38 protein-coding genes and 1 pseudogene are annotated in these 44811 nt (G+C 65.0%); 17 read left to right on the forward strand and 22 right to left on the reverse strand.

What is annotated here, in order from left to right; translation table 11 throughout:
- Positions 1-285 precede the first annotated feature (285 nt).
- Positions 286-1650 (forward strand): cytochrome P450, encoded by a 1365-nt coding sequence (locus tag A8G15_RS06655; protein WP_068157027.1) that lies wholly within the window; start codon positions 286-288, stop codon positions 1648-1650.
- A 68-nt stretch (positions 1651-1718) separates the two neighbouring features.
- Positions 1719-2729 (forward strand): GAF domain-containing protein, encoded by a 1011-nt coding sequence (locus tag A8G15_RS06660; RefSeq protein ID WP_245687735.1) that lies wholly within the window; start codon positions 1719-1721, stop codon positions 2727-2729.
- A gap of 253 nt (positions 2730-2982) precedes the next feature.
- Here A8G15_RS06660 and A8G15_RS06665 read toward each other — a convergent pair whose 3' ends face one another.
- The 8 genes from A8G15_RS06665 to A8G15_RS06700 all read right to left on the reverse strand — a co-directional run bounded on the left by A8G15_RS06665 (position 2983) and on the right by A8G15_RS06700 (position 12700).
- Positions 2983-3579 (reverse strand): hypothetical protein, encoded by a 597-nt coding sequence (locus A8G15_RS06665; protein WP_068156946.1) that lies wholly within the window; start codon positions 3577-3579, stop codon positions 2983-2985.
- Positions 3580-3591: 12 nt separating this feature from the next.
- Positions 3592-4035: a hypothetical protein gene (locus A8G15_RS30485; protein ID WP_245687736.1), complete on the reverse strand. Its 444-nt coding sequence runs from the start codon at positions 4033-4035 to the stop codon at positions 3592-3594.
- Positions 4036-4245: 210 nt separating this feature from the next.
- Positions 4246-5847: a peptidoglycan DD-metalloendopeptidase family protein gene (locus A8G15_RS06675; protein WP_068156951.1), complete on the reverse strand. Its 1602-nt coding sequence runs from the start codon at positions 5845-5847 to the stop codon at positions 4246-4248.
- On the reverse strand, positions 5844-6725 hold the full coding sequence (locus tag A8G15_RS06680) for a hypothetical protein (protein ID WP_068156959.1): 882 nt from the start codon (positions 6723-6725) through the stop codon (positions 5844-5846). The genes A8G15_RS06675 and A8G15_RS06680 overlap by 4 nt, the downstream gene beginning before the upstream one ends.
- Positions 6725-8890 (reverse strand): hypothetical protein, encoded by a 2166-nt coding sequence (locus tag A8G15_RS06685; protein WP_425415072.1) that lies wholly within the window; start codon positions 8888-8890, stop codon positions 6725-6727. Before A8G15_RS06685 ends, A8G15_RS06680 begins: the two co-directional genes overlap by 1 nt.
- Positions 8887-11949, reverse strand: a complete 3063-nt coding sequence (locus A8G15_RS06690) for an ATP-binding protein (protein ID WP_068156964.1) — start codon at positions 11947-11949, stop codon at positions 8887-8889. Before A8G15_RS06690 ends, A8G15_RS06685 begins: the two co-directional genes overlap by 4 nt.
- Positions 11933-12343, reverse strand: a complete 411-nt coding sequence (locus A8G15_RS06695) for a hypothetical protein (RefSeq protein ID WP_245687737.1) — start codon at positions 12341-12343, stop codon at positions 11933-11935. Before A8G15_RS06695 ends, A8G15_RS06690 begins: the two co-directional genes overlap by 17 nt.
- A 48-nt stretch (positions 12344-12391) precedes the next feature.
- Positions 12392-12700, reverse strand: coding sequence for a hypothetical protein (locus tag A8G15_RS06700; protein ID WP_068157037.1), 309 nt, complete (start codon positions 12698-12700; stop codon positions 12392-12394).
- A gap of 1018 nt (positions 12701-13718) precedes the next feature.
- Here A8G15_RS06700 and A8G15_RS06705 point away from each other — a divergent pair.
- From A8G15_RS06705 to A8G15_RS06750, 9 genes are all read left to right on the forward strand, one after another.
- Positions 13719-15875: a type IV secretory system conjugative DNA transfer family protein gene (locus tag A8G15_RS06705; RefSeq protein ID WP_068156966.1), complete on the forward strand. Its 2157-nt coding sequence runs from the start codon at positions 13719-13721 to the stop codon at positions 15873-15875.
- A 115-nt stretch (positions 15876-15990) separates the two neighbouring features.
- Complete coding sequence (locus A8G15_RS06710; protein ID WP_068156969.1) at positions 15991-16341, forward strand: hypothetical protein; 351 nt, start codon at positions 15991-15993, stop codon at positions 16339-16341.
- A gap of 2 nt (positions 16342-16343) precedes the next feature.
- Positions 16344-17756 carry a CpaE/TadZ family protein gene (locus A8G15_RS06715; protein ID WP_068156972.1) on the forward strand — a complete coding sequence of 471 codons (1413 nt, stop codon included), beginning with the start codon at positions 16344-16346 and terminating at the stop codon, positions 17754-17756.
- A 115-nt stretch (positions 17757-17871) separates the two neighbouring features.
- Positions 17872-19056, forward strand: a complete 1185-nt coding sequence (locus A8G15_RS06720; RefSeq protein WP_068156974.1) for an insoluble domain protein — start codon at positions 17872-17874, stop codon at positions 19054-19056.
- A gap of 248 nt (positions 19057-19304) precedes the next feature.
- Positions 19305-19778, forward strand: a complete 474-nt coding sequence (locus A8G15_RS06725; protein WP_068157041.1) for a DUF8176 domain-containing protein — start codon at positions 19305-19307, stop codon at positions 19776-19778.
- A 160-nt stretch (positions 19779-19938) separates the two neighbouring features.
- Positions 19939-21009 carry a DUF2637 domain-containing protein gene (locus A8G15_RS06730; protein WP_082899701.1) on the forward strand — a complete coding sequence of 357 codons (1071 nt, stop codon included), beginning with the start codon at positions 19939-19941 and terminating at the stop codon, positions 21007-21009.
- Between the two features lie 393 nt (positions 21010-21402).
- On the forward strand, positions 21403-22170 hold the full coding sequence (locus A8G15_RS06740) for a hypothetical protein (RefSeq protein WP_156665282.1): 768 nt from the start codon (positions 21403-21405) through the stop codon (positions 22168-22170).
- Positions 22167-22910, forward strand: coding sequence for an RES family NAD+ phosphorylase (locus A8G15_RS06745; protein WP_068156983.1), 744 nt, complete (start codon positions 22167-22169; stop codon positions 22908-22910). The genes A8G15_RS06740 and A8G15_RS06745 overlap by 4 nt, the downstream gene beginning before the upstream one ends.
- Before the next feature lie 633 nt (positions 22911-23543).
- On the forward strand, positions 23544-24158 hold the full coding sequence (locus A8G15_RS06750) for a DUF2510 domain-containing protein (protein ID WP_068156984.1): 615 nt from the start codon (positions 23544-23546) through the stop codon (positions 24156-24158).
- Between the two features lie 1382 nt (positions 24159-25540).
- On the opposite strand, the pseudogene pip reads toward A8G15_RS06750, so the two are convergent.
- A pseudogene (pip, locus tag A8G15_RS06760) lies at positions 25541-26476 on the reverse strand (prolyl aminopeptidase); the annotation flags it as partial.
- Between the two features lie 123 nt (positions 26477-26599).
- On the opposite strand from pip, the gene A8G15_RS06765 reads away from it, so the two are divergent.
- Positions 26600-26956: an amino acid permease gene (locus tag A8G15_RS06765; protein WP_068156990.1), complete on the forward strand. Its 357-nt coding sequence runs from the start codon at positions 26600-26602 to the stop codon at positions 26954-26956.
- A gap of 96 nt (positions 26957-27052) precedes the next feature.
- On the opposite strand, the gene A8G15_RS06770 is transcribed toward A8G15_RS06765, so the two are convergent.
- The 3 genes from A8G15_RS06770 to A8G15_RS06780 form a co-directional block, all read right to left on the reverse strand.
- Positions 27053-27604, reverse strand: a complete 552-nt coding sequence (locus A8G15_RS06770) for a DUF2716 domain-containing protein (protein ID WP_068156993.1) — start codon at positions 27602-27604, stop codon at positions 27053-27055.
- Positions 27605-27717: 113 nt separating this feature from the next.
- Entirely contained in the window at positions 27718-28365 is a 648-nt protein-coding gene (locus A8G15_RS06775; protein ID WP_156665284.1) for a hypothetical protein, read from the reverse strand.
- A gap of 126 nt (positions 28366-28491) precedes the next feature.
- The gene (locus tag A8G15_RS06780; protein WP_068157046.1) at positions 28492-28716 is read right to left on the reverse strand and encodes a S1 domain-containing protein; all 225 of its coding nucleotides are present in this window, start codon (positions 28714-28716) and stop codon (positions 28492-28494) included.
- Between the two features lie 79 nt (positions 28717-28795).
- Here A8G15_RS06780 and A8G15_RS06785 point away from each other — a divergent pair, with 79 nt between their 5' ends.
- The 4 genes from A8G15_RS06785 (at position 28796) to A8G15_RS06795 (ending at position 30399) form a co-directional block, all read left to right on the forward strand.
- The gene (locus tag A8G15_RS06785; protein WP_068156996.1) at positions 28796-29245 is read left to right on the forward strand and encodes a hypothetical protein; all 450 of its coding nucleotides are present in this window, start codon (positions 28796-28798) and stop codon (positions 29243-29245) included.
- 174 nt (positions 29246-29419) lie between these two features.
- On the forward strand, positions 29420-29638 hold the full coding sequence (locus tag A8G15_RS31700) for a hypothetical protein (RefSeq protein ID WP_245687738.1): 219 nt from the start codon (positions 29420-29422) through the stop codon (positions 29636-29638).
- Positions 29614-29847, forward strand: coding sequence for a helix-turn-helix domain-containing protein (locus A8G15_RS31705; protein WP_245687739.1), 234 nt, complete (start codon positions 29614-29616; stop codon positions 29845-29847). The genes A8G15_RS31700 and A8G15_RS31705 overlap by 25 nt, the downstream gene beginning before the upstream one ends.
- Before the next feature lie 87 nt (positions 29848-29934).
- Entirely contained in the window at positions 29935-30399 is a 465-nt protein-coding gene (locus A8G15_RS06795) for a VapC50 family PIN domain-containing toxin (RefSeq protein ID WP_245687740.1), read from the forward strand.
- Between the two features lie 163 nt (positions 30400-30562).
- On the opposite strand, the gene A8G15_RS06800 is transcribed toward A8G15_RS06795, so the two are convergent.
- From A8G15_RS06800 to A8G15_RS06820, 5 genes are read right to left on the reverse strand one after another with little or no spacing between them, the layout of a single operon-like run.
- Positions 30563-31723 carry an acyl-CoA dehydrogenase family protein gene (locus A8G15_RS06800; RefSeq protein ID WP_068156999.1) on the reverse strand — a complete coding sequence of 387 codons (1161 nt, stop codon included), beginning with the start codon at positions 31721-31723 and terminating at the stop codon, positions 30563-30565.
- Between the two features lie 8 nt (positions 31724-31731).
- Positions 31732-32514 (reverse strand): enoyl-CoA hydratase/isomerase family protein, encoded by a 783-nt coding sequence (locus A8G15_RS06805; RefSeq protein WP_068157003.1) that lies wholly within the window; start codon positions 32512-32514, stop codon positions 31732-31734.
- Positions 32511-34202 (reverse strand): long-chain-fatty-acid--CoA ligase, encoded by a 1692-nt coding sequence (locus tag A8G15_RS06810; protein WP_068157006.1) that lies wholly within the window; start codon positions 34200-34202, stop codon positions 32511-32513. The genes A8G15_RS06805 and A8G15_RS06810 overlap by 4 nt, the downstream gene beginning before the upstream one ends.
- 11 nt (positions 34203-34213) lie before the next feature.
- The gene (locus tag A8G15_RS06815; RefSeq protein ID WP_068157009.1) at positions 34214-35389 is read right to left on the reverse strand and encodes a thiolase family protein; all 1176 of its coding nucleotides are present in this window, start codon (positions 35387-35389) and stop codon (positions 34214-34216) included.
- A 22-nt stretch (positions 35390-35411) separates the two neighbouring features.
- Positions 35412-36236, reverse strand: a complete 825-nt coding sequence (locus A8G15_RS06820) for a CoA transferase (protein WP_068157012.1) — start codon at positions 36234-36236, stop codon at positions 35412-35414.
- Positions 36237-36358: 122 nt separating this feature from the next.
- Between A8G15_RS06820 and A8G15_RS06825 the strand changes: the two genes are divergently transcribed.
- On the forward strand, positions 36359-36952 hold the full coding sequence (locus A8G15_RS06825; RefSeq protein ID WP_068157015.1) for a TetR/AcrR family transcriptional regulator: 594 nt from the start codon (positions 36359-36361) through the stop codon (positions 36950-36952).
- A 681-nt stretch (positions 36953-37633) separates the two neighbouring features.
- Here the strand turns inward: A8G15_RS06825 and A8G15_RS06830 are convergent.
- The 5 genes from A8G15_RS06830 to A8G15_RS06850 all read right to left on the reverse strand — a co-directional run bounded on the left by A8G15_RS06830 (position 37634) and on the right by A8G15_RS06850 (position 43930).
- Positions 37634-38446: an SDR family NAD(P)-dependent oxidoreductase gene (locus tag A8G15_RS06830; RefSeq protein WP_068157018.1), complete on the reverse strand. Its 813-nt coding sequence runs from the start codon at positions 38444-38446 to the stop codon at positions 37634-37636.
- Positions 38447-38468: 22 nt separating this feature from the next.
- On the reverse strand, positions 38469-40028 hold the full coding sequence (locus A8G15_RS06835) for a class I adenylate-forming enzyme family protein (RefSeq protein WP_068157020.1): 1560 nt from the start codon (positions 40026-40028) through the stop codon (positions 38469-38471).
- A gap of 3 nt (positions 40029-40031) precedes the next feature.
- Positions 40032-41261: a thiolase family protein gene (locus A8G15_RS06840; RefSeq protein WP_068157023.1), complete on the reverse strand. Its 1230-nt coding sequence runs from the start codon at positions 41259-41261 to the stop codon at positions 40032-40034.
- Between the two features lie 60 nt (positions 41262-41321).
- A complete protein-coding gene (locus A8G15_RS06845; RefSeq protein WP_245687741.1) occupies positions 41322-42686 on the reverse strand; it encodes an MFS transporter in 1365 nt (454 codons plus the stop codon).
- A 122-nt stretch (positions 42687-42808) separates the two neighbouring features.
- On the reverse strand, positions 42809-43930 hold the full coding sequence (locus A8G15_RS06850) for a PucR family transcriptional regulator (protein WP_068157024.1): 1122 nt from the start codon (positions 43928-43930) through the stop codon (positions 42809-42811).
- Positions 43931-44811: the final 881 nt, after the last annotated feature.

Below are 44811 nucleotides of genomic sequence, written 5' to 3' on the forward strand. Positions count from 1 at the left end.
GGAAACGCCGGGAGGGATCATATCCACATTTCGACTCCAGACAGGTCCCTCGTTCGATCGCGGCGCGATTCCGATGGATGGGTCTTGGCTCAGTGAAAGGACATGTCCTTTTTGCGTCGTCAAGGCCGGTCTGGCGCGTCGCGGGCTGTGCGGCGTGGTCTCAGGTGGGGTTCGGCGGAGGAGATAGCGGTACGGCACACTCGGGCCATGACTTCTGTGGGGAGTGCCAGTTCCGGAGACACCGCGCCGAACGCTCCGGGGGAGGGCAAGGTGGCGGAACAGCGGATGCCTCGGCCGTCGTGGCGGCTGCCATTGCTTGGCGATGTGCTGCGCCTCGACCCTCAGCGACCGGTGCAGCGGGAAGCGCAGTTCGTGCAGGAGTTGGGCGACGTCTTCGAGATCAGCATCCTCGGCCGCAAGGTCATCGTGGTGGGGGGTGGCGACGCAGCCGCAGAGGTCTTTGACGAAACCCGGTTCGCGAAGGCAGTCGTCCCTCCGGTAAGCAATTTGCGAGAACTGGCTGGTGACGGGCTTTTCACCGCATTCAACAGCGAGCCGGCCTGGGCGCAGGCGCACAATGTGTTGATGCCGGCCTTCAGCCAGGCATCGATGCGCAGCTACCACGACGCGATGGTCGAATGCATCGATCAACTATGTGCCTACTGGGCCGATACGGCCAGCGGCGAGCCTGTCGACATATCTTCTGACATGAACCGGCTGACCCTGGAGGTTATCGGCCGCACAGGATTTGGCTACAGCTTCAACTCGTTCGCCCCTGGACGCCATCCGTTCGTCGAATCCATGAGTCGCGCCATGGCGTACGTCTCCCAGACTGCGAACGATGTTCCGGTCCTTCGGGAAATTCTCGGATGGAAGGCTATGCGCCAAAACCCGAAAGACATTGCGTTGATGAAGACCACGGTCGATCAGGTCATTGCCGCCCGCCGCAGCGGTGAGACACCGCGACAGGACGATCTGTTGCAACGAATGCTCGAGAACCCGGACCCCCAGACGGGGGAGATGATGTCGAATCAGAGCATCCGTAACCAAGTCCTGACCTTTTTGATCGCCGGGCACGAGACCACCGCTGGGTTGCTGTCGTTCGCCTTGCACTACCTGTCACTCAACACTGAGATTGTCGAACGGGCCCGGGAAGAAATCGACGAGGTGTTCGGAACGGGCGGCGCGTCGGTGCGCTTCGAGCAGGTTGCGAAGTTGCGGTACGTACGGCGCATCGTCGATGAGACGCTGCGACTGTGGCCATCCGGCCCGGCCTTCTTTCGCAAAGCTCGCCAAGAGACCACCCTGGCCGGCTATCCGATCCGCAAGAGCGAAACCATCCTGGTGGTCCTACTCGCCCTGCACCGCGATCCGCAACTGTGGGATGACGACGTAGAGCGGTTTGATCCGGATCGGTTCTTGCCCCCAGCCGTACGAGCTCGTCCGGCCCACGCATACAAGCCATTCGGTGTCGGCGCCCGTGCGTGCATCGGTCGCCAATTCGCGCTGCACGAGGCCGTACTCGCACTGGCCCGCATCCTTACGCACTTCGACATCGCACCCGTCCCGGGATACGAGTTGAAGGTGGAAGAGCTTCTGACGATCCGCCCCAAGAACCTGCGCCTGGTTATGCGAGCCCGCATGCGATGAGACGCGACGCCCAATCGCTCGAGAATGGACGACCGTTACACTGACCGCTTGATCGATACGCAATCGTAATGAGCGAGGTCTGCATGGGCGGATGGCACTTGATCGAGACGCTGACTGAGGGCGTCGCGACACTGGTGGCTTCGGGGGACGAGACGAAAAACATGATCTCCACCAGGAGGAGCATCTCACCAGCGGCAGACATCCTTGTCGAGCCGATCATCGAGCACGTACGGAAGACACGGGAACCGTTCGAACGTGTCCTGCACTCGAAGCGCTTGAACCGAGCGTGGCGGTTCTACGCCTGGCCCATCATCGGGCCCTTCGGCGACGTGCACGGCATCCACATGTGGGTCGGCGATCCGAAGGAGAAGATGACGCCGCGACGACTGACGTCAGGGGTGTTCTGGTCGACCACCGATTGGCTGATCTACCAGACCTGGGAGTCCGCGGCCATGTCGGGAACGTTGCTCGAAGACTGGGTGCCTACGGCGCTTTCTTCGGATTACATCAATCGGGCAATCCATATGGAGAAAGAACAGGAGTTCCTCGAGATCACCCTGGCACCCAAGCCGGGGATGGTGCTCAGCACCTGGTTCTCAGTCCGTCACGATCACGGCCACGCCATGCAGTGGCAGGTAATCCTGCGACCTACCGCGGACGGGAAGGGCGTACGTGTTCTCTACCATGACTTCTCCGACGCCTATCCGCCATCCATACCCACGCTCGCCGAACTCGGACTCACCGAAGGACTCGACGGGTCAAAGGTGCACGTCGCACTCTTCGAAGCTCACCGGGGCTCGATCGTGTTGTGGATCGGCCGTGCCCCGGAGTGGCTCGAATGGCAGTACGCGCACCTGACCGGACCTGTCGTGCACCCGGACGATCTACCTACCTTGCAGGCCAGCGCGATGCGAATCAGCCTTGGAGAAGCCCCATATACCGTGGATCTGGTGCAATTGCACCGTGGTCAGGACGAGTGGGTGAAGTCCTCGGTAACTATGCGCCCATTCCAACTCAAGGATCGTCCTGCTCATGCGGAGCTGACACTCATCCAGGTAACTCCGGTAGACGATCATTAATGACCTCTGAACGGCACCGTCTTCGAGCATTAGCGGACCACGCGTGACAACGTAGGGCGGTTTGTACTCGTTCATCGTTCTTCTGCCCTTGAGGCGCTGGGATACCGAAGAACTACGTTGAGGACCTCGTTGATGCTCAGCCCTTCTTGCTGAGAAGGAGCACGCTCTCGTTCTCGGAAACGAAGGTTGCCTGTCGAACTCGGATAGATTGGCGCGGAACACTGTGCACGCGTGGCACTGTACGTATTCAGAGTTACCGTTTGCCGCGCAACTCCGTGTACGCAGCCTCGGCGATGGGCTGGGCCTTTGAGTACTCCGACGTAGCAGTCGCACCGTTCGTATAAAAGCGCTTGTCCTCGAGGTACTCGCGCGTATCGGTCCGCTGCACCGCCAGCGCGTACGCCACCGGATTCCCCGGATCGACGTCCACGCCAGCAGCGTTGTCCATGAACGTGTATGTCGCCGCGCGCACGGCGTCCGCGGAATCGGCCCCGATGTTGTACGCGAACCGCCAGCCGTAGATGTCCGCGATGGCCGTGGCTGGCGCAGGCAGAGATAACCCGGACCTCCAGCCCGTCTCGGCCTGACCGGCGAGGAGTGCTGCCACTGCCTGTTCCGGCGTACCTCCACGTTCTTCGACTGTTTCAATGATCGCGACAGCGTTCCGTTGATGGATTTTGAAGAGGATGTCCGTGTTGTCCTCGCCGAAAACCGAAGCGGTCGCCGGTGCTGCTGTCGTACTCGGCGCAACGGTGGGCGCAGGCGCGGTCGACTTGTCGCTCCCGCACGAGACCACGCCCACTGCGAGAACTGCGGTGATCAAGGCGGCGACAAGGTTCTGGGGTTTCATAGGACCTCCGGGTCAGTAGCGGATTTCGTCGATGAGCCAGCGGTCGTCTTTTCGAACGATCGTGACCCATACCGTGGTGTCGGGCTGGACGGTCGCGGTGCCGCTGTTGGACACCGCTGTCTGTTTGATGGTGGCTACGCGGCGAATGACGGTGTCGGTGTCCTCGGGACAGCCGGAGCACTCGATGCTGACGTCGGCGATGACCTTCGTCTGCTGCTCGGCCCAGTGAGCCCACTGCACGCTTGGCCCGCGTTCGGTGTGGGCATCGACGCTCATGCGTTGGGCAAGGGAATCGGTCAACCAGTGGCGTGCGCGTCCGTAGGCGTCGTTTTGGGTGCGGTCGGTGGTCGGGTGCCAAGTGAACACCACGGTCAGACCCTTCCTCGCCGCGTCTTCGGCTGCATGAGCCTCTGGAGACGGGGTCGTGGCCTCGGCAGCTGTGGGAGAAGAGGCCACTGTCGTCGTGGGTGAAGGTGAGGTCGGAGAGATAGATGGCTCCGAGTCGGCGGGTGCCGATCCCTCGACTTCCCTCTGAGGGGACAGACACGAATGCGCGCCCCAACTGACAGCCAGGACGGTCAACACCACCGCGACAGATTTTCCTACTCTCATAAGGACCCCCGATCACATGAGAATGCTTGATGGCCAGCATGAATAACATGTTCCTCACATCACTCGGCGGGCTCTCATCCCTGCTTGAAGCGGTGCTTCGGTGACGACGTCGTCGGTCGTGGGTGCGTGGACCATCTGGCCGTTGCCCGAGTAGATCCCCACGTGGCCGGGTCCGCTCGGTCCCCAGCTGCCGAAGACAAGATCCCCCGGCTGCGCCCGCACGATCGGGATCTCGACTCCGAGTTTCCACTGTTGCTCGGACGTGCGAGGAAGCGTAACCGTGCCAGCGCTGGCCGCGTGGACCGCGAACGAAGTCAGGCCGGAACAGTCGAACCCTCCACCGGACGGGCCTGCGATGCCACCGCCACCCCAGACGTACGGGGTGCCAAGGTACTCCCGCGCGGCCGCGACGACCTGGCGGTTGTCACCTGATGCCTTCGGCGTGAACCGACCCCGTGAGTTCGGGTTGGTGAAGGCCGCGCGGGCTGCGGTGATCTTGGCGATGTAGTTCTGTGTTTCGGCGTAGGGCGGGGTACCGCGATGCAGCAACACCGCCCCGAGGCCGGCGTTGTAGGCCGCAAGCGTCAATTCGATCGGATCACCCGCAATCCCAGCCACATCTTGATGGAGCGCGCACATGAAGTGCGCCTGCGACATCACTGCATCGCCGATCGAATTCGGGTCCGCTGTTCCGTCGCCGTCGTAGTCCTTACCCCAGGCGGCCCAGGTGCCGGGCATGAACTGCGCTGGTCCAATTGCACCGGACGGTGAGACGGGTGCGGTCGGGCCGTAGCGGAAGTTGTTCTCCTGCTGGAGTTGCGCGGCCAGCAGTGGTGAGTCGATCTCAGGGCATACCGCACCCGCACGGCGCAACCACGGTTCGAACTCGGCTGGGACAGCTCCGAAGGCCAGGTCGCCGCCGCCGGCCGTGCCGAATCCCGAGCAGTCGGCAGTCGAGCGGGCGGCGGCGACGAGCCGCACGTTGCTGTCCTGGTCACCGTGACGGTCGCTGTCGTGACGGTCGGCGACGGACGATGGTGCTCCGTCGTTCTGCCAAGCGATCTCGGGTAGCACGGTCACTGGGTCGATGGGGGTGCCGCCTTGCAGTCTGCCGCCCTGCCAATATTCGAAGTGCAGGTGCGCTCCGGTGCTGCTTCCGGCGTTGCCGATGTCGGCGATGTGATCGCCGGCAGTGACCTGTTGGCCGGGGGTGACGTGGATGCCGTCGGCGAACATGTGTCCGTAGACGGTGCTGACGGGTGAGCCGTCGACGTTCGAGTCGATGATCACCCAGTTCTCGAATCCGACGCCCGGTCCTTCACCAGTGGAGCCTGCAGCGACCACAACTCCGTCGAGAGCGGCAAGGATCGGTGTTCCGGGCGGTCCGGCGAGGTCGTCGCCGTGGTGGTGCGTTCCCCAGCGTGGGCCGAATCCGGATGTGTGGGTCGTGGTTCCGGGATGGACCGGTAGCTGTATCGGGCCGGAGACACGCAAGTGCAGATCCGTTGTCCCCTCGGAGGTGTTGTCGCGGGTGGGGACGGTGCGGCATGGATCGTGGGGAATCACTGGAGGTCCTGTCGTGCAGGCGGATATGCCGACGGTGAGAGCGGCTGCGCTGCTGAGCAACAACACCTTGCTGGCGCCGTGGATGGTCACAATTGCCCCGGGATGGGGGTGTCGAGGTCAGGAATCGGAATTGGCCCAGGCACCGGCGTCGGGGCAGGGTCAGCGCTGCGACTGGATGTGGGCTCGTGTTCCGGCTCGTTAGGGGCGGAGGTTAGTTGAGGGGTGGGCGTCGTGGGTGAGGTCGGCGTCGGTCGCAGTGTCGTCGCCTCCGTCGGTCGCAGTGTCGTCGCCTCCGTCGGTCGCGGTGTCGTCGCCTCCGTCGGAGTTGGAGTGGTTGTGTGGGCGATGGAGCGCGGTGCGGTGTCCTCGACGTCGGAGAGCTCGAGGGTCGGCAGGGGAGTGTCGACCACCCAGCGCTGCGTTCCATCGGACAGCTCCTTGACCACGACGGAGACCGTCATTTCTCCGGCTTGGGTCGGGACGAGGACCCGTGAGCTCTGCGTCCCGGCGGGGCCGGCGACGAGAGTGCTCACCGTGGGTCCGGTAATGACCACCGGAGTGCGCGGCCGGGCCGCCACCATGCTGGGCCCGGGCTCGGAGACGGTGTAGCGGCCCAGCGCGGAGGTCCACTGCGTATCCGACAGGGTGGTGTCGACGAAGGTATGGGCGTAGGCCATCGCGGTGGCCGGTGCACTGGCTGCGGTCTGGGCTGCCGTCGTGGCGACCACCTGGGACTCGCTCACTTCGTCGAGTTCGTAGCTGATGGCGTCCGCGTTCGCCGCAGCAGTCTCAGGCCCTGCAGCGGATGTGTCCTCCACGGTCTGCGGGTGCGGTTGTTCCCCGACCAGCATGCCGACGAGCGACAACACCGCGACGACCCCGACCACAGAGATTGCCAGGTTCGTGCGTGAGTAGAGCACCCAGCGGCGGACAGGGGCGAGTACGGGGTTGGGGCCGGACCGAGACATCAGAGGTGCCTGTCCCGCGGAGTAGGACTGTTTGGGGTGGGCGCATTCCAGACCCGTGGTCGGGACGGTGTGTTCCCGGTCGGACGCTCACTGCGGAGGAGGCCGTGCCGTGACTCACGAGAGCTGGTGCCGGTGCTGGTGTGTGCGGACTCGCGGTGGCGGGGCGGGCTGTAGACCTTCATTGGTGCGATGGCCGAGCGATCCCCGCCGTCCCAGCGCTGACCGACACTGGCGGTCAACAGCTCCGTGCGGGCCTGCCGCTCCCGACGTCGGTTCTCCGCCTCGTCTTTGTCCAACCGTTTCCATGCGGCCGTGCCCGATGCGACGGCTCGCTCGGTGCCGTTGTCACCCAACAATTTCTTACCCCGGTCCAGATCACGGCCGGCACTGACCGCGATACCGGCGATGCGTGCGTCACGGTCCGCTCCGTGGCCCAGGGGCTCAGTTCTGTTCGTGCGTGCTTCTGCTCGTGCCTGGGCCAGTGCTTGCTGTCGACGATTGTTGAGTCCGCGGCCTTCGGGTCGGAAACCGGTGGACGTCGTCTCAACCTCGTCGTCGTGCCCGCGGTTCCTTCGCGTCACGCGTTCGCCGGCCTTGGCTGCGATCGCTCCGCCCGGGCCGCCGAGGGCGGCACCTGCCGCGCCGAATGCCCTCGTCTTGAGGGAGCGCTTTGCCTCCCGGGCCTTGCGATTGACCATGCTCGAGCTGTTCTGTGTGAACGTCTGGCCGACCCGTTTAAATGGGCGCATGATCGTCCAGCACACGACGGTGAGCAGCACCATGAACCACAACCGCCAGGACCCGTCGATCTGTCCGTCGGCGTCGACGTAGAGCTGCACGAGCGCCATCAGATACAGCGCGACGATGACGGCGCCGGCTACGCCCCACAGGTAGGCGGTGGCGAGCATGCGCAGGATGCGGGCCAGCCAGCCACCGGCGATCATCGCGAATGGAACCCATAGCGGCGCGAACAGGATGGCGAACCGGATCGCGAGCAGTGCGGTGATCTTCAGGATCGAGGCGCCGATCCACAGGATTGACGGCATCGCGAGTTTGATCATGCCGATGAAACCGGTCGAGGTGCGGCCGGAGTCTTTGCCCTGGAACTGGTAGTAGGACAACTGATGGTCGGATTCCAGCGATGCGACGATCTCGCGGAACTTGTCGGCCTTCTGCTCGGCGAGCTCGGCTTGGGCGTTCGGGTTGTTCTTGACGCGCTCTTGTTCTTCGTACGAAAACGCCAGCGAATCACGCAGCTTCGGCCCGAGCCCGGCTGTGTCCCCGGGGTCGTAGTTGGTGCCGAACCAACCCGTGCGCCAATCCGGAAGAAAGATCTGGTCGATCAGTACGTTGCGTGGGTCGGTCGGGCCACCGACGAGTGTGCCGCCGCCGGGTCCGTCCCCGAATTGGACCGAGAAAATCTGATCCTGGGTGTCGGTGATCAGTGAGCCGAATGTGTCGTCGGCGACCTGGACTGCTTTCTGTGGTGCGCCGACCATCAGTGCTCCGAGCATGAGCCCGGCTGCTGCGATTGCCGAGGTTCGGGTGACGCCGGCGGTGTCGGCCTTCAGCGATTTCCACAGCACGATCACAGCGACGACGGTCAGCGCGATCCCCAGCCATTGTCCGTAGACTCCGCGCATGCCGTCGCTGATCGAGTAAATGATCCGGTCGAACTGTTCGAGTGCTGAGTCGACTCCGGCGTCGAGCGGGTCGCGTCCGGTCTTGGTTTGGTCGTCGAGCCAGAACGCCGCGGCCGCCAGTGACTTCCCGATCGTCAGGAAGGTGTTGCCGAGGGTGGTGTCGTTGACCGCGCCGGGAGCGCGCACCAGGTCCTCACCGCAGCCGAGGTCGTAGGTGTGCCATCTCAGTCCGGCCCAGCCGTAGCTTTCGTAACCCGTGCCACCCCCGTCCTCGATGGGCGGCCGGTTGGCGCTGGACGAGTCGAAGGTTGTCTCGACGGTCTCGTTCGGGAACTCCGGGGACGGTACGTCTTTGCAGTCGAAACCGCTGGCCGCAGCAGTCCCGGTGCCGATCCCGATCAGTGCGATCGTGGCGAGGATCAGCACGACGAGAACACGGGCTACGAGCTCGCCGGGCCGCCCAACATAGCGGACAGAGAGCGACGGGACCGGAAGCGTCCGGCGTGCTTGCTGCGCGCTCACGCCGGGGCGCCCATCGCAGCTCGGGTCGCACGGGAATCAAGCGCGGCGAATACGTGGGCGAGGTGAACGAAGTGGGTCCAGTCCGAGCGAATCAGTTCGATGTCGTCGGCCATCTTCACGATGAACCGGCGGGCCTGATCGAGGTGGTCGGTGTCGGTGTCCTCGTCGAGGGTGTCTTCCCCGCCGCCACCGAGATCGGCCAACAGCGCTTCGTAGCCTTCCCCCGAGGGGAGATTCAATAGTTTGAGGGCGCCGTCGATGGCGTGGGTGTTGCCGCCGAGATCGCCGATGATCACCTCGTAGGTCAGTGCCGACTTGTCATCGCTGCCATCGACACCGAGATAGTCGTCCGGCAGCTGCGAGCACACCAGGGCGCGGACCTTGTATTTGCGGCTGTCGCGGGCGATGCGCAGGTTCAGCGTGCGGCCGGCGCCGGTCTGTTCGAGGTACTTGTTCTCGTCGAGGAACAGCACCTTGCGCTCGAAGCGCGGCAGTTCGTAGACGAGGCGGTTCGCCAGCCACGCGGCCATGTGCATCAGGGGGCCGGCCATGCGCTGCTGCGGGGTCCACTGCGACGGGTCGGTGCCCGTCGGTGGGAGCTGCAAGCCGGGCATCGTCAACACCGTCAGCCGAGTGGTGTTGTCGACGATGTCCTCCGGCTCGCTGGTGGTACCTGCTTCGGGGAAGAGCACGCGGGCTTCGGCGAGGTCGGCCATCATCGACAATTCCTGGTGCACGCTGCGCGCACAGGTACGCAGCTCGACGTTCTCGTCGTCACGGCCGAGGGCTTCGATCGCGTCGAGGACTTCGCGCAGGTTGTGGTGCCGTCCGCCGCCGACGGTGTTCGCCGCGGTCTGCAGGACCGTTTCGGTCCACTCGTGCTCGAGGCGGGCGGGGGAGAGCATCATCTTCAGCACCGACACCGCCACCGAGATTCGTTCGGCTTGCGCCGCCCGTATGTCAGCCTCGTACTGGGCGCGAGCAGCAGCGACCGGATCCGCATCGTCGGCGTAGTCCGGGTTCGTTGGGTTGTAGTCGGGGTCGTCGCGGCGCGGGTCGACGATCACCCGATACGGATTGAGCGAGCCGGGGCGGGAGGTGCGCCCGGTCAATGCTTGGACGTCGGCGACGCCGCGGAACTCGGGGAGCTGCGCGAGTTTCTTGAGCGGCCCGGACGGGTCGAGCACCACCCCGTACGCCCCTGCGCGCACCGCTTGATAGACGAGCATCCCCGCGAGGAACGTCTTGCCCGAGCCGGGCACCGCGACGATCGGGGTCAAACCCGACTTGTGCTTCTTCTCGTGCGCGGCGAACAGATCCCACACCGCCGGCCGCGGTGCGATCGAGGCAGTCTCACCGATCACCACGCCGGTGCGGTCCCCGATCCGGTCACCGACTGCGGCCATCCCCGCGGAGACGGCCTCGACGCTCATGCGCCGACAGTGCGCGATATTGGCGAGCGGCTCACCCGGGAGGAACTCGCGCAGCAACTGGTACTGCCCGTGCTCCTGCTCTAGGCGGATGCGCGGGGCATACATTTCCTGCAGCATCGACACCTTCGCCTTGGCGTCCTCGGGTGTGGAGCCGACGACGAGGACGCGGTACCAACCCTCGGTGCGCACCGATAGCCCGGAGTGGTCGTCTTCGATGTCGGAGATCACCCGCTGCGCGAGCGCATGCTGCTCGGCGAGTTCCTGCGGCGGGACCTGGTCGTGTTCGACGGTGTAGTGGTCGAACTGCGACTCGATGCGCGCGGTGAGTCGACGCAGACTGCGGATGGTCTGGCTCTTGGTTTTCAGGCGGAGGCGTTCGGACCATTCGAGCGGTTCACCGGAGGAGTCGCCGAGGACCTGCCAGGGCAGCATCTTCTCCGGGATCGGCAGCGGCGCCATGCGCCCAACCGTGAGCACGATGGCGTAGCCGGTGTAGTCGCGGCCACCGACCTGACCACGCACAGTGGTGTACCCGTCCCCGGGAGTCAGCTCGAGGCAGGTGAGGTCTTCGAGCGCCGCGACATCGGAGTGCTCCCAGTTCCCGCCACCGGAGATCACCCCCTCGGCATCGAGAGGTAACCCGATCGACGCCGAGCGCAGCAGCAGATAGTCCATCTGCGCGGCGGTGGCGGGCTTGGCACGCACCCCCTGTCCGGACAGGATGCGTTCGATCGCGGCGAGGTGCTCGGCGAGCGTCCTCTGCTCATTCAGGAACGCCGTACGTGCCCACGCGCGAACCAGTCTCGCGACACGTCCGAGCAGCGGCCACTCGACGACGGGCAGCAGCCATTCGGAGACGGTGTCGAGTCCGACCGCGAGTGTGGAGCGGGGTGGTAGTTCGATGCCCCAGTAGCGGCCTTTGAGGGTGGGGTTGCCCCACAGCATCGCGTGCTGCTGGCCACGCAGGTAATCCGACCACGACAACGCACCGGGAACATCCGGGATCGGTTCGGCCCACCCGTCGTGCGCTTGCGCCCATGCACGCACCGGCCACGGGGTGCGCACCAGCCGACGGTGCAGACCGGTCACGCCGGCTTCGGCGAGATTCGCCAGCACCAGCGCTTCGCTGCGGATGTAACGACGCTGGCGGCCGACCGGGCGCATGTTCCACGGCCCCGGGGGCTGGACGAACCACGCGGTGGACTGCGTGCGGGTGCGGGTGATGTTGCCTTCCACCCCGACCAGCTGCAGGCGCACCGCCTTGCGTGCGCGCTCGGCGCGTGTGGCCGCCGCCTTCGACTGGCGGATGAACTCCGCGTCGGTGTCGCGTTTCTTGCCGCGCTTCGTGCGTCCGCGCGTGCGCTCGTCGACCGGTGCGTCGGCGTCGACTGCAGTGGTCGGCACGGTCTCTGCAGCGGGTGCGGTGAGGCTGCTGCCGGGCACCTGGGACCACGCCAACGTCGACGCTGGGGAAACGGTCGACGTGGTGGGGGAGTCGGTGTGATGGGCGGCGATCGCGGCGGCCCACGACGGCGGCAACGCACCCGGCGGCACCACGGCTGGTTCGGGTGCGTCGAAGTTCGGGTCGAACAGCGCAGCGATGTCGGTATCAGGCTGCGAACGCATCGGTGGAGTTCCCTTCGTTCGACATAGCGGCGCCGGTACTGCGCGCGGTGTGGAAGGCAGCGGGGATGCGGAGCACGACGGTCTGCCCCGGCTTGGGTGGGCGCGGCGCGGTCAGGTCGTTCCACGCCGCGGTGATCACCGAGCGCAAGGGGCGGTCGGCGTTGACGTACTTCGTGACCCGCGCGGTGATCACCACACCGATCCCGACGATCAGCACCAGGGACTGGAAGCCGAGCGGGACGTGCACGATCGCGCGGGCGACGACGAAGACCGTGGCGGTGATGACCGTGCCGAGCCCGACCGCCCCGTAGCGCAGCCGGACCGGCAGGGTGAAGCCGGTCGGGCCGAGGTAGTGGCGGTCCACGCGGTGCAGCATGTCGTCGTTGTCGATCACGAACGCTCTCCCATCCATTGGCTATCGGCGGTGCTCACGCGGTGGTGGTCAGACCTGGATGCCGATCAGACCGAGGATCCAGTTGCCGATACCGGTCGCCGCGGTGGTGTTCGTCGCGATGCCCAGATACGCCATGCCGACCAGCGACAGGCCGCCGACGGTGACGACCTTCGACAAGTTGCCGCGCAGACCACCCATCAACACCACACAGGCGATGAGCACGAGGATCGTGAAGACGATGTTGTCTTCGATCCAGGCGCGCACCCCGGTCGTAGTGACCTCGGTGGTCTGGGCCAGCACGTCACCGCGCGGGACGGTCGTGATCGCCAAATCGGCAAGGCTTGACGCGAGAGACATGAGCACTCCAGTGACGGGTTCGGTCGTACGCCCGAAAGGCGACGGCCGAGAACCTAAAATGAGGAGCCGATCTCGACCAAGCAGGTGACCGCACACCCGACGCAGATCCGCCGCAGTCGGCGCACTGATCGAGCGCGAGAAACCCACCTCGCCAAGCGAGACTGCGGGGTAGTGCCGAGCGTGCCCGGTCGAGGTTGCGCAGCAGCGCAGTTCACACATTCAAAGGCGGTACTGACGCAGCGGTGTGTTCGCCAACGCGGCGTCGTGCCTGTGCTGCGGTGAGCGGAAGAGCGCTCACAGTGGTGCCGACTACACATGGATCGACGCCGTGCACATGCGGCGTGAAAAGCAGTTCGCCGGGCGGTGATCGGATCGCCGGAAACAGCTCGCTGCACGAGTGGCGCGCAAGCACGCTCCAACAGCGCTCGAATGAGCGCGCGCACACAGCGGCGGATTCGAGCGGTAGAACGGGGCGCCTGAAGAAGCGCTCGCGACGCCTACCCCTTTACGGGGTCACTCCCCCCGGCGTTCCTTGGGGGGAGTGTAATCCAGAATTCCGCCGGGCGCCAACGCTATTCGCAGACGCCCACGTCGAACGCTATTGGGAGTGCTGAATGCGCCGGCGATGTACATCCTCGACAACCGCACCGTTCAAAGGCTCGGGGAGCGCTCGACACAGCGCCTGCAAACACGATCGCACGCGCTCGGTCGAGCGCTCCTCGCGCCGGTGCACAGCCGCGGTATGTGACGCAGAAATGAGCGCTGCTCGTGGTGCTGTACGAGCGGCATGCTCAACGCTGTTCACGGTGCTGAACCCGGCTCGCTCTCGGCGCACCTCGACCATGGTGAACCGCAGCCTGATCGGTCAGCGCTGTCACGCACCGGAACATGCACCGTCCACCCGATGCTGAACATGCTCACCTGCTTGGTGAAAACCTGAGCTCCCTGCCACGGTGCTCGCACACACCGCACCGGACCACATCCGAATCAGCGCCACCACGAGCGAAAGGCACAGGCAGTGAGCGGAACTCCCGACCCTCTCAAGGACTGGCTCGTCGCCACCTGGCGCGACACATTCGGCGACACCACCAACACTCGCGGCGGTCGTGCCGGTGACGACAACGGCACGTCGTGTGTGCCGCGTTTCGTGCCTGTCTCGCCGTTCACGGCGGTACCTGCCGCAGCGGCCTTCGCCAGCTCCCATCTCATTGCCTCCGCAGCCGGCAACCAGGCCGCGATCGACGTGCTCACTCAGCTGCACGACCACCGGTGGCCACTGACAGTGGTGACCGCACCGCTGGTCGGCCTCGACGTCTCGCGTCACCGTGCTCGCCGCTGGGCGCAGATGCTCGACGCGATGGTCCAGCAGAGCACCGGACACACACCCACGAAGATCTCCGTTCCGCTGCCCATGAGCGGACATGTGATGCGCCGCGCGACGATCAGGCTGCCGCGGGGTGCGGTGATCCGGCCCAAGCAGTTCGAGCAGTTCTCCCATGCGGTCGAATCCGCGTTCGGTGACGAGTGGTGGGCGATGACGGTGCGACACGACGCGCACCGCGACCGCCTGGTCCTCACACGCACCGCGATCGCGCCGGATACCCGCAGCGAACGGCAGAAGGTCCTGCAGGATGCGCTCGATGCGGCGTCGATCTTCAAAAGCCCGAAGGTCAGCGTCGACACCCTCGACGAAGAAGGTATCGAGACCGGTTACCGGATCGCCTTCGCCAAGTCGATGAACGCCGGCGCCCCCGCGTTTCAGGCCAAGGTCGACGAAGCTCTCGCCTCGCTGGCCGGCCCGCACGAATCCGGACGGCACTGGACGTGTGATTGGTACCCGAACAAGGGCTATCTGGTGATGCGGTTGGTCACCGCCATGCCCGACCGCGTCGACCATCCCCTGGAACTGGTCGATGAGAACCTGCGGCACCTGCCGTATGCGACGGGTGCGGCGGATCGGATCATGTTCTGGGATGTGTCCACCAGCTCCAACAAGCCGCACTGCCTGATCGTCGGCCCCACCGGTGGCGGCAAGACCTCGGTGATCCGCACGCTGCTCACCGAGGCGGCGCGGCGCGGGATCCCGTTCGTCGGGGTCGATCCGAAGATGATCGAACTCGACGGCCTCGAGGGCTATCCGGGGTGTGGGGCGATCATCTACGACGCGCTGCGCGCGGCGATATTTGTGCGCGCCCTGCACGCCGAGATGATGGCGCGCAACGCCTACATCCATCAGATGAAGATCGAAGGCTCGCAGCTGCCGTTGATGATCGCGGTGCTCGACGAGTTCTTCATCCTCTCCGGTAAGTGGCAGCGCCTGGCCAAGACCGGCGACGACGAAACCAAGGCGCAGCTCAAAGAACTCGATCCGCTCGGCGCGTGGGCGGATCTGGCGGTGCTCGCGCGTTCGGCCGGCATCCGATTGTTGCTCGGGGTGCAGCGCCCGGATGCGTCGTTGTTCGGCGGCGCCTCGGGCAATGCGCGCGACAACTTCGGCACCCGCATTTCCCTCGGCAATCTCTCGCAGGACGGTGCGCTGATGATGTGGGGCGACTCCACCGTCGGACGCGAGGTCGATACCTCGGTCAAGGGCCGCGGGATCGCCCTCGGTGACGACGGGTCGCCGGTCGATGCGCAGATGTGGTGGACCCCGAATGTCGATAAGCATCCGAACAAGTGGAACCAACTGTCGCAGAGCGAGAAAGCGATCATCGACGGCCTGATACCGGCGGAGGCACCTCAGTTCACCTGCTACTCGCCGGAGCTGGCCGACTTCATCGAATCCGAACGCGCCCTGGCGCGGCGTGCGCGCAGCCACGGCAACGTCCCCGAACCCATCATTCTCGGCGGCGCAGAGACGGGGGAGACCAGTGCGGTGTCGATGACCAAACCCGGCGGTGGATTCGCACCGCAACCCGAGCCGGAGGAGGACGATTTCGCCGATGTCATCCCGGCGTCGAGCGTGACCGCCGGGCAGACCGTGCTCATCGACAACGAGGACGGTGAGCTGGTGCCGGTCACCGCCTCGGCGGTCGACGTGCGCCGCGGCAGCCGCGGCGAGGTTGTCGAGACCGTCCTGACCGTCGGCACCGGCCGGGTGAAAACCCGCATCACTTTCGATGCGACCGGTGTCGTCGTCCTGCCCGAACCCGACCTCGTCGACCAGCCCGCGTGATGCTCCGACATCGCACTGCGCGGGCGCCGAATTGCCACTGAGCAGTCGCGTCCGAAGCGCCCCGGCCTCACCGTCCGTCACCTCCCCAACAACCACTCCCTGGAAGGACTGCCCGATGACCCGTCGCATTTCCCAATCGATCACCCCCACTGCCGAGGACGTTGCCGCGCTGCGCGGACCGTTCGTGTCCAAAGGCGCCAACGATCCGGTGATCAAAGCGCTGCGTGACTACTTCAAGGCGACTTCGCCGGTGTGGCTGGCCAAACTCGATGAACGACAGGAACTCACCCGCGAACGCCTCGCCGAGATCCGCGACGCCGCCACCAAGCGCCGTGTGGTGATCGAAGCGCTGCCCGACGGCAAGGCCCGCGATAAAGCCCTCGACGAGCTGGCACAGACCGAGTCCGTCGTCGACGAGATGGACACCGCACTGGCCGGCGCCGGTGCCTTCGGCGGAATCAACTAACGATGGCGCCGACCGTCGAGATCGAAGCGACTTCCGCGACCACAGCACGCGCGACGCTCACTGGCGCCGATGTACCGCCGATGGACCTGGCCGCGACCGAGGACAAGGCACTGGCTGCTGTCGTGCACGAATTCGTGTGCACACTGGCGGTCAAGCAGCAGTCCGCCGTCGAGGTCATCTACCGGACGGGCAAAGACACGCGGTTTCTCACGGTCGGTCTCGACGGCAAGCTCACCGAGAGCGCTCCGAGCGTGCCCATTCCGGTCGTGGCGATCGAACCCGAACCGGCAGCGGCGGAACCGGTTACTGCGATACCGGCCGGACCGGTGACCGTGACGGCCGACCCGATGACCTTCGAGACGCCCGCACAGAATATTTCCCAGGCCTCTCAGGGGCCCGCAGAGCCCGCGCCGGCACCCAGTCCGGGATCGAAGTCCACACGGGGTACGCGATCGGTCACAGAGCCGCTCAGCGCGTCGTTCGGTGCGTTGTCTGCGCTGTCCGCGCCCGGTGTGGATCCTGCGGTCGGTGCGCCTGCCCGCAGCGGTGTTCGCGGACGCGTCAATGCGATGTTCGGGATGCGGCTCGCACCGAAGGCAGATTCGCGTGAGATGCGGTTGCGCGGCGCGCAGACATCGATCGGTCGCCTTCTGCCGGAGGGCGCGCTCGTGACCGTCGCCAACGTCAAAGGCGGCGTCGGTAAGACCCCGATGGCCATCGGTCTGGCCGAAACCATCGCCGAACACCGCGGTCCCGCCACGATCGCGTGCCTGGATCTTGGGGAGATCGGTGGCAGCTTCACCGACCGGATCGCGGTCCCGCCGGCCGCGGGGCAGGACGCGGCGTCGTTGCTCGCCGATCTGGGCGAGATGGCGCATCAGGTGCGCGCGTCCACGCTCACCCGCTATCTGACTCGCCAGCCGTGCGGCTCGTACATGGTTGCCGGACCGACCGGCACTTCCGCGCCGTTGACCTCTGACGCCGCCGCCACAGTGGCGTCGATCCTCGGACGCCACTACGACGTGTTGCTCGCCGACACCGGCAACTCCAGCCACACCGGTAGCTGGCGGTGGGCGATCGCCACGGCGCACGCGGTGATCGTTCCGGTGCCACTGCGCCGCGACAGCGCGGTGGCGGCGCAACGCACCCTCGCCGCGATGTCCACGGTGCACCCGGATGTGCTCGCGCGCACCGTCGTGGTCATCACCGACGGGCCCGGTGATGTGCCGATGGTCGAAACCGACGCCGTCGATGCGTTCGCTGCGCTCGGTGTGCCGGTGTGCCGGATGCCGTTCGAGCCGCTGTTCGCCTCCGGCGAGCGCATCACCCTCAGCGGGTTGCGGCGCGACACCCAGGACGCGTTGACCGTCCTCGCCGCCACCGTCATCGACCTGATCGCAGACACCGTGGACTGATGCGTTGGCCCGGAACCACGTTCGGGCCGGGCGTGAGGTGCTCCACCCCGACTCTTCCCGATTTCCCACCAAACCCGGCCTCCCTGTGGGGCCGGCACACGAAAGGCACTCTTCGATGAACAACGACACTCCCATCGGTAACCGTGCGGCCCGCCGCGCCCACCGTCGCCGTACGGTCCAGCGTCAGGCCACGGCAGCGTTCGTAGCGTCCGCAGCCGTCGCAGCAGGACTGGTGCTGACTCCCACGGCAGGGGCGGCTCCCTCGCAGGGCGGCACCACCGGCGGCGCAACCCAAGGTGGCACCACCACTGCGCCCGCGCCAGTGCCGGAAGCCGACGTCGTGTCGGTGCCGGAGGCGCCGTCCGAGCCGATCTACTGGTCCGCCCCACCGGCAGTAGCGCCGCAGTATGCGCCGTTGCCGAACTACGACTACGACACCGGCCGCTACGACCGTCAGGCCAGCTACACCCCGCCGCTGGACCTGTCGACGCTGCACGCCCCGATCGAGGTCGAGCAGGCCCCGATCTACATCGCCCCGCCCGAGAAAATCATGGTCGGCGACTACCACGTCACCCAGCCGAACTGGGTCACCGATGCCGACCGCGAGCGCACCAACAACACCGCGGGCCTGACCCGCTCTCAGGTGGCCACGTTCTGGAAGTCCGTCGGTGTCGGCGCCGACCGTGCCGACCGTGTCGCGGCCGCCCAGATCGGCGGTGTCGCCGCCGGTGCGACCGCCGGTGCGGTGGCCGGTGCGGTGCCGGGGGCGTTGATCGGTGGCACCATCGGCGGCATCGGCGGTGCCGCGCTCGGCGGTGTGGTCCCGCTGCCGATCCCGATGCTGCCCGAAGTCACCACCGGTGTTGCGGGCACCGCGGCGGGCGCGGCGATCGGCGCCGCCGTCGGCGCAGTGCCCGGTGCCGTCGTCGGCGGCGCGGTCGGGTTGGCCGCCGGTACCGCCTTCGGTGCCGGGGACGACGAAGGCCAACCGATCGAGATCGAATTGCCCGACGTGGACCAGGACGTGATCACCGAACAGGCTGCGGCGACGGTCGAGCAGTGGCAGTCCTCCGGACCGGTCGGTGCCGCTGCCGCGGAGATGGTGCAGGACGCGGTGCAGAGCGCCCCGCAGATCGATGCGCAGGCCCGCGAGTGGGTGACGGCTCAGCCCGGCGGCGACAGTGTGATCGCCGCTGTCGACAGCACCCTCGAGACGTTCTTCGGTGGCTCGGCCGGGACCGCCGCCGAGATGATCTCGACCGCCATCGGCCAGGGCGCCGGCGCCCCGACCTCCGCCTGACCTCACAGATAAGGATGTGGGTGCACCCCATGAAATTCGGCAAGAACACCTGCCGGCATCCGGCCGTCGTCGACCTTCTCGGCAGTGCACCCACCCCGTCGTCGGGTGCAACCCCTGATGCGGTTGCACCCGGCGATGCGAGGAACGATGCATTGGTTGCACCCGCGGTGACTGCACAAGACCGGTCCGGGCGGCACACACCGCAACGCACACGCATCGTTGCCGCAATCGCGGCCACAGTTGTGGGTGTGGCCGCGGCCGTCATCGCAGGCGTGATCTGGGGTGTTGCCGGTGATGACTCCCAGAATGCTGGTGATGCAACGCAGGTGGATGGCACCGGCGCACCGGTACTCGAGCTTTCCGATGCACCGGCGGCTCCGGTGTCCGATCTCGACGACGAGTGCCGGGCCGACCGGGGTGATCAGAGAAGCGGCGCTGGGGTGATCGCCGCGTGGAACTACGCCTACTACGTGCGGCGCGACGCGGTCGCCGCCCGCGCTCTGGCCACCTCGAACAGTTCCGTCGTCCCGGCCGAACAGTTGCAGCCGTTCATCGACGACATCCCGGTCGGCACCAACTACTGCGTACGCACCAAAGCCCTCTCGCCGGATGTCTATCTCGTCGATCTGTCCGAACTGCGCCCCGACGGCGTGCAACGCATCACCCAAACCGTCACCACCGCGCAGATCGACGGCAAATGGTTCGTCGACGTCTTCAACTGACCACCCGATCCGCCCATTTGCCGTCCCCGGCGTGGTTCGTGCAGCGCGCGTCCTCGATGTCCTGTCCGCATCCATGCGGTAGGGGAGCGGGAACGCGGCACGGGCGTCAGTAGTCGAATCAGCACCCCTCTAGAGATTTTCGTAGAAAGAGGCTCCCGTCGTGTCCGATGACTCCACTCAGTCCGCACCGCCGTTGCGCCACGATGAGCAACCGGTGCGTTCGAAGATGCTCGGTGTCGCCGCAGTGGCAACCATGGCCCTGTTCCTCGCCGGCCTGGCGTTCACGCTGTCGTTCGATGCGTTGCGGGCACTGGCCATCGAAATCAATGTGCATCCGAGCCGTGCGTGGATGGCGCCGGTTGCCATCGATGTTGCACAGGCCGCTGCAACAGCCGGTTACGTCATCTTCCGCGTTGCCAACCGGCACGCCTGGGCGCGCCGCTACTGCATGGCCTTGGCGGTCGTCACCGTCGCGTTGAGTGTGGTGGGCAACTCGTACCACTCGTATCAACTCGCTGCCCGCAACCTCGCGCGCGTTGCAGCAGGGGAGATGCTCGACTTCATCCCACAACCCCCAGCCATTGCCGCGGTCATTGCGGCGATCTTCCCGCTGCTGTGGCTGGCACTGTTCCACCTGTTCACCATGATGCTGCAGGTTGTCATCGACGAACGCACCCAACGCCGTGATGCTGCAACGGTGGATCATGTCGTGCACCGCACGGACACCAGCGTTGCATCGCCCCATGGAGAAGCAAAGAAGGCGTTGGAGCGGGAAGCCCCGCTCGTTGCGGTGGCGACGCCGCAGAATGCGACCTCCGCAGTTGGCGCATCCGATGGGTACAACGCACCGCACGGTGCATCACAGAACGAGTCCGCAAAGTACGGTGTTGCAGCCGTTGCCACCGCCGATGAGATTCCTGTTGCCGACGTTGCCGTGGACCACCGCGGCGGCGATGCAACGCGCAACGGCTACCCGCAAACCCCGGCCGGGCTGCATCAGTTCCTCGCCGACGGCGATTTCACCGACCCGGTGAAGCACGTTGCCGCCATGCTCATCGACGAACCGCATCTGCGGCAGACCCAGGTTGCGCGGCGGTTGCACGTCGACAAGTCGACCGTCAGCAGGCGGTGGCGTCTGTTCGTTGCCGCCGCTGCAACCGAAGGATTCACGGTGCCGCCCTTACCAGCCGCCGACGCCACTGAGATGGTCCGCGAGCTGCAACCGGCATGACTCACACGATCGGAGTGGGGTCGCCGGGTGTTCTGGGGATCACGAGTGCACTGGGCAAACCCCCGGTTGCGACGGGGAAGCCACCGGAGTGGATGCGGTGCGTATCGACGGTGTAGTGAACACTGCGGCGTTGCGGTACGATGGTGTACGGATCGTTCGGATTGTACGGATGGAGGAGGTGTGATGGCGCGCTCACGCAGTGACCTGCACCGGAAGGCAGCGCAGGCAGTCGCGATCAAGCGAACCAAGGCGTGCCGCCATATGCATGCACCGCTAGTGGCATCTGCCGCCGTCACCGTCCGGGGCGGCGCCAGTCGCTCCGCGCAAACCTCGAACGCCCGACCCTCAGAGGGCTCGGTCCCGTCCGTGCGACGAGGCGGCCGGATTCCCGGATTGGTCAAGCCTCAGCCCGGCGCGCCGGACGGTCTCGGGCGCAGCCGGAAGGTGACCGCAGCAACCGCGGCACGCCTCGATCGCATCGTCGACGGACTCGTGGCGTCGTTCCTCGGTTCGAACGGCGTTGCAGCGGTGTCGAAGAAGGTGTCCTTGGGGGCTGCTCCGGAAGCGCACGACACCTTGATCCGCGCGTATCTGCTGGACCGATTGTCGGGGGCTTCCACTCGGGCGCAGTGCCGTGTCGAGATCGAGCGGCAGGGCCCGCTGCTCAGCGTGCGGGTCACCCTCGAACCTGCCGCCGCAACGACGGCTACACCCGTGAAGTCGGAACCCGTAGCGGCGCCGCGCGAGCCGGTGACCATTCCCACCTCGGCAGGTCCGTTCGAGTACACGCCGCCGATCGACCTGCACCGCGACACCTACTCGGCGCAGGAGGCCTCGAGCCGGCTCTCCCGCACGGGACAGTCGACCTCCCGGACTATCGCGCACGAGCGGCGCAAAGAGTCGAAGCTGCTCGCGCTCAAAGTGGCCAATGGGTTCCGCTTCCCGGCCTTCCAGTTCGATCCCCGCGGCGGCATCCACCCCCTCGTCGAACGCGCCAACATGCGACTCGGCGCATTCCACGATCCGTGGGGCACCTTGTCGTGGTGGTTCGAGGACAACGACATCCTCGACAACATGACACCGGCAGCAGCTCTGGCCGCCGGCACCCTGGACGGGCAGCTCCTCGACGCAGCGCTCGACGACCTGACGGCAGGAATGTGAGCGAACACCCCACCAACGACCACCCAGAGCTTCCGCTCCAGCGTCCCGAGGACGACGAGTTCTACAACGGCTCCGCCGTCGAAGTTATGACCGTGCCGGCCGGCACCACGCTATGGCGGTTCGTCGAACTCGACCCGCCCTACGACGTGTCGACGTTCAACCCGAACATCTCGCCACACCACGAGCACCCCACCGGAGCCGAACTCGGCCAACAAGGCCGGTTCGATCCCCTCGACCGTGCACACGGTGGGTACGTGTACTGCTCGCCCACACTCGGCGGTGCGGTTGCCGAAGGGATCCTGCGTGCGAAGAAGATCCCCGCCAGCCGCATCATTGCGGCCGTCCAGGTCGACGGGCGAGCATTGGTGCGATGGCAACTGCACGTCGACCTCGACGTCGCCGTCATGCGCGACCCGCACCTGCGGAAAGTCGGACTGACCAGCAGCATCCACAGCTGCACGCGTCGGGATTACGGGTGGAGCCGCCGCGTTGCGCACGCCATCCTTGCCCGGAACCCGCACCTGCACGGCCTGGCATACCCGTGTCGCAACGACACCCACAGCACGGCCTTGGTGCTCGTACAACGCCCACGTGGGCCACTGGCCGAACCTGGTGCGTACTCCCTCGTCGACATGTGTGCCCCGGTCCGCGACGCTTCCTTGCGTTACGACATCGCACGCACCCTCTTCGTCAATGCCGGCGTCGTACTCGCCGAACCCAACCCCGAGGACGAAGAGTAAACGCTGCAGGTCGTCTGCGGCGACGTCACCACCCTTGCGGGATGCGTCCTCAGCCACACGGCAATGTTGTCGAGCACTTGTCCACGATCTCGAGAAGCTCGCCTCGGACGACACCCGAGCGTGACTCTGTCGGCGACGAACTTGTGTCCGCGTTCGCTCGAAGGGGATTGCGCTCACCCGAAGGCCGTGCAGTCGATGCTCTGCCAAGCCATTGCGCTCGGTGGCCGCCGCTGGACTGCTTCGATACGGTCCTGCCTGACCTGTATGCCGACGCGGGATTCGTGCCTGTTGCACGGCTGAAGCGGAACGACGACTACGCACCCGCTGGCGGGGCTCAAGACACTTCCGTGCGTACAACAACGAGCGTCCCCACGAGGTGTTCACGGCTCACGATCCGGACCGCAGAGGCGGCGAGGGCAAGAGTCTACGTCGACTACGACGCTTCATCGAGATGCTCAGGGATCCTGCTGGACATCGGCGACAGCGAGACCCCAACCGGAAAGCGCCTGCGCATCTCGAAGGCTTCATCTCACCGACACGGGACTACATCGTGACCGAAAACGCGACCGAACGTACTTCCCGTGACTACGTTCGATGGAAACCGAACGTCCACCAGCGGAAAGGATTCCACTGATGTCCGACGCATCGAATCCCGGCGGTGCCGGTTCGCCCGCACCCGGCTACTACCCCGACCCATCCGGTGTCATGCGATGGTGGGACGGAACCCGGTGGACCGATCGCGTACAGAACAGCGGACCGCCTCCGTTGGCACCCCACCCGCCCAAGAAATCGCACACCGTGCGCAACATCTTATTGGCGCTGGTTGCAGTGGGTGTATTGGCGATCGGCGGCTGTATCGCATTCCTCGCTGTCGCCGCGAACGAGGTCAACGAGGCAATCGAAACCGCAGAGGCCCAGGACTCCGCCCCTGGCGGCCCCGACAACCCCCTGACAATTACCGAGGGTCAGCCGTTCGAGGTCTCGGGCTTCCAGTACGCACCCGGATGGTCCGTCACGCAGGACGCACTCGGTTATGCCCAGATAGAGGGCCTGAAGGTGACCAATGCGCGAGGTGACAAGGACGGTGCGCTCGTGGAGATCAAGTTCATGGACGGAAACGAAGTAGTGGCGCTCGTCGACTGCACGACAGAACAGATCCCGGTCGGTCAAACCACGTCCTTGAACTGCTCCAGTGGCGACAAGTTCCCAGCGACCTACGACAGGATCACCATCAACGACACCTTCTGAGCGCAGCAGGAACTCATGCCGGAGCAGACTGCCGCCACCGTCCCGCACGAGGGGTGTTGCTGAGTTCTGCGCGCCCGAACGTTCGTGGAACGCGACAGCAAATAGCGTGCACAGATCCTTCACGTAGCCACCGCTGGCCGGAACACTCGAGGGCATATATCCGCTTCAGCGGCCGGCACGACGCACCATGGCATTTCCGAGAAGTCCGCGTTCAGACGTTCATTCACGCGAGTGCGTTCACCATGAACAGCTCGCCAGTTCACGTAGCCCACGGTGAGGGGGATACCCGCCCCTTCGACCGGCCCGCAGCGGTGAAAGAAGCGCACGTCGTAATCGCCGCATGGCTGCAACGGGCAGATCCGAGACCTGCACGTACGCAACGAAGCCAGATCTTGCCGGACATCACCCGTCGGCCACGTACTTCCGGCAACGTCCCGATCTGGTTGCGGGGGTCCCGTTCGTAGCCGATCGCCATGCAGGGTGATCACACTGCACATCGAGACCGACATCGCTGACCGGATGGATGGATCGATGACTAGCGACGGTCGTTCGGACAATAGCCGGGAGCCCGACGAGCCGTCTGAGCGCGCCGTACATATCGAGGTCGTCTACGAACCTGACCTCGGTGTCATCGCCGAGGTCACTAGGGCCGACGGCCGCCGGTTCTGTGGCACCGACCCAGGCTAATCGGTGGGAATGTGAAACGTTGACGTCCGGCACCGCCCACACCGCATGCTTCCCGAAACGACCTGCAAGACTCCGAGTTCGGCGATAACGTGTTCTAGTCGGGGATTTCGGAACACGCCCCGTCTCGCCTTCGATCGGGGGAGGGCGAGGCGGGCATCCCGCAACCATCGGATCCCGATCGCGTCACGAAGTCACGACCGGCAAGCCGTTCAGCTGCGCTGTGCGCACACATCGCCAATGATCCAATTGCGACCTGAGCGACCCCCGACTTCTCAGGCCGCACAAACGTCCCACCTCGACGTCACCGTCAAGGTGGGATGTTTTCGTCGTTGCCATGGCTCGTCGCCTGTCGGAGCTCCGGATATCCAGTCGGTTCGCAGGCGGGCGCCTGGCTGACGGCACCCGTCGTGCAGCGCGGACACGCTTGATGTCGGCGTGGTCGCCGTCGCTGCGCGCGCCTTCGAGGCCATCCCCGGACTGTCATTGGCCCCGCACTTCCAGCAACACGGCCTGGCGGCGGTCCGTGCCGGCACCGGGGTTGGGGCAGTCCGCCGGCGATGACGGCGAAGAAGATCAGCTGGCGCGGGTGGTGCGCGACAACGGGATGAAGCAATCCGCGATCGCGGAGATCTTCTAAATAGGCCGTATGACGTTGTACCGGCACCTGGAAGGAAGCGCGTGCACAACCACCGTCCTCACCTTCGCGTCGTCTCGGCCACGCTGCTGATCGCGTCGACCAGCTCGCCGGCGAAGCTACCCCCGCCGTGACCGGCATCCTCGACGACAACGAGGCGACTGCTGTCCCACCGGCGGGACAGCTCCCACGCGGTGTCGAGCGGACCGGAGATGTCATACCGGCCGTGAACAAGAACCGCCGGTATGCCCGCCAGCCGGTGCATGCCGTCGAGCAGTTGGTTCTCACCGAGAAAGTGGTCATTGCCCCAGTAATGTGTGACCAGGCGCGCAAACATCATCCGGAACGTCGGATCCTGATAGCGGGGTGAGGGCGCCCATCCGGGAACGAGCGAGACGTGGGTATCCTCCCATTCACACCAGCACAGCGCCGCATTCTCCCGAACGGCCGCGTCGGGATGGGCGAGCAGGCGCGCGTAGGCAGCCGCCAGGTTTGTGTCCCGCTCGGCCGGCGGCACCGGTTCGACGAACCGTTCCCATTCGCGCGGGAAGATCCGCCGCATGTCCCGGGTGATCCACTCGACTTCCCGGCGGCTGCCTGCCGTGATCGCTCCCAACGCCATGCCGGCCACCCGGTCGGGATGTGCTTGCGCATAGGCCAATGCGAGGCACACGCCCCAGGACACCCCGGCCACCACCCACTTGTCGATCCCGAGATGTTCGCGGAGACGCTCGATATCGGTGATGAGGTGATCGGTGGTGTTCGTGGACAGGTCGGTGCTCGGATCATCGGCTTGGGGCGTGCTGCGTCCGCAGCCGCGCTGATCGAACAGCACCGCGCGAAACACGTCCGGGTCGAAGTACCTGCGCGTACCCGCGGTGCAGTCTGCCCCCGGTCCGCCGTGGAGATACACGAGGGGAAGGCCCGACGGGGTGCCGACAGTTTCCCAGTAGAGAACGTTGCCGTTGGATACCGCGAGATGTCCCGAGTCGTAGGGTTAGATTGCCGGGAACAGATCCATTCGGGTGAGTGTGTCACGGCATCTCCCTGTTCGGATCCTCCGACAGCACCGTGCGTCACGTCCGGACCTGCCGGTAGAAGCGCCGTATCGTCCGACCGCATGGCGTGGTTGATGGTGGGTGTTCTGGCACTGGTGGGGGTAGTGGCGGGCGTGGTGGTGCCGCGACGCGCCCGGCTCGGCAGCGTCCCGGGGTTCCCGTGGTTCTGGGTGGCGTTCCCCGCCACCTGCATCGTCATCGCGATTGCAATCGGCGTCTTCGCGTGGCCCCAGGTGTTGACCGGCTCGGGAAGTTACTGGTGGGAACCGCCCACTGCGAATCGACCCGGTGTGCAGTTCTTGTCGAGCGAGCAGTACCAGCGATTCGTGACACTACGCCGGTGGAGATGGGTGCTGCCGGTGGCTTCACTCGCGGGGATCGGGTGGTGCGTGTGGGCCTGGCGGCGCCGCCGGGTGTGACACCGCCATCGTCGACGAGTCCTGCAGGACATTGCGAGATACTCGAAATGGCAGGAAAGACAACGAAGTTGAGCTAGTCAGGGATGCTCGGTGACGTTACGTATCCTCGGGTCGGCGGCCGTCGATTCGTGTGACAGGCAGCCACGTCGCCAAGGTCCGGCCCAACGAGGCCAGCAGCAGCTCGCCGAACACGCACAGGCTCTGCTCCCACGGGTGCCCGAAGGTGCCTTCGCTCAGGTCGTCGCGCAGAAAGATGTAATAGTCGCCGTTCGGGTAGACCGGCACCCGCCACTCGGTGTCCGGGGTGCTCGCATGCACGGCCGCGTCGAGCCGATAGCAGGTGTGCTGCCAGTCCAGCACCACGAATATCGGATCGTCGGCGAACTCGGTCACGAAACACCGCAGTGCTTCGGCGTTGACCGCATCGAACCGGCTCGACCACGCGCCTGCAACATCAGTGGGCGCCCTGAGGTCGAACGTGATCGAGGGTGTCGGTTCGGCGATCGCCGGCCAATCCGGCTCGGCAAGGCCTGGACGGAATCCGAACCGAGCGGTGAACCGATCCCAGTACCGAGACCGATGTTTCTCGTCGAGTGTGGTCCAGCCCGGCGGGAGCGGACTACCGAAGTCGAGCGTGTGCCTCATCATGGTGGGCCTCCTTGCCGCTGGGTATCGCCCCGGTGTTCCTGCACAGAGTTGCTGTCAGCGCGAAGGAGCTTCACGGGGTCCCCGCCGCCCTTCGATGTCAGCGACCGGCTTCGTCACCGCATGTACGGGTTCGGGGGGAGCGGGTTGATGCCGTCACTGGTCCAGGTCACCGAATTCGCAGCGGTGGTGTCGACGGCCTCGACAGCAGAGCAGGCACGCAACGCCCGGGCACAGTCGAGGGACGAGCCGACATAGGTCGACATCAGATCGATGTCGGTGGCGACGAACCACGCTCGGTCCTGCGGCCACCACAGATTCGGTCCCCACGAGTCGAGGGTGCGCACTGCATCGCGCACCGTGCCCTGGACCAGGAAGTTCTCCCGATCCGGAATCTGCACCCGGGGCCCGAACCGGGGCAGTCCCAGGCTTTGCGCTGCGCCGCGCCCTTCCCAGAACCCGAACCACCAGTCGTCCGGAGTGGCGGTGTGCTTAGCGAGCACCGCGGCCAGTGCGGCGAACTGTTCTTCGGGCATGTCCCCGATCTCGGGTCCGTCGTCCCATGCGGTGCCCTGGCCGTCCCCGACGCCGCGGATGGTCCCGGCGTGCAGCAGGGAGAACCATTCGACGGTCGGATGGATCACCGCCCCGGTCGCGGCTGCGACCTCGGCCCACCGCACCGGCACCGACTCGCCGGAGTCGCGCTCGACGCGCATCGCGGGATGCAGTACCCGCGTGTAGCCGGCGTAGCTCGGCGGCACCAAGGATCCGACAGTGGAATCGAAGCGCGTCAGCTCGGCGGTGACCCAGTCACCGGCAGAGACGTCGGCGAGGACGTCGTGTGCCTGCTATACCAGCTCCCGGTCCTCGTCGTGCGGGGTCATCGGGGGTCACTCAGTCGGCGTGTGGATGCGGGTGGCCCGGAATGAGTATCCGTCCTGCTGTGCGTGTTCCCAGTCGAGCTGGACAATTGCGCCTACCGTGAGTGCGCGGAATCCGGTTCCGTCGATGTTGCTCCAGTGTGCCCAGCATCCGCCGGGGGTCTCGGGTGAGTCGAGTACTCCCCATCCCAGCTCGCCGTGCCATTCCCGCACCGTTCCGATTGTCCGACTCATGTCGATCACGATGCCACGATGATCCGTCGTCCACGTGCTGGGTGAACCGTCGGGTGAGGTCACTGGCAGGCTCCGGGGCATGAGGATGATCCGAGTTGCGTGGTCGTTGCTGGCGCTCGCGGTGGGCGGGTTCGCGATGACCGCCACGTACGTGGCGTCCTGGCCCCAATCTCAGTTCACCAGTTGCGAGATCGACCCTGCCTACGATCCCGTTGCGTGCAGTGAATCGTTGATCGATCGGGGCGGTGCCGGGTACGTCGCGGCCATGCTGTTGCCGGCTGTGCTGTGTGCCGTTCCGGTGGTTGTCCCACGGCGAAGCGTGGCGTGGGCGACGGTGGGGACGCTGGTTGTTGCCGCAGTCGTGGCCTTGGTGATGGTGGGCGGTGTCGCGATGATGCTGGTCGCCACTGCGGTGCCTGCCACTGTGCTCGCCGGGTTCCATCGCCGCTTGGCGGAGAGGGACGCTGCAACCTCGGTCAGCGCGCAGTCGTTTCTCGAGCGGGTGCACCAGCAGCAGCGCGGCGAGTAAGGACAAGGAAGGTCGTCGGGTTCTTCGGACTGTGCTGTCGACGATCGTTGAACGGCACATTCGCGGCCGCGCCCAGCAGGCCGGGTGGATTTCCGTCCCGTCGTCGCATGGTTCGAGCACCGGCCTCTGTGCGTTTGTTTCGTTTGCTGCAACGTTTCAGTTATAGGAGGTGTGATGTCCGCGATCGAACATCCCAGTGCCGTGGAGCAGGAACAGGCACGACAGGCGCTGAACGCTCTGCGGGACGTCAAACCTGGTCCCGACACGCTCGACGTCACCGTCGCCGGGACAGCCGAGTCCGTTCGCCTGCCGAGCGCGGCCCTGGAGTTGACGTCTTGGCGAACATGGCGGCCGGCCAGGGAGTGGCCGTGGTTCCCGCGCATGCGGAGCTGACCACCCAGCAGGACGCCGAGCTGCTCAACGTCTCGCGCCCGCACGTGATCAAGCTTCTCGACCAGGGTCTTATCCGGTCTCGGCTGGTGGGCCGGCATCGCCGGATCCTGGCGTCGTCGCTTCTCGAGTATCGGCGCACCCAGCAGCGCGATACGCGTGTGGCTGTGGACGAGCTGGCCGTGCTGTCCGAGGACCTCGAACTCTACTGACGTGACCTTCACCGTGCTCTACGACGAGAATGTGCTGTAGCAGAACGGGCTTCGCGACACCCTCATCCGCCTGACCGGACCGGTGTGGTGCATGCCCAGTGGAGCGAGCGGATTCTCGCCGAGACGTTCCGCAATCTCGCTGCCGACCGACCGGATATTCCCGCCGACACCTTGGCCAGGCTGCGGGAGCTGATGAACCGAGCGGTGCCGGACTGCGTGGTCACCGGGTACGAGGTGCTCATTGCAGCGTTGACGCTGCCCGATGAGGACGACCGGCATGTGCTGGCCGCGGCGATCCGTTGCGGAGCGCAGGTGATCGGTGCCGCGAACCTGCGTGATTTCCCCGATTCCGAACTTGCCCCGTTCGGAATCCAAGCCCTGCACCCGGACGAGTTCGTCATGGATCTGTTCACGCTCGACGGGGCGCGGGTGCACCAGGCGATCAGCGCCACTGCCGCGGCGTGGCGCAATCCGCCCGGCACGCCGGCCGACGTCTGCGACCGCCTTGCCGCGGCGGGCCTACCGATTTCCGCGGCCGCGTTGCGCCGCTGAGACTCCACGATGCGCTCACGACCGAACAGTTCCGAAAGTTGTTCTCGTAATGATGTTTCGACACATCGTTCCGGAATCAATTCGTGAGGGGCTAAGCGCTGGGTCGACTCGTCGGTCAGGCGCAGGTCGAACCGTTTTGTCCCTCGAACAGGTGAGCATGTGTTTACAAGGACCGGCTGATGAGCACCTTCATGATCTCGTTGGTGCCGCCGTAGATCTTCTGCACACGCGCAGCCGCATACATCTGGGCGATGGGGTATTCCATTGTGTAGCCGTAGCCACCGAAGATTTGGAGGCAACGGTCGATGATCTCGACCTGTTTGTCGGTGCCCCACAGTTTTGCCATCGACGCGGTGGTCGCGTCGAGTGTGCCGCCGATGTACCGGGTGATGCAGTGGTCCATGAACGCCTTGCCGACCAGCACGTCGGTCTTGCACTCGGCGAGGACGAATTGGGTGTTCTGGAAGTCCAGGATCGGCCTGCCGAAAGCCTGCCGTTCTTTGGCGTACTTGATCGTTTCGATGACCGCGGCCTCGGCCATCGCAACTCCGGCGATCCCGATGATGAGGCGTTCGCGGGGGAGTTGCTCCATCAGTTGGTAGAAGCCTCGACCTGCGACCCCGCCGAGCAGATTTTCAACCGGTACCCGCATGTCGGTGAACGACAATTCGCGGGTGTCCTGACCGTGCTGGCCGATCTTGTCCAGTACCCGTCCACGTTCGAAGCCGTCGAGGTCTCGGGTTTCGGCGACGAACAGCGAGATTCCCTTGCCACCGGCCGAAGGATCGGTCTTCGCGACGATGACCAGCAGGTCGCAATGGGTCGCGTTGGAGATGAACGTCTTCGAACCGTTGATGACGTAGTGGTCCCCGTCGCGTGTCGCGGTGGTGCGCACGGCTTGTAGGTCCGAGCCGGTGCCGGGTTCGGTCATGGCGATACCGATGACCATCTCACCAGCGGCCATCTTCGGGATCCAGCGCTTCTTCTGCTCCTCGGTCGCGTAGGCGGCGATGTAGTGCGCGACGATCGTCGAATGCACGTTGAAGCCGAATGCGGTGTCGTGTGCAAGGGCGAGTTCCTGCTGGACGACGGCTTCGTGCCCGAAATTGCCGCCGCCCCCGCCGTACTCCTCGGGCAATCCGAGGCACAGCAGACCGGCGTCGCCGGCCTTGTGCCAGAACTCCCGGTCCACGTGGTGCTGTTTGGCCCACCGTTCCTGGTTCGGGGTGGCTTCTTTGCGGAAGAACTCGGCGGCGTGCTTACGGAGCAACGCCTGGTCGTCGGTTTCCCACGGGGACCGGTAGTTGGGGAACAATTCGCTCATGATCGTGTCTACTTTCCGGTGAATTCGGGGGCGCGCTTCTGAAGGAACGCGGCCTGGCCTTCGTGGCAGTCGTCGGACCGCAGTGCGACGTCGAAGTTGCGCTTTTCGTGTTCGAGGCCCTGCGACAGTGATGTCTCGTATGCGCGTAGGGCGGCGTCTTTGGCCAATTCGACGGCTAGCGGGGAGTTCTTCGCGATGCGTTGCGCCATTTTCAGGGCGTGGTCGAGGGTGGTGCTGTCGGGGACGGTGTCGGCGACGATGCCGTCGCCACATGCCTTCTGCGCCGAGATGAAGTCACCGGTGAGCAGCATCGCCATGGCCTTGGACTTGCCGACGGCGTGTATGAGACGCTGGGTGCCGCCACCGCCGGGGATGACTCCGAGCTTCACTTCGGGAACCCCGAACTTTGCGGATTCGCCGGCGATGACGATGTCGCAGGCCAGTGCGAGTTCGCATCCACCGCCGAGCGCGAGACCTTCGACGGCTGCGATGACGGGCTTGCGGTAGGTACCGAGGGCGGACCAGATGTCGCCGCCGAGGGCTTCGCGGTCGCCGAGCAGCGATTGCTGACGCAGCACGTCGAATGTGGTGATGTCGGCTCCGGCGCAGAAGACTCCGTCGGCTCCGGTGATCACGACGGCGCGCACAGTGCCGTCGTGCTTCGCGGCGGCGAGCTCGCGGCGGAGCGCGACGAGAAGGTCATGGTTCAGACTGTTCTTCGCCGACGGCCGATTCAGTTCGAGGATCGCCACCGCACCGTCGCGGGTGCTGCGCAGAACATCCGATTTCATGCCTTCTCCGTTTCCCGTGGCGTCTCTGTTTCTGCGTTGTAGATGTCGGCGTGCTCGCTGCGCATCGCTTTCTTGTCGAGTTTGCCGACACTGGTGCGTGGTAGGGCGTCGAGGTGGATCACGGCGTCGGGTAGCTGCCACTTGGCGAACTTGCCATCAAGCACGCTGTGGATCTCGGTGAGGTCGAGTTCTTCCCCGTCGACGGTGACGACCAGCGCGACAGGGCGTTCCTGCCATTTCGGATGTGACACTCCGATGACGGCGGCCTCTTTGATCTTCGGGTGGCCGACGAGTGCGTTTTCCATGTCGATCGACGAGATCCACTCGCCGCCGCTCTTGATGACGTCCTTGAGCCGGTCGGTCAGCTTGAGGTAGCCGTTGGTGTCGATGCGGCCGACGTCGCCGCTGCGCCAGTAACCGTCGAGGAATCGGTCGGCGTCGTCGTCGAGCTTGTGGTAGCGCTCGATGATCCACGGTCCGCGCAGCAGCACTTCACCCTGGCTGATGCCGTCGTGCGGCAGGTCGTTTCCCCCGGAATCGACTAGGCGGATGTCGATTCCGTTTACCGGAAGACCTTGGGAGCGTTTGAGATCCCACTTTTGTTCGTCGGAGATTGTGTCGCGCAGCGATGGTTTCACAGCACCGTTGATGGTCACCACCGGGGTGGTCTCGGTGGCGCCGTAGGCGTGGATGACGTCGGCGCCGGTGAGCTCGAAGAAGTCGCGCATCAACGATAGGGCGGGTTCTGTTGCACCGGACAGCAGGCGGGTGCGGTGGAAATCGGGTGCCTGGTCGAGTGTCTTGATGTAGTCGAGCATGGGCTGGAAGATCGCTGGTGCGCCGTTGGCGACGGTGACCTCTTCGGAGATCATCGCATCGACCAGTGCCGAGGTGTCCTCGGCGACGTAGCGGCCGGGCAGCACGATCTTCGCCGCGCTGTACGCTGCGGACTGGGGTAGCCCCCAACTCTGTCCGTGGAACATCGGGGTGATGAGCATGGCGGTGTCGTCGCTGCGCATCCCGAGGTTTGCGGCTTGTGAGAGGGTGTGCAGGTAGATGCCGCGGTGCGAGTAGTAGATACCCTTGGGGCGGCCGGTGGTGCCGGTGGTGTAGCACGCACTGTAGGTGGAGTGTTCGTCGATGACGGGCCACTCGATTCGACTTTCGGCAGCGTCGACGAGATCTTCCCAGTGCACGGCACCGGGCAGGTTGGTGGCGATCTGCGACATCGGCTTGTCGGTCATTACGACCCAGGTCGTGACCTTCGTGATCGGGGCGAGTACTTCGGCGACGGGCAGCAACGACTCGTCGACGAGTACCACCGACGCACCGCTGTGGTCGGTGACGTATCCCAGGTCTTCCGGCGCGAGGCGAAGGTTCATCTGCAGCATCACCGCGGCGAGGCCGGGGATGGCCCAATACAGTTCGAAGTGGCGCTTGCTGTTCCAGTCGAGGATTCCGACGACGTCGGCAGGGCCGACTCCGAGCGAACGCAATGCGTTGGCGCTGCGCATGATCCGTGAGTATGCGTCGGCATAGGTGTAGCGGTCCCACCCGCCGTCCGTGGTGCGGTAGACGATCTGCTGCTCCGGATAGGTGCGCGCGGAATGCCGGATCAAGGTGGTGGTGTTGAGCTGGTAGGTGTCGCCGTGCGTGGACGGCAACCCCTGAACGATCTCGTGTCCCATGTCGGTCCCTTTCAGATGCGTTCGATGATGGTGGTGTTGGCGGTGCCGTGTGCTTCGCAGATGGTCTGCAGTCCCAGCCGGGTGGTCGAGCATTCGAGTTCGTGCAGCAGGTCGGTGAGCATGCGGGCGCCGGTGGAGCCGAGCGGATGCCCGATGGCGACTGATCCGCCGTTGACGTTGAGTTTGTCGTCGGGCACACCGAACTCTCGCTGGAATATCAGCGGTACGCCGGCAAATGCTTCGTTCACCTCGAACCTGTCGATGTCGTCGACAGTGAGACCGGAGCGCTTCAGTGCCTTGTGGGTCGCGTCGAGTACGGCGGTGAATTGGATGATCGGGTCGGCCGCTGCAACGCTCAAGGAGCGGAATCGGGCGCGGGGAGTCAGACCGTGCGTCTCGGCGAAGGTGCGGTCGGCAAGCAGCAGGGCTGCGGCACCGTCGCTGATCTGGGAGGAGTTCGCTGCGGTGGTGCGACCGTCGGTGGCGAACACTGTCTTCAGTGACGCGATCTTGTCGGGGTCCAGGCTGGCGCGGATCCCCTCGTCGGAGTCGATCGTCGGGCCCGACGGATCGTGTGGGTCGGAGGTGATGGGGACGAGTTGATCTGCGAAACGTCCTTCGCGGGTGGCGGCGAGAGCCCGTTCGTGGCTGCGGATGCTGAATTCGTCGAGTGCCTCACGCGTGAGTCCGAATCGCTCGTTCATCAGTTCCGACGACGGTCCTTGTGCCATTAAGCCGCCGTCGTAGCGGGCGAGCTCGAGCGGGCCGTATTGAGGCCCGAGCGGGGATCCCGGTCGGAAGGCGGGCGGCATGGAGACCTGTGACATCGATTCGACACCGCATGCGATGGCCAGATCGTAGGTGCCGGCCATGATGCCCTGTGCGGCGAAGTTCACGGCCTGTTGTCCCGATCCGCACTGACGGTCGACCGTGACGGCGGGTACGGATTCCGGCAGACCCGCCGACAGGACGGCGTGCCGGCCGATGTTCGACGATTGCTGGTCGTGTTGTAGAACACAGCCAGCGATGACGTCGTCGATGAGGGTCGGGTCGATGCCGGTGCGGTCGACCAGGTGGCGCAATGTGTGGCCGAGTAGGTCGGCGGGGTGCCATGCGCTGAGGGACCCGCCTTGTTTACCGACAGGGGTACGCACCGCGCCGACGATCACTGCTTCACGCATGCTCATGGTTTTCTCCTGCAGGTGGCGCTCACGCGTTGATGCGCGTGAGGGGGATGTCGGCCTTGACGGCGAGATGTTCGCAGTCGTCTACGGTCTGTGTGCCGAAGAACGTCTCGAGGGCTTCGTGAGTGACTTCCTGTCCTAGGAGGGCGGCTACCCGTTCGGCGAAGCGGGGTTCGAGTGCGCCGAGCGCCACGTATCCGTCGGCCGCACGGTAGATCCGGTAGGAGGGCAGGGCTCCGCCGAGGGGCGCACCGGTGCCCGTCAGGCGATGCCGGACGGCTGCGCCGGCAGCTTGTGCCGCGTGATCGAGCACTACTCGGCGATGTCCGCCGCGTCCTGTGGCGATGCGTTCGAGAAGCAGAAGTACGGCGGCGGTTACGGCGCGTTCGGCGCCGAGCATGTCGGCGATCGGGACAGTAGGCATCAATGGCGGTGTGAGGGTTCCGTAGGCAGCCTGGTAGTTCAGGTCGTGTCCGGCGACATCCTCGGATGTGCCGTCGTAGCCGATGATTTCGATGTGGCCGAGGTGGGGAAAGCGAGAGTTTGTTTCGGTGAGACCGAGACGTTCGGTGGCGGAGGGGCGCATCGCGGTCATGAGTAGGTCCGCGGAGTTGAGCATCTCGTCCAATCGGCTACGGGAATCGGGGTTTTTCAGATCGAGGACCGTGATGTCCTGGCCGGTGGTCAGTTCCGAGTACCAGTTAGGGGCGACCGCGACGAGCGGGTCGCCGGCGGGTGGCTCGACTTTGGTGATTCGGGCTCCGAGCTGGTGGAGGCGCTGGGCTGCGAGTGGTCCGGGCAGATTGAGTGCGAGGGTGACGATGTGAACGTCGTCGAGGATGTGGGTCATGGAGAACCTTTTCATCGAGTGCTGTACGAATGTATAGCAGACGGCATGACTGTATAGGAAGAGTGTGGTCGCTATGCTGCCGAGAGAATGAGGAACCAGATGGAGCCAGGACACACCCACGGATGAATACGAACGATTTGACCGCCAAGGCTCGCATCCGCAACGCCGCACTCGACCTGTTCGGCACCAAAGGCGAAGATGGCACTTCTATGCGTGCAATTGCATCCGCCGCAGGGGTAACCGTCGGTCTACTCGTGCATCACTTCGGCACCAAGGACGGTATCCGTGCTGCCGTCGAAGATCACGTGGTCGACCACTTTGCCCATGCGATCGCACACGCACCGAATGAAGGCACACCTCAGCAGATCGCCGCAGCCCGCGATACGGCGGTAGCGCGCATGCTCGACGCACATCCTGAGATCGTGAACTACATGCGCCGTGCCCTGCTCGAACCCGGCGATACTCGAAACACGCTCCTCGAAAAACTCACTGACCTCACACGCCGCGAGGTAGTGGCGCTACGCGAGGCCGGCGTCGCTTCGACCGAACGTCGAGAAGCCACCCAGATCGTCGAAACAATGATTCGCCAGCTGGGTCAGCTGTTCTTGCAGCCGATGGTCGACGCCATGTGGGAGCACTTGACTCCTGGGCATACCTCGGAACAGGACAAACCGGCCCTCAATGTCACCGTACGGAAGGTGAGATCAAAGACCTGATCACGCGCGCAGCAACGTCGCAGATCACTACTTTGCCGGCCGAGTGGATTCTGTCGGTCAAGTCGGACACCCGCCGACTCCGACGTGGGCGCTCGAGAAGTCGGCATTCGTTGATTCGCTACTTCATGCGTTATCGGACGGCGTACTGCGACCGAAGTTCGGCCGGTTGTTCCCGCAGCAATACCACCAGCTGTGATCATCGCGTCGCGGACTTCGCGCGGATGTACCCGGCCGGGCTCGGCAACGATGTCGAACTACTCGGACCGGACGCAGAACCGGTCATCGCCGGTGAGCCGGGGCAGAGCTGCGTTCCCAAAGAGGTTGTGAACGCCATGGCGTGACGAGACGGGCGAGGACCTTTCGGTATCGGTGCGGTTACCACCCACACCCATACCGAAAGGTCCTCGACGTCACACGCTAACGTCCTCCTGGCTCTACGGGGCGAGTTGCTCTTACCCGGCTCGTCGCCGAGGCCGCGCTCACTTGGAGCACGGTCAAACCAGTTCTGGCGGACAACGGATCCTGTTAGCACTTCACGGTTTTCACCCAAGCGCTCGGCCCGAAAGTGACTCACGAGCGAACCCGGCGCGGGCTGTGCAGGTCTCCCGGTCAGACCCTACCTCGGTGTGCGTGTCGAATCGGGTCGATGGCGGCCGAGGTGACCTTCCGACCACGCCGTGGTCAGCTCGGCGAGACGAAGCTGGCCGTGAGCGCACCGTCTACGGGCAGTACTGCACCAGAGATGTATTTCGCTCGCTCGCTGGCGAGAAACAGTGAGGCATGGGCTACATCCCAGGCTTCACCCATGTGCCCCATCGGGGTTTGGGCGTTGCGCTTGGACCACATCGCCTCGATGTCCCCGTCGGCGTAGGCGTCGGCGACCCCGGCTGAGCGGGCGACCATGGGCGTCTTGATGAGTCCGGGTTGTACAACGTTGACACGCACACCCTGTGAGGCGAACTCCACGGCGGTGGTGCGAGAAAGATGTTCCAGGCCCGCCTTGCCTGCGTAGTAGGCCGCGTACGGTACGCCGCTCCAGCCGGCCGCGGCAGCGGACGAGATGTTGACGATCGACCCGCCGCCAGCTGCCACCATGTGTGGAATCGCGTGCCGCATCGAGAAGAAGGCACCGGTCAGGTTGAGAGCAAGGCCCTTCCCCCAGTCGTCGACGGCGAGGTCGGTGACACCACCTGCGGTGGCGATCCCCACGTTGTTGTGCAGTACGTCAAGCCGACCGTGGGTCTGTACCACTGTGTCGATAACCGCCTTGACCTGCTGCTCGTCGGTTACGTCGACGTGGCACGAGTCAGCACGATGTCCTTCGGCTCGGATCATCTCGGCGGTTCGCTCGGCTGACTCGACGGACACGTCGGCGCACACCACATGGGCTCCTTCGCGGGCGAAGATGATCGCGGTGGCACGACCGAGCCCCACTCCGTCGCCGTCGGTGCCCGCGCCCACGACAAGGGCAATCTTGTTTTCCAGCTCTCGCATGGCTTCTCTCCTCTTCCGGTCCCTAGATTTTCTGCGTGGAGTCAGCCCAGAACGTCTCGCGGAGGTCTTTCTTCAGGACCTTGCCGTTGACGCTGCGAGGCAACTCGTCCACAAACATGAAGTCCTTGGGCGCGCGGACAGGGCCCAGCGCTTGCTTACACAGTTCGCGCAGTTCCCCAGCGGTCACCTTCTGGCCCGGTTTGAGTTCGACGACCGCAGTCACGCGCTCGCCCCAGTCCGGATCAGGAGCGCCGACTACGGCGCAGTCCTCAACGGCGGGGTGTCCCCAGACAACCTGCTCGACCTCGCCCGGGTACACGTTGAAACCACCGCTGATGATCAAGTCCTTCTTGCGGTCGGTCAGGTAGAGATAGCCCTGCTCGTCAACGTGCCCTAAGTCTCCGGTGTGCAGCCAACCGTCGACGATCGTCTCGGCGGTCTTGGCCGGATCTTTGTAATAGCCCTTCATCAACAGGTCCCCGGTCACGCAGATCTCGCCGGTTTCCCCCGGACCGAGCGGTGCACCGCTCTCAGGATCCTTGATCTGCACCTCCACCAGCGGGTACGGGCGCCCACAGGAAGCGAGCCGGTCATCGGCGGCCGGCCGGTCTCCGTCCATGTGCTCGACCGGGCGCAGGAACGAAATGGCCGCGGGTGCCTCCATCTGCCCGTAGCACTCGATGAACACCGGACCTAGCCGGCGGATTCCCTCTTTGAGTTTCTCCAGCGACATCGGTGCGGCTGCGTACATGAGGTAGCGCAGCGAGGAGGTGTCGTAGTCCTCGTGGGCAAGCACCTCGAGCAACCGGTACACCACGGTGGGCGGTAGGAACAGCTCGGTGATCCGGTGCTCGTGGATCGCAGGGAGGATGAGCTCGGGCGTGGCCCGCTCCACCACCACTACGGTGCCGCCGCGGGCGGTGGTCTGCAGGCTGAACATGCCGGCGGTGTGCGTCATGGGCGCGGCCGCGAGGTTGACTGCCTCGCCGTCGCGGTCGTACTGCAGGGCCAGCAGGTGGTGGGCGACCATGACACCGATATTGCGGTTGGTGTTCATCACACCCTTGGGCTTGCCGGTCGTGCCGCCGGTGGGTGAGAGCATCACCACGGCCTCGGGGTCATGATTCACCACCGGCACGGTGTCCGGTACGGCCGCCGTCCACTCGTCCAGATCGGGGTCCGACGTACCGGGTCCGATCGCAATCATGCGTGGAGCGACCGCTCCGTTGATCTTCTTGATTTTCTCTACTGTCTGTGCGAGGTCCGGGTGGTACATGACCAGGTCCACGTCGAAGCGCACAAGCAGTTCCGCGTTCTCTGCCACGGGATTGTGGGGATTCAGGGGCACCCATGTGCAGTCCGCCCGCCACACTCCCAACACGCAGATCCACGCTGTGGGCAAGTTAGGGGACAGGACTGCCACCGTAGCCTTACCGCTGCCGGCTTCAGCAAGCAACCTGTTTGCGATTCGGCACGAGAGTCGGCCCGCCTGTTCGTAGGTCCACACCTCGCCGACGCCACGATAGGCAACTTTGGATGGGTCCATCGACCATCCGCGGTCGAAAAAGTCAATTGCCGCCATTGTCTACTCAACTCCCTCGAGGATCGTGATGGCCGTTACCGCTTCCTCGCCACGGTGAAAGCCACCGCCGTTCTCGGCCAGGGCGATGCGAGCGCCCGCTACCTGGCGGGGACCGCAATCTCCGCGCAGCTGTTGGGTGAGTTCGAAGATCTGAGCCAGGCCGCTGGCACCGATCGGGTGGCCCTTGGACTCCAGGCCACCGGACGGGTTGACCGGAATCCGGCCGCCGAGCGAGGTCTCCCCGCTGGCAGCCGCCGGCCCGCCACTGCCCGGTGGAACCAGACCGAGCATCTCGGTCTGGAGGATCTCCGCAAAGGCGGTTGCGTCGTGCACCTCAGCCACGTCGACCTGGTCGGCTGTGATACCCGCGCGGTCGTAGGCGCGGGCGGCGATGCCCTGACTCAGGTGGCCCTCGAAGGAGGTGATGTCACGATCAGAACCGGTGCCCACAACCGACGCCAGCACCTGTACGGGGCGGGCTGCGGAGAGCCGGGCCAGGCCGGCGTCGCTGCACACGAGGACGGCCGCACCTCCATCGGTGACAGGCGCGCACATGGGCACGGTGAGCGGAAAGGACAGCGGGCGGGCGTCGAGCACCTCGTCCACCGTCATGACATTTCGGTAGTGGGCGCGCTCGTTCTCCACCGCGTGTGCGTGGTTCTTGGCAGCCACCGCTGCAATCTGCTCCTGGGTGGTCCCATATTGCCGCATGTGGCTGCGAGCCATCGCGGCGTATATATCCATGAAGATCGATCGCTTGCCCAGCTCGGGCTCATCGATCTCACCGCCGAGGGCACCCAATGTCGCTTGTAGATCCGCGGGCCGGGCCACGTCGTAGCCCGCGTCGAAAACGGACATCGTGAGCTCGGGATCGCCGACGTTCATCTTCTCGGCACCGGCGGCCAGCACTACGTCGGCCTCTCCGGCTCTGATGTGGGCGCACGCGAGGCTGAACGCGGAGGCGCCGGTGGCGCAGGCATTCTCCACGTTGAACACGGGAATTCGCTGGATGCCCAACTCGCGCAGGGCGATCTCACCGGAGATCATGGCCTGCCCCTCGAGAGGGCCGTGGGTGGCAGTGCCGTAGAACGCGGCTTCGACGGCGTCCGAGTCGAGCCCGGCGTCTGCGAGAGCGTCGGTAATGGCGCTGCCGGCCAGGTCATGCACGCTCTTGTCGACGTGTTTGCCGAAGGCGGTCATTCCGATGCCGACGATCCAGATGTTGTTACTCATGCGGCCCTCCGGGGCGTGTCAGTACGCGGTAGCGTCGCGATTTGTGGCTTGTCCGCGTGGTCACGGGAGCGGCTTGTGTGCGGTTTCCGGCAGCCGGACGAATACGAGGGTGCTGACGACAGCGACGATCGTGACATACCAGCCGAAGAGGCCGATGTTGCCGCTGTCGACCATCCAGGTGGCCACATACGGGCCGGTGCCGCCGAAGAGCGCCACGGCCAGCGCGTAGGGGAACCCGATGCCGGAGCCGCGCAATCGGGCAGGAAAGAGTTCGGATGCGATGGCCGAGGAGATGCTGGACCACAAGGCGATGAACACGAGCCCGGTGAGCTGGACGATCAGCAGGCTGGTGAAGCTTCCCGTGAGGTTGTTGAGAAGTGGGACGGTGCCGAAGACAAAGAACAGGCCGAACACGATCAGCAGCGGTTTGCGGCCGATCTTGTCGGACAGCAGCCCGAACAATGGCTGGAGTACCAGGAACACGGCCAGGGAAATAGAGCCGGTGACCAATCCGACCTTGACGTCGAGGCCCACTGTGATGTTGGCGTATGTGGGCAGGAACGAGCTCCAGATGTAGAAAACCAGTGCGGGGGCGGCGGTCAGACCGAAGATCTGGAGGGCTTGCTTGGGGTGCTCACGAAAGAAGTCGAACATTCCGACTTTCCTGCGAACTTCCCCGGCGGGGGCTTCCTCCAGGGTCTCGACGGCGTGACGACGAATCCAGTAGCCACCGACTGTGGCAAGGGCGCCCGCGATGAACGGAAGACGCCAGCCCCAGGACTCCATATTCTCGGTCGAGAGGGTGTTGGCCAGGATAGCGGAAACCACGATCGCGGTGAGGTTGGCGAGGGTCGCGCCGACGTAGAAGAAGCTGGAAAAGAACCCGCGGCGCCCCTCCGGAGCGGATTCGATGAGAAATGCCGACCCGGCAGCGTATTCACCGCCGGCCGAGGCGCCCTGCAGCAACCGGGCAAGAACCAGGATTGCCGGGGCGAGAATTCCGACCTGGGCGTATGTGGGCGCGACGCCAATCATCAGGCTGCCCACACCCATGCCGATGATGGTTGCGCTGAGAGTGGCCTTGCGGCCGAACTTGTCCGCCAGCATGCCGATAACCAGGCCGCCCATGGGTCGCGCGAAGAATCCCACCGCGAAGATCGCCATCGCACCCAACAGCGGGACCAGACTGTTGTCGGTCTCGGGGAAGAACTGCGGCGAAAAGTACACCACAAGCATCGCGTAGACGTACCAGTCAAACCACTCCAAAGTGTGGCCAACCAATGCAGCGAGAAGCTGCCTGAGATGGAACTTCTTCGCGGTCGTCCCCTGCGCGGGGGGTGTCGGGGGTGAGCTGGTGGGCTCCATCGACTCGTCGGAATGTGCAGTTGCCACAATTGCTCCGATCTCGGTGGGCTCGACGATCACGGCGGAAGTCGACCCGGGAATGTGCGATTCCACAAGTTTGAGACGTGGCTCACGCTTAATCCACGTTCACGGAGCCAACAGAGCACCGGACATTTCGTAGCTAGCTACGAACGCCCCGCCGTTCAGTAGAGGACGAGTGCGAGTTCGACAATGGTGTCCGTAGACTCCAACGAACGCCCTGTCAGCTCCTCGAACCGGGCGAGCCGATATCGCAGCGTGTTCACGTGCACATACAGCGCCTCGGCCGCTCTAGGGATATTGCGCCCGTTGGCCAGGTAGGCGCGGAGTGCCTCGGGGATCAGATCCCTCAGCGCTCCGGACGACTCGAGGGGGGCGAGATATCGTTCTCGAAGTGCGTCCAGGGTCGCGGGCATGCGCGAGACCGCCATGCGCCACCCGAGTGATTCGACCGTTACCACGCCGTTCTCGACATGTCCTTCTGCCGCCCCTAGGACGTCGCCTGCGATGCTGAACGACTCCGGGACTGCTTCCAAAGTCCGCACGGGACCCAGCGCCACGACGCCGTCAGCGACGTCACGTAGCGGATCCTTCAGTATGCCGATGAGCCGTCCCTCCGACGGCAGGATCATCGCTTCGCCCTCGCCGCGCCCGCGAACTATCTGGATGCGCAGAGACTCGAGTTCTTCCGCAGAATGCGCAGAGGTGCGAAACGCCCGATAACCGCCGTCGCGGGACAGTCGATACATGATCGCCCCTTGGTCCACCTGCGCGGTCGAGAGACTTCCTGACAGCAAATCCAGCAACCACGCGTCCCGCCGCCGACGCTCCGCGAGCGCGATCTCGAGCCCATGGTGGCGGTACGCGGACGCCGCGCGCGCCGAGAACGCATCGCTCAGTTTCCACAGCAGAGCGGTCATTTCCACAATCTCCCGCTCTGGGAGCCCAAATTCCTCGGCGAGCGCAACGGTACGGTCCAAGATCGATGAGATCGACACACGGAAACCCGCGAGGATGTCTTCGATCGGCAGGCCAGCGCGGAGCCTCTGGAGTGTCGCTGTCTCGGCTTCCCAAATGTCCGAGGGGGAAGGCACCTTACGCTGACGCAAAGTCACTACAGACAGTCGCAGGTTACGGCGGACACTACCCTCGAGATCTGCATCCGTAGCGGCCCGATAAGAGTCAATCTCCCGCCGCACCCGCTCGATGGTGGGGCGGATCACAGCTTCATCGATCTCAAGCGCACGAATGAGCGAATCAATGCGCTCCGAATCTTGCCCTTCCACCTAATCGAGATTACCGAGCGGTCTACTTCAGGATCGCGCCAGGAACGCTCGCTGTGTCAGTTGCTTTCAGTCATGCTCCTAGCCCGAAGCAATGCGGCAGGCCGATGCTTCCCGAAGTCCGCTGTGCGCGTTCCTCCATCGACCTGCCAAGTCTCACTCTAACGCGCGTAATCGAACAGATGTGCGAAAATCGTAGACATGGCGTCCTACGAGCGCGCTCCGAAGTTCTGCCCGAACGGGCATCGACTGGGACCGAAGCGCGTGATAGTGGGATGGCCGGCCTGCTGGTGCGAGTCGTCTCTGCGGCAATCAGGCGCGAGAGGTCATCGCACCTACAGATGCGTCGAGTGCGCGGCCGAGATCCTCATTCCTCCCCATACCGGACCGCGGCTGTTCGGGGTGCAGTGGCTCTCGCAGGAGCCGAAAGAACGGTGAACTCCTTTGTAGGGGAATCACTCCCGGGCACAATGGAACTTTTCGGCTGCACGTAAACGCGATGCCGACGCCCGTTGCGCAGATCGCGGACGTGGCCGACGGGTGAAGCCGTCAGCTACCGGGCCCGACCACGCACAAGGGCGGCGAGCTCGCCGGTCCAGGACGGACTATGTGCATCAGCGCCCGGCTGCTCTACATGCTCGTGTTCGTCTACAACCGGCTCGGCGTCGGTGTCCTCGTCCGGACCGTCTGACGTCCGGAGCCGGAACGGCCGGCGTCGTATAGCGGAAGATTGCTGTAGTGCCAGGCAGGCTCACACCTCCGGTCGTAGAGTCGGGCGCATGAAAGCCCTCCAGTACACCGAGATCGGCTCCGAGCCGGTCGTCGTCGACCTCCCTACTCCGGCGCCCGGGCCGGGTGAGATCCTGTTGAAGGTCACCGCGGCC

Source organism: Rhodococcus phenolicus (genome assembly GCF_001646785.1).
Taxonomy (GTDB): Bacteria; Actinomycetota; Actinomycetes; order Mycobacteriales; family Mycobacteriaceae; genus Rhodococcus; species Rhodococcus phenolicus.

Bases quoted from the DNA above. Each gene is read 5' to 3' on its own strand.
- A8G15_RS06655 (WP_068157027.1), top strand. From the start codon at position 286: ATGCCTCGGCCGTCGTGGCGGCTGCCATTGCTTGGCGATGTGCTGCGC.
- A8G15_RS06660 (WP_245687735.1), top strand. From the start codon at position 1,719: ATGAGCGAGGTCTGCATGGGCGGATGGCACTTGATCGAGACGCTGACT.
- A8G15_RS06665 (WP_068156946.1), bottom strand. From the start codon at position 3,579: ATGAAACCCCAGAACCTTGTCGCCGCCTTGATCACCGCAGTTCTCGCA.
- A8G15_RS06680 (WP_068156959.1), bottom strand. From the start codon at position 6,725: ATGTCTCGGTCCGGCCCCAACCCCGTACTCGCCCCTGTCCGCCGCTGG.
- A8G15_RS06690 (WP_068156964.1), bottom strand. From the start codon at position 11,949: ATGCGTTCGCAGCCTGATACCGACATCGCTGCGCTGTTCGACCCGAAC.
- A8G15_RS06700 (WP_068157037.1), bottom strand. From the start codon at position 12,700: ATGTCTCTCGCGTCAAGCCTTGCCGATTTGGCGATCACGACCGTCCCG.
- A8G15_RS06710 (WP_068156969.1), top strand. From the start codon at position 15,991: ATGACCCGTCGCATTTCCCAATCGATCACCCCCACTGCCGAGGACGTT.
- A8G15_RS06715 (WP_068156972.1), top strand. From the start codon at position 16,344: ATGGCGCCGACCGTCGAGATCGAAGCGACTTCCGCGACCACAGCACGC.
- A8G15_RS06720 (WP_068156974.1), top strand. From the start codon at position 17,872: ATGAACAACGACACTCCCATCGGTAACCGTGCGGCCCGCCGCGCCCAC.
- A8G15_RS06750 (WP_068156984.1), top strand. From the start codon at position 23,544: ATGTCCGACGCATCGAATCCCGGCGGTGCCGGTTCGCCCGCACCCGGC.
- A8G15_RS06765 (WP_068156990.1), top strand. From the start codon at position 26,600: ATGGCGTGGTTGATGGTGGGTGTTCTGGCACTGGTGGGGGTAGTGGCG.
- A8G15_RS06770 (WP_068156993.1), bottom strand. From the start codon at position 27,604: ATGATGAGGCACACGCTCGACTTCGGTAGTCCGCTCCCGCCGGGCTGG.
- A8G15_RS06780 (WP_068157046.1), bottom strand. From the start codon at position 28,716: ATGAGTCGGACAATCGGAACGGTGCGGGAATGGCACGGCGAGCTGGGA.
- A8G15_RS06785 (WP_068156996.1), top strand. From the start codon at position 28,796: ATGAGGATGATCCGAGTTGCGTGGTCGTTGCTGGCGCTCGCGGTGGGC.
- A8G15_RS31700 (WP_245687738.1), top strand. From the start codon at position 29,420: ATGTCCGCGATCGAACATCCCAGTGCCGTGGAGCAGGAACAGGCACGA.
- A8G15_RS06800 (WP_068156999.1), bottom strand. From the start codon at position 31,723: ATGAGCGAATTGTTCCCCAACTACCGGTCCCCGTGGGAAACCGACGAC.
- A8G15_RS06805 (WP_068157003.1), bottom strand. From the start codon at position 32,514: ATGAAATCGGATGTTCTGCGCAGCACCCGCGACGGTGCGGTGGCGATC.
- A8G15_RS06810 (WP_068157006.1), bottom strand. From the start codon at position 34,202: ATGGGACACGAGATCGTTCAGGGGTTGCCGTCCACGCACGGCGACACC.
- A8G15_RS06815 (WP_068157009.1), bottom strand. From the start codon at position 35,389: ATGAGCATGCGTGAAGCAGTGATCGTCGGCGCGGTGCGTACCCCTGTC.
- A8G15_RS06820 (WP_068157012.1), bottom strand. From the start codon at position 36,236: ATGACCCACATCCTCGACGACGTTCACATCGTCACCCTCGCACTCAAT.
- A8G15_RS06825 (WP_068157015.1), top strand. From the start codon at position 36,359: ATGAATACGAACGATTTGACCGCCAAGGCTCGCATCCGCAACGCCGCA.
- A8G15_RS06830 (WP_068157018.1), bottom strand. From the start codon at position 38,446: ATGCGAGAGCTGGAAAACAAGATTGCCCTTGTCGTGGGCGCGGGCACC.
- A8G15_RS06835 (WP_068157020.1), bottom strand. From the start codon at position 40,028: ATGGCGGCAATTGACTTTTTCGACCGCGGATGGTCGATGGACCCATCC.
- A8G15_RS06840 (WP_068157023.1), bottom strand. From the start codon at position 41,261: ATGAGTAACAACATCTGGATCGTCGGCATCGGAATGACCGCCTTCGGC.